Annotated in this window: 48 protein-coding genes and 4 pseudogenes (1 of these 52 running past the window's edge); 24 read left to right on the top strand and 28 right to left on the bottom strand. The window is 69.9% G+C overall.

Translation table 11 applies throughout. The annotated features are described in order from the left end of the window. Window positions 1-317: 317 nt before the first annotated feature. Window positions 318-509, bottom strand: a pseudogene (locus tag SSP24_RS15650) (ketol-acid reductoisomerase); the annotation flags it as partial. 340 nt (window positions 510-849) lie between these two features. Between SSP24_RS15650 and SSP24_RS15655 the strand changes: the two are divergent. Further along, entirely contained in the window at window positions 850-1,044 is a 195-nt protein-coding gene (locus SSP24_RS15655) for a hypothetical protein (protein ID WP_141310155.1), read from the top strand. Window positions 1,045-1,229: 185 nt separating this feature from the next. After that, window positions 1,230-1,778 (top strand): hypothetical protein, encoded by a 549-nt coding sequence (locus tag SSP24_RS15660; protein WP_141310156.1) that lies wholly within the window; start codon window positions 1,230-1,232, stop codon window positions 1,776-1,778. Window positions 1,779-2,613: 835 nt separating this feature from the next. On the opposite strand, the gene SSP24_RS15665 is transcribed toward SSP24_RS15660, so the two are convergent. The 3 genes from SSP24_RS15665 to SSP24_RS15675 all read right to left on the bottom strand — a co-directional run bounded on the left by SSP24_RS15665 (window position 2,614) and on the right by SSP24_RS15675 (window position 5,043). After that, the gene (locus tag SSP24_RS15665; RefSeq protein ID WP_167529600.1) at window positions 2,614-3,099 is read right to left on the bottom strand and encodes a MarR family winged helix-turn-helix transcriptional regulator; all 486 of its coding nucleotides are present in this window, start codon (window positions 3,097-3,099) and stop codon (window positions 2,614-2,616) included. Window positions 3,100-3,136: 37 nt separating this feature from the next. Beyond that, window positions 3,137-4,492, bottom strand: coding sequence for an NAD(P)/FAD-dependent oxidoreductase (locus SSP24_RS15670; protein WP_141310158.1), 1,356 nt, complete (start codon window positions 4,490-4,492; stop codon window positions 3,137-3,139). Between the two features lie 128 nt (window positions 4,493-4,620). Beyond that, window positions 4,621-5,043, bottom strand: a complete 423-nt coding sequence (locus SSP24_RS15675) for a YjbQ family protein (RefSeq protein ID WP_141310159.1) — start codon at window positions 5,041-5,043, stop codon at window positions 4,621-4,623. Window positions 5,044-5,150: 107 nt separating this feature from the next. Here SSP24_RS15675 and SSP24_RS15680 point away from each other — a divergent pair, with 107 nt between their 5' ends. Continuing rightward, window positions 5,151-6,236, top strand: a complete 1,086-nt coding sequence (locus tag SSP24_RS15680; RefSeq protein ID WP_141310160.1) for an NAD(P)-binding domain-containing protein — start codon at window positions 5,151-5,153, stop codon at window positions 6,234-6,236. A 37-nt stretch (window positions 6,237-6,273) separates the two neighbouring features. Here the strand turns inward: SSP24_RS15680 and mltG are convergent, their stop codons facing one another. Beyond that, window positions 6,274-7,125, bottom strand: a complete 852-nt coding sequence (mltG, locus tag SSP24_RS15685) for an endolytic transglycosylase MltG (protein ID WP_141310161.1) — start codon at window positions 7,123-7,125, stop codon at window positions 6,274-6,276. A gap of 43 nt (window positions 7,126-7,168) precedes the next feature. Beyond that, a complete protein-coding gene (locus SSP24_RS15690; RefSeq protein ID WP_141310162.1) occupies window positions 7,169-8,971 on the bottom strand; it encodes an ABC transporter ATP-binding protein in 1,803 nt (600 codons plus the stop codon). 94 nt (window positions 8,972-9,065) lie between these two features. On the opposite strand from SSP24_RS15690, the gene SSP24_RS15695 reads away from it, so the two are divergent. After that, window positions 9,066-9,518, top strand: a complete 453-nt coding sequence (locus tag SSP24_RS15695) for a MarR family winged helix-turn-helix transcriptional regulator (protein ID WP_141310163.1) — start codon at window positions 9,066-9,068, stop codon at window positions 9,516-9,518. A gap of 81 nt (window positions 9,519-9,599) precedes the next feature. On the opposite strand, the gene SSP24_RS15700 is transcribed toward SSP24_RS15695, so the two are convergent. Further along, window positions 9,600-10,964 (bottom strand): cation:dicarboxylate symporter family transporter, encoded by a 1,365-nt coding sequence (locus SSP24_RS15700; RefSeq protein WP_141310164.1) that lies wholly within the window; start codon window positions 10,962-10,964, stop codon window positions 9,600-9,602. A 175-nt stretch (window positions 10,965-11,139) separates the two neighbouring features. Continuing rightward, the gene (locus SSP24_RS15705; protein ID WP_141310165.1) at window positions 11,140-12,780 is read right to left on the bottom strand and encodes a peptide-N4-asparagine amidase; all 1,641 of its coding nucleotides are present in this window, start codon (window positions 12,778-12,780) and stop codon (window positions 11,140-11,142) included. Between the two features lie 249 nt (window positions 12,781-13,029). On the opposite strand from SSP24_RS15705, the gene SSP24_RS15710 reads away from it, so the two are divergent. The 4 genes from SSP24_RS15710 to SSP24_RS15725 all read left to right on the top strand — a co-directional run bounded on the left by SSP24_RS15710 (window position 13,030) and on the right by SSP24_RS15725 (window position 17,756). After that, window positions 13,030-14,934: an ABC transporter transmembrane domain-containing protein gene (locus SSP24_RS15710; protein WP_141310166.1), complete on the top strand. Its 1,905-nt coding sequence runs from the start codon at window positions 13,030-13,032 to the stop codon at window positions 14,932-14,934. Further along, window positions 14,931-16,712 carry an ABC transporter ATP-binding protein gene (locus tag SSP24_RS15715; RefSeq protein WP_141310167.1) on the top strand — a complete coding sequence of 594 codons (1,782 nt, stop codon included), beginning with the start codon at window positions 14,931-14,933 and terminating at the stop codon, window positions 16,710-16,712. Before SSP24_RS15710 ends, SSP24_RS15715 begins: the two co-directional genes overlap by 4 nt. A gap of 258 nt (window positions 16,713-16,970) precedes the next feature. After that, window positions 16,971-17,441, top strand: coding sequence for a DUF5709 domain-containing protein (locus SSP24_RS15720; RefSeq protein WP_141310168.1), 471 nt, complete (start codon window positions 16,971-16,973; stop codon window positions 17,439-17,441). Between the two features lie 51 nt (window positions 17,442-17,492). Then, on the top strand, window positions 17,493-17,756 hold the full coding sequence (locus SSP24_RS15725; RefSeq protein ID WP_141310169.1) for a type B 50S ribosomal protein L31: 264 nt from the start codon (window positions 17,493-17,495) through the stop codon (window positions 17,754-17,756). A gap of 23 nt (window positions 17,757-17,779) precedes the next feature. Here the strand turns inward: SSP24_RS15725 and SSP24_RS15730 are convergent, their stop codons facing one another. Continuing rightward, entirely contained in the window at window positions 17,780-18,574 is a 795-nt protein-coding gene (locus SSP24_RS15730; protein WP_141310170.1) for a metal-dependent hydrolase, read from the bottom strand. Window positions 18,575-18,719: 145 nt separating this feature from the next. On the opposite strand from SSP24_RS15730, the gene SSP24_RS15735 reads away from it, so the two are divergent. Next, entirely contained in the window at window positions 18,720-21,233 is a 2,514-nt protein-coding gene (locus SSP24_RS15735; RefSeq protein WP_167529601.1) for a DEAD/DEAH box helicase, read from the top strand. A gap of 19 nt (window positions 21,234-21,252) precedes the next feature. Next, a complete protein-coding gene (locus SSP24_RS15740; protein WP_141310172.1) occupies window positions 21,253-22,119 on the top strand; it encodes an acyl-CoA thioesterase in 867 nt (288 codons plus the stop codon). A gap of 36 nt (window positions 22,120-22,155) precedes the next feature. Here SSP24_RS15740 and SSP24_RS15745 read toward each other — a convergent pair whose 3' ends face one another. After that, window positions 22,156-23,088, bottom strand: coding sequence for a DUF6397 family protein (locus tag SSP24_RS15745; RefSeq protein WP_141310173.1), 933 nt, complete (start codon window positions 23,086-23,088; stop codon window positions 22,156-22,158). A gap of 132 nt (window positions 23,089-23,220) precedes the next feature. Then, complete coding sequence (locus tag SSP24_RS15750; RefSeq protein WP_373306737.1) at window positions 23,221-23,631, bottom strand: roadblock/LC7 domain-containing protein; 411 nt, start codon at window positions 23,629-23,631, stop codon at window positions 23,221-23,223. A gap of 94 nt (window positions 23,632-23,725) precedes the next feature. On the opposite strand from SSP24_RS15750, the gene SSP24_RS15755 reads away from it, so the two are divergent. After that, on the top strand, window positions 23,726-24,154 hold the full coding sequence (locus SSP24_RS15755) for a PPOX class F420-dependent oxidoreductase (protein ID WP_141310174.1): 429 nt from the start codon (window positions 23,726-23,728) through the stop codon (window positions 24,152-24,154). A 15-nt stretch (window positions 24,155-24,169) separates the two neighbouring features. Here SSP24_RS15755 and SSP24_RS15760 read toward each other — a convergent pair whose 3' ends face one another. From SSP24_RS15760 to SSP24_RS15780, 5 genes are all read right to left on the bottom strand, one after another. Further along, on the bottom strand, window positions 24,170-24,775 hold the full coding sequence (locus SSP24_RS15760) for a GTP-binding protein (RefSeq protein ID WP_141310175.1): 606 nt from the start codon (window positions 24,773-24,775) through the stop codon (window positions 24,170-24,172). A gap of 279 nt (window positions 24,776-25,054) precedes the next feature. Beyond that, on the bottom strand, window positions 25,055-25,468 hold the full coding sequence (locus SSP24_RS15765) for a DUF742 domain-containing protein (RefSeq protein WP_141310176.1): 414 nt from the start codon (window positions 25,466-25,468) through the stop codon (window positions 25,055-25,057). Between the two features lie 22 nt (window positions 25,469-25,490). Further along, the gene (locus tag SSP24_RS15770; RefSeq protein WP_373306738.1) at window positions 25,491-25,964 is read right to left on the bottom strand and encodes a roadblock/LC7 domain-containing protein; all 474 of its coding nucleotides are present in this window, start codon (window positions 25,962-25,964) and stop codon (window positions 25,491-25,493) included. Further along, entirely contained in the window at window positions 25,961-28,474 is a 2,514-nt protein-coding gene (locus SSP24_RS15775) for a sensor histidine kinase (RefSeq protein WP_141310177.1), read from the bottom strand. Before SSP24_RS15775 ends, SSP24_RS15770 begins: the two co-directional genes overlap by 4 nt. Before the next feature lie 52 nt (window positions 28,475-28,526). Continuing rightward, entirely contained in the window at window positions 28,527-29,300 is a 774-nt protein-coding gene (locus tag SSP24_RS15780) for an MHYT domain-containing protein (RefSeq protein ID WP_141310178.1), read from the bottom strand. 152 nt (window positions 29,301-29,452) lie between these two features. Here SSP24_RS15780 and SSP24_RS15785 point away from each other — a divergent pair, with 152 nt between their 5' ends. From SSP24_RS15785 to SSP24_RS15800, 4 genes are all read left to right on the top strand, one after another. Further along, a complete protein-coding gene (locus SSP24_RS15785) occupies window positions 29,453-30,052 on the top strand; it encodes a class I SAM-dependent methyltransferase (RefSeq protein ID WP_141310179.1) in 600 nt (199 codons plus the stop codon). 117 nt (window positions 30,053-30,169) lie between these two features. Then, window positions 30,170-30,466 carry a hypothetical protein gene (locus tag SSP24_RS15790; RefSeq protein ID WP_141310180.1) on the top strand — a complete coding sequence of 99 codons (297 nt, stop codon included), beginning with the start codon at window positions 30,170-30,172 and terminating at the stop codon, window positions 30,464-30,466. A gap of 167 nt (window positions 30,467-30,633) precedes the next feature. Continuing rightward, window positions 30,634-31,458, top strand: coding sequence for a hypothetical protein (locus SSP24_RS15795; protein ID WP_141310181.1), 825 nt, complete (start codon window positions 30,634-30,636; stop codon window positions 31,456-31,458). A gap of 218 nt (window positions 31,459-31,676) precedes the next feature. After that, window positions 31,677-33,068, top strand: a complete 1,392-nt coding sequence (locus SSP24_RS15800) for a tannase/feruloyl esterase family alpha/beta hydrolase (RefSeq protein WP_141310182.1) — start codon at window positions 31,677-31,679, stop codon at window positions 33,066-33,068. 4 nt (window positions 33,069-33,072) lie between these two features. On the opposite strand, the gene SSP24_RS15805 is transcribed toward SSP24_RS15800, so the two are convergent. Next, a complete protein-coding gene (locus SSP24_RS15805) occupies window positions 33,073-33,255 on the bottom strand; it encodes a tail-anchor membrane protein (protein ID WP_141310183.1) in 183 nt (60 codons plus the stop codon). Between the two features lie 357 nt (window positions 33,256-33,612). On the opposite strand from SSP24_RS15805, the gene SSP24_RS15810 reads away from it, so the two are divergent. Beyond that, window positions 33,613-35,706 carry a HelD family protein gene (locus SSP24_RS15810; RefSeq protein ID WP_229865562.1) on the top strand — a complete coding sequence of 698 codons (2,094 nt, stop codon included), beginning with the start codon at window positions 33,613-33,615 and terminating at the stop codon, window positions 35,704-35,706. 33 nt (window positions 35,707-35,739) lie between these two features. On the opposite strand, the pseudogene SSP24_RS15815 reads toward SSP24_RS15810, so the two are convergent. Then, window positions 35,740-36,776 (bottom strand): annotated as a pseudogene (locus SSP24_RS15815) (zinc-dependent alcohol dehydrogenase). Beyond that, entirely contained in the window at window positions 36,769-37,200 is a 432-nt protein-coding gene (locus SSP24_RS15820; protein WP_141310255.1) for a tautomerase family protein, read from the bottom strand. The pseudogene SSP24_RS15815 and the gene SSP24_RS15820 overlap by 8 nt, the downstream one beginning before the upstream one ends. Before the next feature lie 120 nt (window positions 37,201-37,320). Between SSP24_RS15820 and SSP24_RS15825 the strand changes: the two genes are divergently transcribed. Continuing rightward, entirely contained in the window at window positions 37,321-37,905 is a 585-nt protein-coding gene (locus SSP24_RS15825) for a TetR/AcrR family transcriptional regulator (RefSeq protein WP_141310184.1), read from the top strand. Window positions 37,906-38,097: 192 nt separating this feature from the next. Here the strand turns inward: SSP24_RS15825 and SSP24_RS15830 are convergent, their stop codons facing one another. Beyond that, the gene (locus SSP24_RS15830; protein ID WP_141310185.1) at window positions 38,098-40,020 is read right to left on the bottom strand and encodes a glycoside hydrolase family 127 protein; all 1,923 of its coding nucleotides are present in this window, start codon (window positions 40,018-40,020) and stop codon (window positions 38,098-38,100) included. A 406-nt stretch (window positions 40,021-40,426) separates the two neighbouring features. Between SSP24_RS15830 and SSP24_RS15835 the strand changes: the two genes are divergently transcribed. After that, window positions 40,427-44,998: a discoidin domain-containing protein gene (locus SSP24_RS15835; protein WP_141310186.1), complete on the top strand. Its 4,572-nt coding sequence runs from the start codon at window positions 40,427-40,429 to the stop codon at window positions 44,996-44,998. Window positions 44,999-45,068: 70 nt separating this feature from the next. Then, the gene (locus tag SSP24_RS15840; protein ID WP_218037090.1) at window positions 45,069-45,884 is read left to right on the top strand and encodes a TetR/AcrR family transcriptional regulator; all 816 of its coding nucleotides are present in this window, start codon (window positions 45,069-45,071) and stop codon (window positions 45,882-45,884) included. Here the strand turns inward: SSP24_RS15840 and SSP24_RS15845 are convergent. From SSP24_RS15845 to SSP24_RS15855, 5 genes and pseudogenes are all read right to left on the bottom strand, one after another. Further along, a pseudogene (locus tag SSP24_RS15845) lies at window positions 45,874-46,461 on the bottom strand (MMPL family transporter); the annotation flags it as partial. The gene SSP24_RS15840 and the pseudogene SSP24_RS15845 sit on opposite strands and share 11 nt — an antisense overlap. Before the next feature lie 125 nt (window positions 46,462-46,586). Further along, window positions 46,587-46,859 (bottom strand): DUF8746 domain-containing protein, encoded by a 273-nt coding sequence (locus SSP24_RS45305; RefSeq protein ID WP_373306741.1) that lies wholly within the window; start codon window positions 46,857-46,859, stop codon window positions 46,587-46,589. Next, window positions 46,856-47,131, bottom strand: coding sequence for a P-loop NTPase family protein (locus SSP24_RS45310; RefSeq protein WP_373306748.1), 276 nt, complete (start codon window positions 47,129-47,131; stop codon window positions 46,856-46,858). The genes SSP24_RS45305 and SSP24_RS45310 overlap by 4 nt, the downstream gene beginning before the upstream one ends. Beyond that, a pseudogene (locus SSP24_RS45315) lies at window positions 47,117-47,700 on the bottom strand (ATP-binding cassette domain-containing protein); the annotation flags it as partial. The gene SSP24_RS45310 and the pseudogene SSP24_RS45315, both read right to left, overlap by 15 nt. A 36-nt stretch (window positions 47,701-47,736) precedes the next feature. After that, window positions 47,737-48,333 carry a TetR/AcrR family transcriptional regulator gene (locus SSP24_RS15855; RefSeq protein ID WP_141310187.1) on the bottom strand — a complete coding sequence of 199 codons (597 nt, stop codon included), beginning with the start codon at window positions 48,331-48,333 and terminating at the stop codon, window positions 47,737-47,739. Between the two features lie 171 nt (window positions 48,334-48,504). On the opposite strand from SSP24_RS15855, the gene SSP24_RS15860 reads away from it, so the two are divergent. Beyond that, window positions 48,505-49,761: an MFS transporter gene (locus SSP24_RS15860; RefSeq protein WP_229865564.1), complete on the top strand. Its 1,257-nt coding sequence runs from the start codon at window positions 48,505-48,507 to the stop codon at window positions 49,759-49,761. A gap of 80 nt (window positions 49,762-49,841) precedes the next feature. Here SSP24_RS15860 and SSP24_RS15865 read toward each other — a convergent pair whose 3' ends face one another. Both SSP24_RS15865 and xylA read right to left on the bottom strand, forming a co-directional pair. Further along, window positions 49,842-50,189, bottom strand: a complete 348-nt coding sequence (locus tag SSP24_RS15865; RefSeq protein ID WP_229865573.1) for a hypothetical protein — start codon at window positions 50,187-50,189, stop codon at window positions 49,842-49,844. A gap of 122 nt (window positions 50,190-50,311) precedes the next feature. Next, on the bottom strand, window positions 50,312-51,478 hold the full coding sequence (gene xylA / locus SSP24_RS15870; protein WP_141310188.1) for a xylose isomerase: 1,167 nt from the start codon (window positions 51,476-51,478) through the stop codon (window positions 50,312-50,314). Between the two features lie 185 nt (window positions 51,479-51,663). On the opposite strand from xylA, the gene xylB reads away from it, so the two are divergent. From xylB to SSP24_RS15890, 4 genes are all read left to right on the top strand, one after another. Beyond that, window positions 51,664-53,109, top strand: coding sequence for a xylulokinase (gene xylB, locus SSP24_RS15875; protein WP_141310189.1), 1,446 nt, complete (start codon window positions 51,664-51,666; stop codon window positions 53,107-53,109). A 22-nt stretch (window positions 53,110-53,131) separates the two neighbouring features. Continuing rightward, entirely contained in the window at window positions 53,132-54,355 is a 1,224-nt protein-coding gene (locus tag SSP24_RS15880; RefSeq protein ID WP_141310190.1) for an ROK family transcriptional regulator, read from the top strand. A gap of 237 nt (window positions 54,356-54,592) precedes the next feature. Further along, on the top strand, window positions 54,593-55,192 hold the full coding sequence (locus tag SSP24_RS15885; protein ID WP_141310191.1) for an N-acetylmuramoyl-L-alanine amidase: 600 nt from the start codon (window positions 54,593-54,595) through the stop codon (window positions 55,190-55,192). Window positions 55,193-55,329: 137 nt separating this feature from the next. Continuing rightward, on the top strand, window positions 55,330-56,886 hold the full coding sequence (locus SSP24_RS15890; RefSeq protein WP_141310192.1) for a right-handed parallel beta-helix repeat-containing protein: 1,557 nt from the start codon (window positions 55,330-55,332) through the stop codon (window positions 56,884-56,886). A gap of 17 nt (window positions 56,887-56,903) precedes the next feature. Here SSP24_RS15890 and SSP24_RS15895 read toward each other — a convergent pair whose 3' ends face one another. Then, window positions 56,904-57,386, bottom strand: partial view of an FAD-dependent oxidoreductase gene (locus tag SSP24_RS15895; RefSeq protein WP_141310193.1) — the 3' end only. The gene runs 969 nt beyond the window's last position; the window shows 483 of its 1,452 coding nt (coding positions 970-1,452); the start codon falls outside the window, past its right edge — the gene reads right to left on this strand; its stop codon occupies window positions 56,904-56,906.

Here is a 57,386-nt window from a genome sequence, read left to right on the forward strand (position 1 = left end):
CTCACACAACACCCCACAACACAACCGCCACAGGCCGACGGGGCGGGGCATGTGTCGCGATGCTGCGTCCGGCGTGCGAAGACGTCATGCCGCCGGTGAGAGGCCGTGGCCGGGTTCACAACTGCCTTGCGGCACACGGCTGGACGATGTGCCGCTTCTCGAAGCAATCTGCCGGGCCGAGGCACCCGACAACACAGGAACTCACGCACGGTGTCCTCATATTCTGTCGACTCGCCAGCTAGACCGGACAAGCGCAGACGTTGTGACATCCCTCTTCGGGCAGACAGCCGCACCGGGCTGCGCGAGACCACAGGCGACTACGCCTCCTGGTCGACCCAGCTCATGAGCTTCCGCAGTTCCTTGCCGGTGGTCTCCAGCAGGTGCTCGGAGTCCTGCTGCTTGTACTCGTGGTACTTCTTCAGACCGCCGTGGTCGTACATCAGGTCCACGATCAGCTTCAGCTCGTGCAGGCACTCGAAGTACGCGATCTCCGGCTGGTAGCCCGCGTCTTGATGGCACCGGCACTGGTGCCACCGATGCCCTTGGACCGGCCCGGGTGAGGCGCTCGTGTCTTCGGGGAGGAACGGAATGTTGTGCGGTCTTCGAACGGGCAGCGATCCACAGCGCCCCGATTTCCATCCACTCACCATGAGAGAGAACAATGCATGCCCGCGACACTCCCAACCCGGGCTGTGAATTCGATTAGGAGCTGTCACAGACCCCTCGGCTGTCCGGTCAATGCGGAGGGCGGCACGCGAGCCGCCGTCCATCAGCCATCGCAGCGAGGGATCAGAGGGACGTGTGATGCCACCAGACCCCGACGAACACTCCGACCCTGTCGTCACCAGTGTGTCCCTGGCAGCTGAGGCGGCGCTCCTCGAGGCCCGGCTGCGCATGCTTCGAGAGGAGATCGGTCATGTCGATATGCGCATCAAGGCGGTCTCCGACACACTCCGCCTGCTGGGCGGCGCCGCTCCACCCGCGGCCGAGGCGCCGGACGGTGAGGAGTGCTGCGAATCGTCCGGCCGAGGAAGCACCGAATGACAACGACGCGTTGTGCAGTGTAACGCAGCGGGTGCCCCGCCTTTGGGAAAGCGTGGGGTCAGTGCATCTCCAATCCGTGTGCGCCAGTGCCTATGATGTCGAGGGGCACCCATTCCCGCGTCCGGGCCGGTCCGCACGCAGGTGAGCCGAGGCGCGGCACGAAGGGTTGAGGATGAGAGGAACACATGGTTTCCGTTACCCACACAGCACATGATGTCGAGGTCACCGCAGAGAGCCTGCAGGAGGACCTGGCCCGCCTGCAGATCCAGAAGCAGGCGCTTGAGAGGGAACTCGCCGCGGTCGTGGCGCATCTCAGCTCGGTGCAACGGGCCCTCGGCGCCCTGGAGACTCTGATGCGTGACCCGGCCACGGCGGCCCGGAGCCATGCCCAGACGCCCGTCGCCCCGAAGGCCGACCTCGCCGCCGCCGAGGCCGTGGACACCGCGACGACGTCCGCGCCCCCGGCACGGCAGCCGCGCGGCAAGGACGGTGAACGGCCCGCCGAGGTCGACGCGGACGGGGCGAAGAAGTACGGCAAGCTCACCGAGCAGATCATGGAGTACTTCGCCTCCGTCGGTGATGTCGACGTACGGGCCCGGGACGTCGCCGTGGCTCTGGGTCGCGATTCCGACAGCGGAAGCATCAACGCAGTCCGCAGCACGCTCGATCGCCTCGTCGGTTCGTCCCGCATCCGACGCACCGGCCGAGGCCTCTACCGAGCCCGTCGTTCCTAGTCACACCTCTACGCCGCCATCGCCCACGCGGCCGGCGCACGGTCCGGTCCCGACTCGCCCGCCCTCCGCAGGGGCAGCCGGTACCGGTGCGGCCGCGCCAAAGCCCTTACGTCTTGCGGATCTTGTTCACCTGGAGCCCCATGCGTGTCTTTGTCCTGTGCCCTGCGGCATCCCCTCGGGCGGCCGTGCGATGAGGACGGTGACTCCTTTCGGCTCCTGGCACTCAACTCGTCGATGTGCCGGGGCCGGCTGACGAATGGCTGCCGCATCTGGATGCCGCCGGGGACAGGATCGTCGGCGTGGCCGCCTCGAGCCACTCCCCCTACACGGTCGTGGAGGTGGACGCGCCCGCGCCGACGGTCCAAGCCACGTCTGACGAATCCGGGTTCACGGTGGACGCCGCGTATCTGCCGCTGCCCGTACCGCGTGTCTTTCGGGGCCCTGAGGGCCGCACGGTCCACGCGCAGGTGTACGCCCCGCGCAATCCCCGGTTCGCGGGCCCGTTGGATTACCGAGATGGACACGGCCATCGCCACGGTGATCAGGACCAGCGCGATCAGGGTGCCGATTCCCGCGCGGTGAAGTCGGCCACGCGTCGACGTGCCGCTCTCATGGTGTCCTCCATAGGAAAGACGGGGCAGCCAACTGCTGTAGTGCGTGTGCGCAATGACCGCATCGGCGCCCGAGAGGAGGTCGGCATCGACGTCCAAGATGGCCGACCGGAGAGGTCCACGACCACGGAGCAGCCTGCGAGCGCCTCGGGCGGACCTTGACACTGTTCGGCACACTGTTATGGTGCGGTGTTCACATCAATGGGTCCGGGACGCGGACTCTCCTATGACACGCCCCGGTCCGTACGCGGGCGTGCCACCGGGTCACAGGGCTCCCGAAGGTAGTGCAGGAGATTGCCGTCGATGTCTCCCCCGCCCCTCGTGCCGGCGTCCTGCACCGCTTCGCAGACCGCCCGGTGCAGGATAGGCGCGCCTCGGCGCAGTACCTCGTGGCCGGCCGGAGTGAGCCGTACCTCGACGTTGCGGCGATCGTGCGCGGCGACACTCGTCGTGACCAGGCCGCGTTCCCGCAAGCGGGCCACCAGGCGGCTGGTGGCCGACTGGCTCAGCCCGATCCTGTCGGCCACGTCGATCAGGAACAGCTGCCGCGCAGTGGCACGATGCGCCTGCCCGACGGCCGTGAGCGCGTAGAACTCGCTGGCCTGCAGGTGCAGATACTGATGCAGCCGCCGCTCGACACGGGTCTCGATCTCATGGTGGAGCCGATCGAGCGCGCTCCACCGCCCGATCAACGCCGTGTCCCCGCTCACCGCAGCCCTCCTGGGGCCATCAGCCCGTACAACATGCTCATGCTGCGGTACGGCTCCCCGTCCGGCTCTCGTCCGAGCGCTGGGCATCGCCGCCCCTGACGAACGCGTCCCGGGGATGCTGAACGGAGGCCAGGGAGACGAGATCCCGGCCGAACAGGGCAGCGGTGAGCCAGACGGTGAGGACGCGGATCTTGCGCTCCCAGGAGGGTACGGCCAGGACGTGGTATCCCCGGTGCATCAGCCAGGCGGGAAGCCCCTTGATGACGATCCGCTTGTACTGGAAGATGCCCCGCCCAAGCCCCAGCGTCGCGACGACTCCCAGACTGCTGTGCCGGTAGTCCCGGATCCGTCCCCCGTGCAGGGCGGCCGCGATGTTCTTCGCAAGGCGCCTTCCCTGCCGTACGGCGTGCTGGGCGTTCGGCACCGTGTGCGCCCCAGGCACGGGCGAGGCGAGATCGGGAACAGCCGCATCGTCTCCGGCCGCCCACACATCCGGCACCGGATCGCTGTCGGTGCCCACGCGCAGATCGGGGCGGACCACGACCAGACCACGCTCGTCGACGGGCAGGTCCGTGTGATTGTGCACCACGGGGTTCGAGGCGTTGCCTGCGGTCCAGACGATCAGCGACGAATCGAACTCCTCTCCGTTGGAGAGCACGACGTGCCCGTCTTCGACGGAGACGAGCTGCGTGTTCAGGTGGACATGCGCGCCGCGGCGTTCCAATGAACGCACAACCCAGGCACCGGGCTTGTCTCCCACCTCGGGCAGGATGCGGCCTCGGGCCTCGATCAGGTGGAAGGACAGGTCGTCGATGCTCAGTTCCGGATAGAACTTGAGCATCGCGGTCGCCAGCGACAGCAGTTCACCGAAGCCCTCGACGCCGGAGAATCCGCCGCCCACGAAGGTGACGGTGAGCAGCTTCTGGCGCTCGGCACCAGGCGGGAGTGACGCTGCCTGATCGAACGCGGTCATCAGCCGGTCGCGGATGGCTACCGCCTCCTCCACGTGCTTCAGGCCAATTGCCTGTTGGGTGAGCCCGGGTATGGGGAAGGTGCGGGTCACGGCGCCGGCAGTGACCACGAGGATGTCGTAATGGAGTTCGTAGTCGGCTCCGCTGACGGGCCGGACGGTGACCGTCCGATCTGCGTTACGGATCTCGGTCACGCTCCCCGCGATCAGCCGGGTGCTGCGCAGGTGCCGTCGCAACGACACGGCGGCGTGACGTGCCTCGACCGATCCAGCCGTTACCTCCGGCAGGAAGGGTTGGTAGGTCATGTATGGACGTGGGTCGACGACCGTGACCCTTGCCTCGCCCGTGCGCAGCTTCTTTTCAAGGCCCCATGCCGTGTAGAAGCCCGCGTATCCGCCGCCGACGATCAGAATCTCACGCATGATTCCCTCTGTTGGTTGTCCGACACCAGATAGACAAGGCGGGGCAGGACGGTGTGACAGAGTCGTGTCGGGCTAGGTCGAGCACACAAGGTGCGGAGCTTCGGCGGCCACACCCAGGACGATCTTGCTCACCCCAGGAAACTCAACCGCACCTGCCGGTTCGGGTTGTCCCGGTTGGTGTCCACCAGGCACACCGACTGCCACGTCCCCAGTTCCAGCCGTCCGCCCACCACCGGCAGGGTCGCGTGCGGCGGGACGATCGCCGGGAGTACGTGGTCGCGGCCGTGGCCGGGGCTGCCGTGGCGGTGCTGCCAGCGGTCGTCGGCGGGGAGCAGGGTGTGCAGGGCGGTGAGGAGGTCGTCGTCGCTGCCGGCGCCCGTTTCGATGAGGGCGATTCCGGCGGTCGCGTGCGGGACGAAGACGTTGAGCAGGCCGTCGCGGCCCGCGGCCACCTCCCTCAGGAAGGTCTCGCAGTCACGGGTGAGGTCGACGACCGTCTCCTCGGAGCCGGAGGCGACGTGGAGGACTCGGGTGGTGAACGCGTCTGACATGCTTCCCATCCTGGCTCATGCCTCGGGGTTCGTGCCCGAGCGCTCGCCCGGAGGGTGGGCATACATGCGGTGGGAAGATCCACGGCCTCAGCGCTGTTCGTAGAAGCGTGAACAACACGCGCGAGGTCGAGGTAGTCGTCATAGGCGCTGGTCAGGCCGGTCTGGCCGGCGCCTATCACCTGCGGCGGACCGGGTTCGAGCCGGACCGTGACTTCGTGGTGCTGGACCACTCCCCCGGCCCGGGCGGCGCCTGGCAGTTCCGGTGGCGCTCGCTGACGTACGGCAAGGTGCACGGGATGCACGCGCTGCCGGGGATGGAGCTGACGGGTGCCGATCCGGCGCGGCCGTCGTCGGAGGTGATCCGGGAGTACTTCGCCGCGTACGAGCGGGAGTTCGACCTGCGGGTGCGGCGGCCGGTCGACGTACTGGCCGTCCGGGAGGGCTCGGGCGGGCGGCTGCTCGTCGAGACCTCCGCCGGGGACTGGGCCACGCGGGCGCTGATCAACGCGACCGGGACCTGGGACCGGCCGTTCTGGCCCCGCTATCCGGGCCAGGAGACCTTCCGCGGGCGGCAGTTGCACACCGCGCAGTACCCGGGGCCCGAGGAGTTCGCCGGGCAGCGGGTGGTCGTCGTGGGCGGTGGCGCGTCCGGCACCCAGCATCTGCTGGAGATCGCGCCGTATGCCGCCGCGACCACCTGGGTGACCCGCCGGCCGCCGGTGTTCCGCGAGGGGCCGTTCGACGAGAACGCCGGGCGCGCGGCGGTCGCACTGGTGGAGGAGCGGGTACGGCAGGGGCTGCCGCCGAAGAGTGTGGTGTCCGTGACGGGGCTGCCGCTGAACGACGCCATTCGGCAGGGGCTGGCGGACGGGGTGCTGGACCGGCAGCCGATGTTCGACCGGATCACTCCGAACGGCGTGGAGTGGAACGACGGACGCCACGTCGACGCCGACGTCATCCTCTGGGCGACCGGCTTCCGGCCCGCCATCGAGCACCTCGCGCCTCTGCGGCTGCGTGAGCCGGGCGGCGGTATCCGGGTGGACGGGACGCGTGCGGTCGCCGATCCGCGCGTCCACCTCGTCGGCTACGGTCCGTCGGCCAGCACCATCGGCGCCAACCGGGCAGGACGGGCGGCAGTACGGGACATCAGGCGGCTGCTGGCCGAGGCGGAGGGGGAAGCCGTCGCCGCGTGAGCTGGCGGACACCGACCGGTCGTGATGTCCCGTCGTCTCACCGTGCCGCGGTCTGGCTTCTCTGCCGGGCGTTGAACTCGGCGACGTTGCGCTGGTGCTCGGCGTAGTCGGCCGTGAAGCGTGTGTCGCCCGGCTTGACCGTGACGAAGTACAGCCAGTCGCCCGCGGGTGGGTTGATCGCGGCGCGCATCGCCTCCTCGCCGGGGTTGTCGATGGGCGTGGGCGGCAGGCCCATGCGCTGGTACGAGTTGTAGGGGCTGTCGATCCGCGTGTCGCTCAGCGTCGTGGTGAGCGTGTTGCGGTTCAGGGCGTAGTTGAGGGTGGAGTCCATCTGGAGCGGCATGCCCCGCTCCAGCCGGTTGAAGATGACCCGGGCCACCTTCCCCATGTCGGCCTTGGTGGCGGCCTCCGCCTGGACGATGCTGGCGATGGTGACCGCCTGATAGACGTTCATGGCATTGCGTTGCGCGCCGGCGGCGATCGGCGCCCCGTTGAACTTCTTGATGGCGGTGTCCACCATCGTCGACAGCAACTGCTCCGGCGTCGCCTTCTCCGGCAGCCGATACGTCGCCGGGTAGAGATAGCCCTCCGGATTGCCCTCGGCGTCGTTCGGCAGTTTGAGCTTGGCTCTGGGAATGGCCTTCTTCGTGCTGCCGGGAGGCAGGGCGAGCGCCTTGTCGACGGCGTCATATACCTGGCCGGCGCGCCAGCCCTCCGGGATCACCAGGGTGGCGGGCTTGGCTGCCTTCTCCTCGCCGCCGAGCGTCAGCAGCGGCACCGCCACGGCGGTGCCGGCCACGACGGCTCCGGTCACGATGAGGGCGGCACGGCCTCGGCGCGTCAGTCGAATCGTGCGAGTCGTGTTCCGTGGCGGAGTGTTCATCTGCATGCGGGCACGGTAACCCGCATACCGTCACAATCCCGGCATATCTTCATCTCGTCGGCTCAAGTTGGGCGTCCCGGCGGACCAGAGCCGCATACCTCCCGTCCCGCTCCAACAGCTCCCGGTGCGTGCCCTGTTCGATTGCACGTCCGGCGTCCAGGACCACGATCTGGTCGGCACTCCGAATGGTGGACAGCCGATGGGCGATGGTGAGCGTCGTCCGGTCGGCCGACAGGGCGTCGATCGCCTGCTGGACGGCGTGCTCGGTGCGAGTGTCCAGGGCGCTGGTCGCCTCGTCGAGGATCAGCACGGGCGGGTCACGCAGGATGGTGCGGGCGATGGCCAGGCGCTGTTTCTCACCTCCGGAGAAGCGGTGTCCGCGCTCGCCGACGACCGTGTCGTAGCCGTCGGGCAGGGCCGCGATGTGGTCGTGGATCTGCGCCGCCCGGGCCGCCGCGTGCAGTTCCTCGTCGGTGGCGTCGGGCTTGGCGAAGCGGAGATTGTCGGCGACCGAGGCGTGAAAGAGGTACGTCTCCTGCGAGACGACGCCGACCGCACGCGCGAGGGTGTCGAAGTCGAGGTCGCGGACGTCGACCCCGTCGAGGGTGACGCGGCCGCCCGTGACGTCGTACAGCCGTGGCACGAGGTAGCCCAGTGTGGACTTTCCGGCGCCGGTCGGGCCGACGATCGCGAGGCTGCCGCCGGCCGGGACGGTGAGGTCGATGCCGTCGAGGATCGGCCCGCCCTTCCCGTCGTAACGGAACTCGACATTCTCGAAGCGGACTTCGCCCTTGACGCGGTCGAGGTGTATCGGCCGCTCCCGTTCAGTGATGTCTACGGGCAGGTCGAGGTACTCGAAGATGCGCTGGAAGAGGGCCAGTGACGTCTGGATCTGCACGCCCGTGCCCAACAGGCTGACGGTCGGCCGGAACAGGCCCTGCTGGAGGGAGACGAAGGCGACGATCGTGCCGATGGAGACGCTGGGGCCGCCGAGGTGGAGGGCGAAGCCTGCGGTCCAGTAGATGACCGCCGGCATGGCGGCCATCACGATCGTGATGACGGCCATCCGCCAGCGGCCGGCCATGTTCGAGCGCACTTCCAGGTCGACCAGCCGGTCCGACTCCTGAGCGAAGGATCTTGTCAGGGACTCGGCTCTGCCCATGGTGCGGCCGAGCAGGATGCCGCTGACCGAGAGCGACTCGGTGACCGTCGCCGCCATCGCGGCCATCTGCTTCTGGCGCTGGGTGGTGATCTTTCTGCGTTCGTCGCCGACCCGGCGGCTGATCCAGACGAACACCGGCAGCAGGAGCAGCGAGACGACGGTCAGCCGCCAGTCGAGGGCGAGCATCGCGACGACCGTGGCGACGACGCTGGTGAAGTTGGAGACCAGGGAGGTGGCGGTGGAGGTGACGGTCGCCTGCATGCCGCCGATGTCGTTGGCGATGCGGGACTGGACCTCGCCGGTGCGGGTGCGGGTGAAGAAGGCGAGCGACATGCGCTGCAGACGGCCGTAGACCGCTGTGCGCAGGTCGTGCATGACGCGTTGGCCGACGGTGGTGGAGATGAGTGTCTGCAGCACGCCGAAGACGCTGGTCAGTATGGCGCTGAGGATCATGCCGAGGGCCAGCAGCGTGAGCAGGCCCGTGCGCCCCTGGGGGATCGCGGTGTCGAGGATCGCCTTCAGCAGGAAGGGTGTGGCGACCGAGACGACCGACGAGGCGGCGACGAGCAGGCCTACGACGGCGAGGCGGCCGCGGTAGGGACGGAAGAGTGTCAGGATGCGGCGCACCTGCCGCGGCTGCCCTTCGCTGTCGGCAGGCGGCGTCCAGGCGGGTTCATGGTCGGGCTTCATGGGCTCCTACGGAAATGAGTCGACGCTGACTGAATGGAGCATAGCTCATTGTTACCTATACTCACAATGAATGGCGTCCTGATATTGTTCCCGCATGACCACGCCCGATCCCGACGGACTGCTCGCCGAGCAGTTGCTGCGGCTCACCCGCCGGGTGCACCGGATCCAGAAGCGCCATCTCCAGCAGCGCGTCCTCGGCATCACCCCGGCCCAGTCCCGGCTGCTGCGCACCCTCGCGGAGTACGACGCACCGCCCCGCATGGCCGACCTCGCCGGGCGGCTTGAGGTCGTGCCGCGGGCCGTGACCACCCTGGTCGACGGGCTGGAGGCGCACGGCAAGGTGCGCAGGGTGCCCGACCCGACCAACCGACGGGTGATCCGGATCGAGCTCACGGACGACGGGTACGCGACTCTGCGCGAGCTGCACGGGGCGCGCAGGTCTGCGGCGGAGGAGATTCTGGCGCCGTTGACGGACGTGGAGCGGCGGGTGCTGGGCGCATTGTTGGACAGCTTGGTGGACGGTGGGGGTGGTGAGGGGCAGTGCTGAATCCTTTTGCCCGCGCAAAAGGACCGCGCGCTGCCATCCCCCGTGCGGGAGTGGCAGCGCGCGGTCCCTTCCGAGCGTTGATCAACCGACCTCGGCGGCAGGCTTCTTGCCGACCTGAACGGCCGTGACCTCGTCGTCGACCTCCGGCACGAACGCGATCTCCCCGTCCAGCACCTTCTTCGCCCGCACCGCATCCAGTGCCCCCTCCCAGCGGGACACCGCGAAGACGGCGACGCAGTTGCCGAGGAGGTTCGTGGCGACGCGCATCGAGTCCATGATGCGGTCCACGCCGAGCAGCAGGGCGACCGCTCCGGCGGGGATGGCCCCGAGGGACGCGGCCGTCGCGGACAGCGCGAGGAACGCGGAACCGGGCACACCGGCCATGCCCTTGCTGGTCAGCATCAGCACCAGGACCACGGTGATCTGCTGACCGACACTCAGGTCCACGCCGACCGCCTGGGCGATGAACACCGTTCCGATGGAGAGATAGATCGAGGCGCCGTCGAGATTGAAGGAGTATCCGGTGGGCAGCACCAGGCCCACGGCGTCGTCTCGGCAGCCCGCCTGGCGCAGCTTCTGCATCATGCGCGGCATGACGCTCTCGCTGGACGCGGTGCCGAGGGCGAGCAGCATCTCCTCGCGGGTGTAGCGGACGAACTTCCACAGGCTCAGCCCGGTGAGCGACTTCAGCGCGACGGCCAGCAGCACCAGGAACAGGGCGGCCACGGCGTAGCAGAGAATGATCAGCTTGGCGTACGTCTTGATCACACCGAGGCCGTAGTTGCCCACCAGGTGGACCATCGCGCCGAACACCGCGAGCGGAGCGAGGCGCATCACGAAGCCGACGACCGCGAAGACGACTTCCTGCGCCTGCTCGATCGCGGGGAGGATCGCGGGCACCTTCGTGTGGCCGAGGTGCAGCAGTGCGGCACCCACCAGACAGGCGAGGACGAGCACTTGGAGCAGGGAGTTCTCGGCGAAGGCGCCGACGAAACTCTGCGGCAGGGCGCCGAGGACGAACTCCGTCGTCGAGGGCAGCGAACCGCCCTCCGTCTTCTGGTCCACGGCCGAGGCGTCCAGTTGGGACGGGTCGACGTTCATGCCGGAGCCCGGGCCGACGACGTTGGCGGCGACGAGGCCGAGCAACAGTGCGGCGGTGGAGGCGACCTCGAACCAGATCAGGGCCTTGAGCCCGATCCGCCCGAAGGCCTTCAGATCACCGGCCTTGGCGATGCCGACGACGACCACACAGAACACGAGCGGTGCTATGACGGCCTTGATCAGGCGCACGAAACCGTCGCCGAGCGGCTGGAAAGCCGTGGCCGACTCCGGCCACAGCTTCCCGACGACGATGCCGAGCACGAGCGCGCAGGCGACCTGCGCGAAGAGAGAGGTACGCAGTATGCGTGCGACGCGTCGCGTCAGGGACGGTACGGACTGCGGCACGGGCACTCCTGGGTGGGATCAATCGACTTGGGACAGCCGGTGGGGACTTCTCGGGTCACCAACTTCTGGGATACGGAAAGCAGCTTCCGTCGTTGATCACTCTCAGGGTGCCGTTGATCTCGCTTGCTACCTCCGTGTGACAGTCGTGTAAATCACGCGCCGCGCCCGGCCTCGCTCAACAGCGGTGCCGGTCCTCGGTGAGCACTCCCTGAACGGTCTGCAGCGAGTGATCATGGCAACCGGAGGATCCGTACAGCCGGTAGCGCTCACTCGTCGTGCCCACCGCGTGCCGCTGGTCGCGCGGGACGTTGATGGTGTAGGTGGCGTCACCCGTGTAGGTATCGTCGAGCCGCGACCAGGTGGTGCGGTGCCCGCCGCGCGTCTCGACGACGGTGGCCCGGTCGCCGAGGGTCAGCACCGTGCGCAGGCGGTCGGCCGCGCCGAGGGTGGTCGTGCCGTCCATCGTGTACGTCCGGTGGGCGCGCGTGGTCTTGGCCGGCCCGCGTCCGTCGACGGTGATCGTCTCGGAGTCCGTCCAGGTGGCGTCGAGCGCGTCCGTGGTCTCGCCGTCGGTCCAGCGGTGCACGGAGGAGTTGGTCAGGGAACGGCTGACGGTGGTCGTCACCCGGCCGTGTGAGGTGTCGACATATCCGGCGACGGTGAGCCGGTGCGCGCCCTCGGTGTCCACGCGGTGCTGCGAACCGGGCGTGAAGTTCGAGGAGTTGGCAAGGTCGCCGACGCGGTGAACGGTGAGTCCGCCGGTGACCCGGTCGCGTTTGTCGTCCTGCCAGACGAGGACGTTGACGGGCGTGCTCCAGCCGGGGCGTCCTTCGGGCAGGCCGACGACGGAGACCTCGACGCGGTGCGGGCGGCCGTCGTTGAGGAGACCGGCGAAGGGCGTCAGGTCGTATTCGATCGGCTTGATGTCGAAGGCGCGGGGGCCCGGGACGACGTACCAGAGGAAGGGATTGGACCAGCCGCCCGTCCACACGGTCGGGAACGGTGCGGCGATGCCCGCGAGTTGGCCGTCGACCTTGATCTGCACCTCGCGGTAGGGGCCGTTTTCGGCCTGGCAGGAGTACGGGGCGGAGCCGGGCACCGTCAGATACCAGTACTCCTCGCAGCCGCCGCCCGAGCCGGTGGCGTACACCTCGGCGATGATGCGTTCGGTGTTGCGCGGGGTGGTGAGGGTGGTTCCGTCGGTGAGGGTGAGGATGCGGTCTGGGGTGTCGGCGGGGGGCGTGTGCACTCCGGCTGTTCGCTTTTCGGCCGTGTAGAAGGTGAGGGTGACCTTGACGTCGATGATGCCGGTGTAGGTGTTGTCGACGACGTTGCCGATGAGCATCTCGACGGGCTGTGCGGAGCGCAGGGTGGGGCTGTAGCGCGTGATGTCCTTCTCGACCGACCACTCGATGCCGTCGGGCGACGGCTGCGGTGTCGACGTACGGAAGATCTCGACGCCGCCGACGTGCAGGTAGCCCAGACGGTCGTACTGCCGTCCCTTGACCTTGCCGTCGAGCCGCAGCACGACCTTGCTCCAGCGGACGCCGCACTCCTTCGGCGGGGAGTACGTCCCCCGGTACGGCGTGAAGTCCCGGAACTGTGCCTCGGCCACCGTGACCTCGCACGATTTGGTGTCCGGACTGGTGACGGGCGGGGCGGCGGTGACCGGGTCGTGCCAGTCGGTGCCGAACTCCGCGGGAATGTCGGCGGCTTGCGCGGGGACACCGGCGGCTTGTGCGGGGTTCGCGCCGAGGAGGGTGCTCGCCAGGAGGATCGCTCCGGTGAGCATGGACATGATGATCCGACGTGTCATGACCGGTGTTCTACGGCGAGTTGGGCGGGCCCGCAATGAGGCCTCCGAGGCAGGGGCCGCGCACGGTGGGCCGGGCGGTAGCCGGTTCTGTGCGGCGTGACGGAAAACCGGTTGCTTCGGACCACGCTGTGGCGCGAGCCTTTCACGGCTTGTCACCGACATGCGCGATCCGCCGAGCTTCGACTCGGCACCGTCTCTGTCCCCCTTCCGCCCCTCCCTTCCACCCCTGACACGAGCCACTGGGACGTCATGCAGATTCAACACCTTCCGTATCCCGACCCTGGTGTGCCGGACGCGCGTTCGGGGCCGCGATTCCTGTGGTGGCTGGGCCGGAACCAGTTGCGTGGTCAGCTGGTCTCGCTGGCCTGGGGGCTGCTGCACTTCGGGTCGGTCTCCACGCTGCCCTTCTGCGTCGGCTTCGCCGTCCAGGCCGTGGTCGAACGCTCCGGTGCGCGCCTCGCCCTCGCCGGCGGGCTGATGGCCCTGGCGTGCGTCGGCAACGCCGTCGGCGACACCTTCCTGCACCGGGCCGCCGTCACCAACTGGATCACGGCGGCTGCCCGGGTTCAGCAACTCCTGGCCCGCAAGGCCACACAGCTGGGCTCCGCGCTGACCCGGCGGGTCGCGGCGGGCGAGGTCGTGGCCGTCTCCACGGGGGACGTCGAGAAGATCGGCTGGTTCGTGGAGGCCGTGTCCCGCTTCACCGCGGCCGCCGTCACGATCGTGCTGGTCTGCATCGGCCTGGTCGTCTACCAGCCGGCCCTCGGCGTCGTCGTCGCCGTAGGCCTGCCCGTGCTGGCGGTGGCGGTACTCCCGCTGCTCCCCCGCGCGACCCGGCGGGCCGACTTCCAGCGCGAGAAGGCGGGATACGCCACCGAGCTCGCCTCGGACACCGTCGCCGGGCTGCGCGTCCTGCGCGGCATCGGCGGAGAGGAACTGTTCCTCGCCCGCTACCGCCGCGCCTCCCAGGAGGTCCGTCACGCGGCCGTGCGCAGCGCCCGTATGTGGTCGCTGATCTCGGCGATCCAGGTACTGCTGCCCGGCCTGCTGCTGATCGCGGTCGTCTGGTACGGCGTGCAGCTGGCCCGGCAGGGCCGGATCACCGTCGGCGAACTCGTCACCGTGTACAGCTCGGTCATGATCCTCACCTATCCGCTGCGGCATTTCGAAGAGATCGCGATGGCCTACTCCTTCTCCCGACCCTCGGCCAAACGGGCGGCGCGGGTGCTGTCTCTGGAGCGGTTTATGGATGCCGAGGGGGCGGATGGGGGCTCCCTCGGGGGCGCGGGTGAGGACGCACGCGCGGGTTCGCGTGAGGCCACGCACGCGGGTTCGCGAGAGGCCACGCGCGTGGGCGAACTGCCCTCCGGGGATCTGTACGACCCGGCCACCGGCCTGCTCGCGCCGTCCGGGCGGCTCACCGCCGTGGTGTGCGGCGACCCGGACGCGGCCGGGCGGCTGGCCGAGCGTCTCGGCGGGCATCCGTCGGAGAAGGGGACGTCGGTGCTGCTCGGCGGCGTTCCGCTCGACGAACTGCCCCTCGACCGCGCGCGGGCGGCCGTCCTCGTCCAGGACAAGGACCCGGTGCTGCTGTCGGGCTCCCTGCGCGAACTGCTCGATGTCCCCGCGTCCGGAAAGGTCCGTGCGGAGGCGGCGCTGGCGGCCGCGCAGTGCGAGGACGTGCTGGCGGCGCTCGTGCAGGGCTCGCTCGATGCCGACGACCCGATGGACGCCCGGATCACCGAACGCGGCCGCTCCCTCTCGGGCGGCCAGCGCCAGCGGCTCGCCCTCGCCCGGTCACTGATCACCGACCCGGAGGTGCTCGTCCTGGACGAACCGACCTCCGCCGTCGACTCCCACACCGAGGCGCGGATCGCGGAAGGCCTGCGCGAGCTGCGGGCCGGGCGCACGACGGTCGTGTTCACGTCCTCGCCGCTGCTGCTGGACCGGGCGGACCGGGTGGTGCTGGTGCACGAGGGCGAGGTGGCGGCGGTCGGCGTGCACCGGGAGCTGGTGCACAAGGAGCCCCGGTACCGGGCCGTGGTGACCCGCGAGACCGAGGAGGAGGCCGCCCTGAGCGGCGTACTCAACGAGTTCGACGTAGACGAACTCGACGAACTGGACGAACTGGACGAGATCGAGGAGACCGCATGATCGGCGTGGCGCCACCGGCCTACGACCCGGCGGCCCCGACGACGGCGCACACGCTGCCCGTCGGCGCGCCCGCGACCGTACGCGCCTACGTGGCCGAACTGTTCCGCCGGCACCGCCGGGCCTTCCTGCTCCTCATCGCCGTCAACACGGTCGCCGTGGTCTCCTCCATGGCGGGCCCCTATCTGCTGGGCGGTCTCGTCGAGCGGGTGTCGGACGGGGCGCGTGAGCTGCATCTGGGCGTCACGGTGGCGTTCTTCCTGCTCGCGCTGGCCGTGCAGGCCGTCTTCGTGCGCGAGGTGCGGCTGCGCGGCGCGATACTCGGCGAGCGGATGCTGGCCGATCTGCGCGAGGACTTCCTCGTGCGCTCGGTCGGGCTGCCGCCCGGTGTCCTGGAGCGGGCCGGGACCGGCGATCTGCTGTCCCGGATCACCACCGACATCGACCGGCTCGCCAACGCCATGCGCGAGGCGGTGCCCCAGCTGGCCATCGGTGTGGTGTGGGTGGCTCTGCTGCTCGGCGGCCTCGTCGTCACGGCACCGCCGCTGGCGGCCGCCGTGCTGCTCGCCCTGCCGCTGCTGGTGGTCGGCTGCCGCTGGTACTTCCGGCGGGCGCCGGCCGCCTACCGCTCGGAGTCCGCCGGGTACGCCGCCGTGGCCGCCGCGCTCGCCGAGACCGTGGACGCCGGGCGCACCGTCGAGGCACACCGGCTCGGCGCGCGCCGGGTGGAGCTGTCCGAGCGGCGGATCAAGGAGTGGACGGCCTGGGAGCGCTACACGCTCTGGCTGCGGTCGGTGCTGTTCCCGGTCATCAACGTCACGCATGTGACCGTGCTCGCCTCCGTCCTGATGGTCGGCGGGGTGTTCGTGCTCCAGGGCTGGCTCGGGGTCGGCCAACTGACCACGGGTGCGCTGATCGCGCAGATGCTGGTCGATCCGGTCGGTCTGATCCTGCGCTGGTACGACGAGCTGCAGGTGGCCCAGGTGTCGCTGGCCCGGCTCGTCGGGGTCCGGGACATCGAACCGGACGCCGGGGACCCGGCGACGGCGCCCGACGGACGGGACGTGCACGCCGACCGCGTGCACTTCGGCTACGTCGAGGGCGTCGACGTGCTGCGCCGGGTGTCGCTGGAGGTCGCCCCCGGCACCCGGCTGGCGCTGGTGGGCCCCTCCGGCGCGGGCAAGTCCACGCTGGGACGGCTGCTCGCCGGGATCTACGCCCCACGAGAGGGCCGGATCACCCTCGGCGGCGCGGAACTGTCCCGTATGCCCGCGGAGCGCGTCCGCTCGCATGTGGCCTTGGTCAACCAGGAGCACCACGTCTTCGTCGGCTCCCTGCGCGACAACCTGCTGCTCGCACGACCCGACGCCGTCGACGCCGAGCTGTGGGCGGCGCTCGGCGCGGTCGACGCGGACGGGTGGGCGCGTGCCCTGGAAGAGGGGCTGGACACCGACGTCGGCTCGGGCGGGCTGGCGCTCACCCCGGCACAGGCCCAGCAGATCGCGCTGGCCCGGCTGGTACTGGCCGACCCGCACACGCTGGTCCTGGACGAGGCGACGTCCCTTCTCGACCCGCGCGCGGCACGCCACCTGGAGCGCTCCCTGGCCCGTGTCCTGGACGGCCGCACCGTCGTCGCCATCGCCCACCGCCTCCACACCGCCCATGACGCGGACGTCATCGCCGTAGTCGAGAACGGCCGCATCAGCGAGCTGGGCAGCCATGGGGAGCTGGTCGCGGCGGACGGGGCGTACGCGGCGTTGTGGAGGTCGTGGCACGGGTAAGGGGTGACGGGACGTGGCGTGCGGGCCCTCGGCTGACAGCCCTGGGCCTGCCCCCGCAACCCCGGTTGCCCGTCCCATGACGGCGCCCGTGCCGTTGCGCGGGAGCGAACAGGGGTGGAAGTCTGGAAAGCGGCGCAGGCTCGGGGAGCGCCCGCGAAGTACGCGGGACCTCGTTGGGCGCAGTCTGTGTCCCCGGCACGGGCGGCGCGCCGCCGTTCGTGGCGGGAACGGCCCCGTCCGCACCACCTGGAGGTACCCGTGAACAGCGCCGACGGATGGGGAGACGACGTCTATCAGCCCGACGGATCCGAGCAGCGGGAGGACACGGGGCTGCTCGACGGGGAGGACACCCTTGAGAACGACGGTGTCACCGACCCCCTGGACCGGGGTTGGTCCCCTCCGGAGCGGCCGTGGGCGGTGGAGCACACCGGTGTGACGGCGGCCGAGCGGGTACAGGGCGAGACCCTGGACCAGCGGCTGGCCGAGGAACTGCCCGAGCTGCCCGTACCCGACGGAGACGGCATCGGCGACAGCGACGGCACCGACGGGGAACTCCTGGACAACGAGGTCGGCGCCGTGCGTTCCGGGCGGCTCGTCGCTCCGGACGAGGGAGCGCACGAGGACGACGAGGCCGCGCTGATCGCGACCGACGTCGGCATCGACGGCGCTGCCGCCTCCGCCGAGGAGGCCGCGATCCACATCATCGACGAGGACGCCCTCTCCGGTTGACCCCGGCCCCGCCCGTCCGTCGCCCCCGCCCCCGCCGCACCAGGAGCAGCCATGCAGCAGGACAAGCACCCCGACTACCACCCCGTCGTCTTCCGGGACCGCGCCGCCGGCTACGCCTTCCTGACCCGGTCCACCGCCACCAGCGACCAGACCATCGAGTGGGACGACGGCGAGACCTACCCCGTCGTGGACGTCGAGATCTCCTCGGAGAGCCACCCCTTCTACACCGGCAAGGCCCGCACGGTGGACACCGAGGGCCGCATCGCCCGCTTCGAACGCCGATACGGAGAGGGCATGCGCCAAGGCTCCGACTGATGCCGTGAGCGCCGGGCGGTGCCTCAGATCACGTTGAGTGCCGCCGCGCAGCCCACTCCACCGAGCACCATGAACGCCGGCATCAGCACCTTGAGCTCCACCCAGCTGCCCGCCCGGAACCGCATGGGCTTCGGCGGCCCGATCGGGTACCAGCGCTTGCGGCCGACCGGAATCGGCCACAGTATCGGGCAGCCCGAGACGGTGAGCGCGTCCCCGATGTCGTGCACCAGCGCGCCGAGAACGATCGGCAGCCCCAGCCACAGGTACTCCTGGCCCGGCGCCGTGAACAGCCAGTCCGCCCCGTTGCCCGGCTGGTCCAGGACACCGGCGAGGATCCAGGCGCTCGTCGCGGCCAGCAGCCACACCAGGACGTCGGCGCTGGTACCGCGGGTCGCCCGCCACAGCAGGCCCTCGATAGCCAGCACCAGGTGGACGAAGAGGATCGCCAGCACTGCCCAGCGCCCGCCAGTGATCGCCAGCACCGAGGTGCCCGCGCCGATCAGGACCGCCCACAGCCAGGTGTGCGTGAGCGTGCGGTGCCCGCCGGAGCGACGCGGGTCGCCCTGCTTCTTCGTGGCCTTGTAGACGGCGTACGAAAGCTTGTCGACGATCTCGCAGAGCCAGCGCGACAGCGGTCCGAAGGCGCGCGAGATGGTGGCGGCCTTGTGGTCGAGGTCCGGGGCGAGCGCGGCGCCGGCGCAGATCAGCGCGCCGGACAGCAGAACCGGCCAGGGCATCCCATGCCCTGCCGCGGTGGCGGCGGCTCCGACGCCGAGCCAGGCCGCGGCGCCCGAGAGAGAGTGTGCTGGTCCCATCATTGCCGCTGCCCGCCCCATTCCTCGTGCGCCGCTGTCCAGTTGACTTGGTGCGCTGACATCGTGTCGGCGACACAGCGTAGCGTTCACGATCTTCGTGCGGACATCCGATTCCCGCATCGGCCCGGAGGCCAGGCAAGATGGGGGCGTGACCCTCATCGATCAGCTGCCGCAGACCGCCGACCCCGACGCCCTCTACGACGCCTTCGAGTCGTGGGCGCAGGAGCGCGGTCTCACGCTCTACCCCCACCAGGAGGAGGCGCTGATCGAGGCGGTCTCCGGCGCGAACGTGATCGTGTCGACGCCCACCGGCTCCGGCAAGAGCATGATCGCGGCGGGCGCCCACTTCGCCGCGCTGGCCCGGGACGAGGTCACCTTCTACACGGCTCCGATCAAGGCGCTGGTCTCGGAGAAGTTCTTCGAGCTGTGCAAGCTGTTCGGGACCGAGAACGTCGGCATGCTCACCGGCGACGCCTCCGTCAACGCCGACGCCCCGGTCATCTGCTGCACCGCCGAGGTGCTGGCCTCGATCGCGCTGCGCGACGGCAAGCACGCGGACATCGGCCAGGTCGTCATGGACGAGTTCCACTTCTACGCGGAGCCGGACCGCGGCTGGGCCTGGCAGATCCCGCTGCTCGAACTGCCGCAGGCGCAGTTCGTCCTCATGTCGGCCACCCTCGGCGACGTCTCGATGTTCGAGAAGGACCTCACCCGGCGTACCGGCCGCCCGACCTCGGTGGTCCGCTCGGCGACGCGTCCGGTGCCGCTCTCCTACGCGTACCGGCGCACCCCGCTCACGGAAACGCTGACGGAACTGCTGGAGACCAAGCAGGCACCGGTCTACATCGTGCACTTCACCCAGGCGCAGGCGGTGGAGCGGGCGCAGGCACTGATGAGCATCAACATGTGCTCGCGTGAGGAGAAGGAGCAGATCGCCGAGCTGATCGGCAACTTCCGCTTCACCACCAAGTTCGGCCGCAACCTCTCCCGTTACGTCCGGCACGGCATCGGCGTGCACCACGCCGGCATGCTGCCCAAGTACCGCCGCCTGGTGGAGAAACTCGCGCAGGCCGGTCTGCTGAAGGTCATCTGCGGCACGGACACCCTGGGCGTCGGCGTCAACGTGCCCATCCGCACCGTGCTGTTCACCGCCCTGACCAAGTACGACGGCAGTCGAGTGCGCACGCTGCGGGCACGTGAGTTCCACCAGATCGCCGGGCGCGCCGGACGTGCGGGCTTCGACACGGCGGGCTTCGTGGTCGCCCAGGCTCCCGAGCACGTCATCGAGAACGAGAAGGCGCTCGCCAAGGCGGGCGACGACCCGAAGAAGCGCCGCAAGGTCGTCCGCAAGAAGGCGCCTGAGGGCTTCGTCGCCTGGAGCGAGGACACCTTCGAGAAGCTCATCGCCTCCGAGCCGGAGCCGCTGATGTCCCGCTTCCGGGTCACGCACACCATGCTGCTGTCCGTGATCGCCCGGCCCGGCAACGCCTTCAAGGCCATGCGGCACCTCCTGGAGGACAATCACGAGCCGCGCAAGCAGCAGCTGCGGCACATCCGGCGCGCGATCGCCATCTACCGCTCGCTGCTGGACGGCGGCATCGTCGAGAAGCTGGACAAGCCGGACGCCGAGGGCCGTATCGTCCGTCTCACCGTGGACCTTCAGCAGGACTTCGCGCTCAACCAGCCGCTGTCGACCTTCGCGCTCGCCGCCTTCGAGCTGCTGGACCCCGAATCGCCGTCGTACGCGCTGGACATGGTGTCCGTCGTGGAGTCCACGCTGGACGATCCGCGGCAGATCCTCGTCGCCCAGCAGAACAAGGCGCGCGGCGAGGCCGTCGCCGCGATGAAGGCGGACGGTGTCGAGTACGAGGAGCGCATGGAGCGCCTCCAGGACATCACCCACCCCAAGCCGCTGGAGGAGCTGCTCTTCCACGCGTACAACACGTACCGCAAGAGCCACCCATGGGTCGGTGACCACCCGCTGTCGCCGAAGTCCGTCATCCGGGACATGTACGAACGGGCGATGTCCTTCACGGAGTTGGTCTCCTTCTACGAGCTGGCCCGGACCGAGGGCATCGTGCTGCGCTACCTGGCCAGCGCCTACAAGGCCCTTGAGCACAACATCCCGGACGACCTGAAGTCCGAGGACCTCCAGGACCTGATCGAGTGGCTCGGCGAGATGGTGCGCCAGGTCGACTCCAGCCTGCTGGACGAGTGGGAGCAGCTCGCCAACCCGGAGGAGATGACCGCCGAGGAGGCCCAGGAGAAGGCCGACCAGGTCAAGCCGGTCACCTCGAACGCGCGCGCCTTCCGCGTCCTGGTCCGCAACGCCATGTTCCGCCGCGTCGAGCTGGCCGCCCTCGACCAGGTGGAGGAGCTGGGCGAGCTGGACGCCGAGTCCGGCTGGGACGCCGACGCGTGGGGCGAGGCCATGGACAAGTACTGGGACGAGTACGACGACCTGGGCACCGGACCCGATGCGCGCGGTCCCAAGCTGCTGATGATCGAGGAGGAGCCGGAGAACGGGCTGTGGCGCGTCCGGCAGATCTTCGACGACCCGGGCGGCGATCACGACTGGGGCATCAGCGCCGAGATCGACCTTGCGGCCTCCGACGCCGAAGGCCGTGCCGTGGTCCGCGTCACCGACGTCGGCCAGTTGTGAGCACAGGAGACAGACAGCCATGACCAATCCGGCCGAGAGGCTTGTCGACCTGCTCGACCTGGAGCAGATCGAGGTCAACATCTTCCGCGGCCGCAGCCCCCAGGAGTCGCTGCAGCGGGTCTTCGGCGGCCAGGTGGCCGGCCAGGCGCTGGTCGCCGCCGGGCGCACCACGGAGGGCGACCGCCCGGTGCACTCGCTGCACGCGTACTTCCTGCGTCCCGGACGGCCGGGCGTGCCGATCGTGTACCAGGTCGAACGGGTCCGGGACGGGCGGTCGTTCACGACCCGCCGGGTCACGGCCGTGCAGCAGGGCCGCACGATCTTCAATCTCACCGCCTCCTTTCACAAGCCTGAGGAAGGGAGCTTCGAGCACCAGCTGCCGCCGGCCCGTGAGGTGCCGGACCCGGAGTCGCTGCCGACGGTCGTCGACGAGGTCCGGGAGCATCTGGGTGCGCTGCCCGAGCAGTTGGAGCGGATGGCGCGCCGCCAGCCGTTCGACATCCGGTATGTGGACCGGCTGCGCTGGACGCCCGAGGAGGTCAAGGACGCCGAGCCGCGCAGCGCCGTGTGGATGCGCGCGGTCGGACCGCTCGGCGACGACCCGCTGGTGCACACCTGCGCCCTGACGTATGCCAGCGATATGACTCTGCTGGACGCCGTGCGCATCCCGGTCGAGCCCCTGTGGGGTCCGCGCGGCTTCGACATGGCGTCGCTGGACCACGCGATGTGGTTCCACCGGCCGTTCCGCGCGGACGAGTGGTTCCTGTACGACCAGGAGTCACCGATCGCGACCGGCGGACGAGGGCTCGCCCGCGGGCGCATCTACGACCTGGAGGGCCGTCTGCTGGTGTCGGTCGTTCAGGAGGGGCTGTTCAGGGCGCTGTAGGGAAGGGCCCGGCCGCGCCTGGCCTGGCGGGGGCCTTCACGAGCTTCTGCGGCGCAGCCAGCCCAGCAGGCCACGGGGGCGCTCCGGCTCCGGTGCGTTTGTGCGTGCGTGTGCGTGGCGGGGTGCGGCCAGGTGCTCCGCAGGGTGCACGTGACCGAGTTCAGCCGGGCGCTCCGCACGAGGTGCCGGGCGCGGCGCCGGACGGTGTGCGCGGGCCTCGTCCAGGGCCTGGGCGAGGTCGGCCCGCAGCCAGCTGATCTCGTCCGGGTCGTCGGCCGTCATGATCCTCTCGGCGAGCTGCGCCGCCGGTGAACCGGGCGTGCCATGAGTGGGCGGCCCCGGCCGGAACCGGTTCACATGGGCGCGCTCGTACGGATCCTTGACGATTTCCGCAATCTGGACGGGATCCAGCAGCGCGGCCAGGGCCCCGGCGCGCTGCCAAGGATCCTCTGCCCGGCGCAGCAGGAATCCCAGATGCCGTCCCCGCCAGTTGCGGGCGCGCAGGTCCAGCCCGCCCTCCAGCTGAGCCCGCACCCCCTCGGGCAGCGAACGACCCTTCAGCAGCGGAGCGTTCTGCTCGTCGGCCGCGAAGTGGCGGATTTCATCGGCCAGATAGAGCCACACCAGCGTCCGATAGCGGTTCAGATAGAACGCGACCGGCACCACCAGCCCCACACGAGCGAGACGAGTGAACCGGTCACCCGTCACGCCCATGAGGCCTGCGGCCTCGCCTGTGCTCACGCTCCGCACCCTTTCGAGGAGCGCCTCCGGAAAGCCGTCCTCGGAGCGCAGCCGCTCGATCTCGGCGTGGGCGACGCGGCGCCCTCCGCCACCTTCGTCGGGCACCGTGCGGATACGCCCGAGGTTCACCGCGAGATCGAACTCGCGTCGCTTCAGTCCCAGTTCCCGGGCGGCGCGGCTCGGCGTGTACGTAAGGCCGTCCAGTTTCGTGATGGTGTTGCCTGACATGGTGCGTCTCCCCCGTGGAGTCGTGGTCGTGCGCTCACGCTCTGTGCGCTCGCGGTCACACCACCGTAGCCGCTTCGGCCGATCGCGTGGCGAGCCTGTGGATAACTTCGCGGGGGCTGAAGAACGTGCAGGTCAGAAGTCTGTGGACGAAGACCGCTCAGGCTGTCGGGCGTCCACGCCGAGGTGCTCGCCGACCCGGTTGACGAGCAGGGTCATCTCGTAGGCGATCTGGCCGATGTCGGCCTCGGCAGCGCTGAGGACGCACAGACAACTGCCGCTGCCGGCCGCCGTGACGAACAGCACCGCGTCGTCGAACTCCACCATCGTCTGGCGCACCTGCCCGGCCCCGAAGTGGCGTCCCGATCCCTTGGCCAGGCTGTGCAGCCCGGACGCGACGGCGGCGAGGTGCTCGGCGTCCTCGCGCCTGAGCCCGGTGCTCGCCCCGGTCACCAGTCCGTCGTTGGACAGGACGAGTGCGTGCCGCACGTGTTCCACACGCTCGGTCAGGTCGTCCAGTAGCCAGCCCAGTCCCTTGTGCACCATGATTTCGATCTCCCCGTGTGACGACTCCCCCTGGCCGGAGGATCTCTCCGCCAGCCTTCCCCACGACCGGCCGACGAGCAAGGAGGATGGGGGCATGGCACAGAAGATGACCGACACGGAATGGCGGGCGTTCGTCTCGCAGGGCACTCGCACCGCAAAGCTGTCGACCGTCAAGGCTGACGGCAGCCCGCATGTGACGCCGATCTGGTTTCTGCTCGACGGGGACGAGGTGGTGTTCAACACCTCCAAGTCGAGCGTGAAGGGGCGCAATCTGGCCCGGGACGGGCGGGTCGCTCTTTGTGTGGACGACGACCGTCCGCCGTTCGACTACGTCGTCCTGCAGGGGCGGGCCCGGCTTTCGGAGGATCTCGACGAACTCCGGCTGTGGGCCACCCGTCTCGGCGCGCGGTACATGGGTGAGGAGCGCGCCGAGGAGTTCGGGGCGCGCAACGGCGTGCCGGGTGAACTCCTGGTCCGGGTCACGATCGACAAGGTGCTGGCGCAGAAGGCCGTCGCCGGCTGACCTCCCCCCGATCGTTCAGCTCACGGAGTCGAGCAGCCGGGCGGTGTGCATCCGTCCGGCGTACTCGACGAGTCGGATCAACACCTCCTTGCCCGAGTCCCGGTCACGTGCGTCGCAGAGCACGACCGGCGTTCCCTGGTCGAGGTCGAGCGCCCGGGAGACGTTCTGGGCGCCATGGGTGCGGGCGCCGGCGAAGCAGTTGACGGCCACCACGAAGGGGATGTGCCGGTGCTCGAAGTAGTCCACCGCGGGGAAGCAGTCCTCCATGCGCCGGGTGTCGGCCAGGACGACCGCCCCCAGGGCTCCCTGTGACAACTCGTCCCAGAGGAACCAGAAGCGGTCCTGTCCGGGCGTACCGAACAGGTACAGGGAGAGGCCGGAGCGGATGGTGATGCGGCCGAAGTCCATGGCGACCGTCGTCGTGACCTTGCGGTCCACGCCGTCGGTATCGTCCACCAACTGACCGGCCTCGCTGAGCAGTTCCTCGGTGCGCAGCGGCCTGATCTCGCTGACCGCGCCCACCAGGGTGGTCTTGCCCACGCCGAATCCGCCGGCGACCAGTATCTTCAACGCCAGGGCGGTGGTCTCGCCCTCGGTGGCGTCGGACGTCTCGGAGGCCATCGATCACTTCTCTCGGGAGTGCCGGCAAGGGTCGACGTCGGTACGCGCGTGCCACGCCCGGGCACGACGTCCGCGCACGGCTTCGGTGCACGTGTGCGAAGTCAGCATCATGACAACGGCCGGTCCGCGAAGGGTCGTGAGACCGCTCTTTGACCCTTGTGACCGACTCGGGTCCGTTCCGCGCCCACAAAGGTGCGTAAGGCGGCGGTCCGGGCGGCCGTACGCGCGCGGGTTGTTGTGTGGGTTCATCTTGCGTGGGTTCATCTTGTGTGGGTTCATCTACAGCGCCCGCAGTCCGTCGATGACCTCGCGCAGAATCCGTTCATCGGGCAGCTGCGCGGGCGGTACGGGACGGCTGACGGTGACGCAGCCGAGTTCCAGGAGGTCGCCGAGGAGCACCCGGACGACGCCCACGGGGAGGTCGGCGCCCGCGGCGAGTTCGGCGACCGATTGGGTTTCGATGCGGCACAGGTCGATCAGGGCCCGGTGCTCGGGGCCGAGCATGGGGTCGTCGTCGAGGTGGGGAGCGCCCGGATCGAGCGTGACCAGGGCGATGAGGTCGAAGCGCACCCCGGTGGGGCCGGGCTTGGTGCGGCCGCCCGTCATGGCGTACGGCCGGACGAGTGGGCCGGCCTCGCCGTCGTACCACTGGCTGCCCTGCTCGTGCGGGGTGCCCTTGATGTCTTCGGTCATCTGTGCGGACCGCCTTCTCGCCTCATCCGGCGGCGGGCGGCCGCGCGCTCACGCGCGGCGCCGTGTAGAGGTGCTCGCCGACGCGCTTGACCAGCCGTGCCATCTCGTACGCCACGAGGCCTATGTCGGCCGTGACCGCGGTGAGGAGGGCCAGGCAGGAGCCGTCGCCGGCGGCGGCCACGAACAGGAACGCGTCGTCCATCTCCACCATGGTCTGGCGCACTCCGCCGGCGCCGAAATGCCGGCCGGCGCCCTTGGCGAGGCTGTGGAAGCCGGAGGCGACGGCGGCGAGGTGTTCCGCGTCCTCGCGGCCGAGGTCGGTCGAGGCGCCCACGGCGAGTCCGTCGTTGGAGAGCACCACGGCGTGCCGTACCTCGTTCACGCGCATCACCAAGTCGTCCAGCAGCCAGTCCAGTTCGCCGGACCTCCCCCGCTCTCGGCTTCGCTCGAGCGGGGGGACCCCCACGGCGTCTCTCATGCTGGGGTCCTGGATCATGCGGGGTCTCCTTCGCTGCTGTCACTGCCGCCTGCGGGGTCGGGGGTGGCGCCGCGGCCGGGTTGGCGGCCGCCGCCGCGCGCCCATCCGTCGCGGTAGGCAGCCATGCGGTCGCGTACGAGCTCGGGGGTGCGCCGGTCGTCGTTCCGGGGGGCGGATGGCTGAGCCGTGTCCGGGGGGCGCCGTTCGCGCAGTTGGGGTGCGAGGCTGGCCTGCCGTACCCGGCGGGGGAGGTCTTCGGAGCCTTCGGCAGGGTCGGGGGGACGGTGCAGACGCAAGGTGGCGACTCCGGGGGGCGGGGTTTCGGGGCCGGTCTGCGTCGCGGCCGGGGTGGGGGCCACCAGGGCGGGCCGGTCGCCGGGGGTGGGGACGGCCTCCTGGTGGAGGGGGCCGCCGGGCACGCGCGCGTACTCGTGTTCCGGGATCGCCGCCTTGTCGCCGGAACGTTCCGGCACGCCTCTGTGCAGCAGGGCCGTGGGCAGCAGGACGACCGCGGTGGTGCCGCCGTAGGGGGAGGTGCGCAGGTGCACTTTGATGTCGTGGCGTGCCGCGAGCCTGCTGACGACGAAGAGGCCGAGCCGGTCGCTGTCGAACAGGTCGAGGGCTTCGGACTGGTCGATACGGCGGTTGGCCTCGGCGAGGGTCTCCTTGCCCATGCCGAGGCCGCGGTCCTCGACCTCGACGGCGTAGCCGTTGCCGACGGGCTCCCCGGTGATGCGCACGCGCGTGTGCGGGGGTGAGAACTGGGCGGCGTTCTCCACGAGTTCGGCCAGCAGGTGGGTGAGGTCGGCGACGGCGGCGCCGATGACGAGGGTTTCGGGGAGCTGTCGTACCTCCACGCGCGCGTAGTCCTCGATCTCGGAGACGGCCGCGCGGACCACGTTGGTCAGGGAAACCGGCATGCGCCAGGCTCGGCCGGGGGCGGCGCCGGAGAGGATGATCAGGCTTTCGGCGTGGCGCCGCATGCGGGTGGTGAGGTGGTCGAGCCGGAACAGGTCGCTCAGTTCGTTCGGGTCGTCGGAGCGGCGTTCCATGCTGTCGAGGAGGCTCAGCTGGCGGTGGACGAGGACCTGGCTGCGGCGGGCGAGGTTGACGAAGACGCCGGAGATGCCGCTGGCGAGTTCGGCGCGCTCCACTGCGGCACGCAGCGCGGCCCGGTGCACGGTGCCGAGGGCCTCGGCGACCTGGCCGGCCTCGTCCTCGGCGGGCGGCCCTGGCGGGGCCTCGGCCCGGACGTCGATCTCCTCGCCCGCGCGCAGTTTGCCCATGGCTTCGGGGAGTTTGCGGCGGGCGATCTCCAGGGCGCTGTTGCGCAGGCTGACCAGCTCGACGACGAGGCCGCGCCCGATGCGTACGGAGATGACGAGGGACGCTGCGACGGCGGCGAGGCCGAGGAGGACGGCGGCGCCCGCGGGGGTGAGCAGACCGCGGGTGAACGGGTCGGCCCGGTCGGCCACACCCCGGGCGGCGTTCTGCTCGATGGTGCGTATGCCGCCCTGCACGCGCGCGTGTGCGGGGTCCCAGTCGGATTCGGACGCCTCCTTGATCGCCCCCGATCCTGGGCGAGCAGCCAGGACCTTGTCCTCGATGGAGAGCAGGGCGGCGTAGTCACCGCCCTCGGCGAGGTTCCGCCAGGCCGCGCGCTCGTCGCCGCGCAGGTCGGCGACGGCGGCCTCGGTGAGGGCGCGGCGGGTGTCGACCGCGCCGGTGAACAGCCGCAGCCGCTCGCCGTCGAGGCCACCCGCGAGCCGGGCGCTCGACAGCAGGACGGCCTCCTGGGCCAGGGCCTCGCCCGCGCGGGAGAACTCCAGCAGTACGCGCGCGTCGGAGCCGAGTTCGGCGTCCTGGATGCCGGTGAGGGCGCTGCCCACGCCGAAGGCCGTGGAGATGGTCTTCGTGTACCGCTCGTACGCCTCCTCCCATCCGGCGCGCCGGTCCAGTACGTCGGTGCGCAGCGACCGCAGTCGCTCGGTGCCGGTGACGAAGGTTTCGAGCCGCTGGGCGACTCCCTTGGGCAGTTCCTGTCCATCGGCGACGGTGTTGCGGTCACCGAGCCGCAGTTTCGCCACCGCGCTGTCCGTGCGGTCCGCGAGGCGCTGGAGGTCGACCCTGGCCTCGGCGGAGGGATTGGTGGCGTGCCGTACGGCGGCGGCGCGCTCGGTCTGGAGTGCTGCCACGGTGGCCGCGACGGGGGCGCGGACGTCGGAGTCCACGCGCTGCAACTGCCGCAGCCGGGCGATGTCCTGGACGGTGCTGACGGTGGCGTACGCCCACAGGGCCAGCAGCGAAACGACGGGCACCATCAGCAGGCAAACGATCTTGGCGCGCACGGTGCGCGGACGGACGTGCCAGCGCTGCCCCGCGCGCGTGGGTCCATCTGTGGCGTCCGCGCCCGAGGTGTCCTGGGGGCCTTCGTCGGCCGGTGGGCCGGCGTGGGCGCGGCGGCCACGCACGGGGGGTGGGGACGGCGTCTCGGCGCCTGTGCCGGGGTTCCTACGGGGTGTACGCATGGCCTCCTCGCTCGGAAGGGGTTCGGGGGGCGTGCCGGTCGCGGGTGCGCCGTCAGTGGGCGGCGCTCTCGACGGGCCGCTGGGCCGATGCGGATGCCTCGCGCTCCCCCGCCGTCGGCGACAGCGCCACGAAGGCGGAGGTCAGGAAGAGATAGGACCCGAGGCCGACGGCGAGGGGGAAGACGAACTGCATCGCCGTGGCCCCGGGCAGTACCTCGCCGGAGGGCGTGACCTGCACGCGCACCGCGAACATCCCGGTGTAGTGCATGCTGCTCACGGCCACGCCCATGACGAGGGAGGCGACGGTGACCGCGACGGGCGACTTGATGTTGAGCGCCGCCCACAGGGCCGCGGTCGCCGCGACGACGGCGATCACGACCGAGAGGGCGACGCGCATCGGGTCGTACGTCACGTCACCGTGCAGGCGTACCGCCGCCATGCCCAGGTAGTGCATGCTCGCGACGCCCAGCCCGGTGGTGAGGCCGCCGAGGAGCAGCGCGCGGGCCCGGTCGCGGCCGTAGCCGACCGCGAAGACGCCGGCGCAGACGACGATCATGGCCACGAGCAGGCTGAGGACGGTGAGCGGTACGTCGTAGCGGATCTCGGTCCCGCTGACGCTGAAGCCGAGCATGGCCACGAAGTGCATGGTCCAGATGCCGGTGCCGATGGCCGAGGCGGCCGTGATCAGCCAGTTGCGGCGCGAGCGGCCGGTGGCGCCGAGCGCGCGGACCGTGCAGCGCAGGCCCAGTGCGGCGCCTGTGCAGGCCATGACGTACGACAGTACGGGGGTCAGCCAGCCGAAGGCGGCGTGGTCCATGTGTCCCATGGCTCCGGGACGCTAGTCGGGGCACGGGCGCACAAAGGGGGCGCATTTCGAAAGCTGTTGGAATATGACGCAGAGATGTACCTGAACGATCGCGTCACGCTCGAACATGTGCGCCGAGGCGTCCTCCGTGTCAGTGAGGGATCATGCTGACCATGAGCGACGACCGTACGCACGTTCAGGAGTTCTTCACGGCTCGCGCGGCCGGCTGGGACAGCCGGTTCCCCGACGACGACCCCGCCCACGCGGCCGCGGTCGCCGAGCTCGGCCTGCGGGAGGGCGGCCGCGTCCTCGACGCCGGCTGTGGCACCGGACGTGCCCTGCCGCCGCTACGAGCGGCCGTGGGCGCATCGGGAGTGGTCCTCGGGATCGATCTGACCCCGGCCATGTTGCAGGCCGCAGCACGGGCCGGACGGGACCGTGACGGGCAGCTGCTGCTCGCCGACGTGGCGGCGCTGCCGCTGCGCTCGAAGTCGCTCGACGCGGTGTACGCGGCCGGCCTGATCGCCCACCTGCCCAACCCCACCGAAAACCTGCGGGAGTTGGCGCGCGTCGTGCGCCCCGGCGGCAGGCTCGCCCTCTTCCACCCGATCGGCCGCGCGGCGCTCGCCGCCCGCCAAGGGCGGCAGATCACCCCGGACGACCTTCGCGCGGAGCCCAACCTCCGGCGGTTGCTGGCCGGTTCGGGGTGGACCATGACGTCGTACGTCGACGAGGACGACCGCTTCCTCGCCCTGGCCGTCCGGGAGAGCTGACCGGACCCGGCGCTTCACCGCGCCTTCCCCCTTCTGCCGCCGCGGCTCCAACTCTACGTTGAGTAGCAGCGGGTGAGACGATCGGCGATCGATGCCACGAGGGGGAAGGTGATCACTGTGCTGGACAGGGTTCGCAATGCCTGGGCCGGGTTCCGCGATGCCGCGCGCACGGAGCGGAAGGCCGGTCCGGACCGGCGTACGCACAACCTGTTCGAGGCCGCCGCCGCGTACGTGTCGGCGTGCGCCGAGGACGACCAGGAGCGCATCGACGAGGCGGCGGGGTGGGTGTCTCCGGAGGCGCTGTCGTTCGGGGTGAACGAGTTGGCGTGCCGGGCCGTCATCGCGCTGGCGCGGGAGCGCGACGAGTCGCCGCGGACCGTGGCACGCACGCTGCTGGGGCTGCCGACGGCCTGAGGAACGGGCAGGGGTGGTCGTTTCGCCCCTTTCCGGGCGGTCGACAGGTGGTCGTTGTGGCCTGCCCGGCCGGACAACCGCAGGTCCGGTGGGCCGCGGAGTCGTGACAAGCGGCTTCCGGGCGCACTAGGGTGCGCGCCGTTGGACGAACCCTTGGGGAGGCTGGGATGGCCGGGACGGACGAGGACGCCGTCGCCGCCGTGGACGACGCGCTCTATGTGCTCACGGCGGTGCTGCTGACGCCGGCGCAGTTCCCGAGCGTGCTGGGCGACGACTACCCGGAGGCCTGCGCGGCGCTGGGTCTCGCGCCGCTGGCCGGCGGGTACGGACTGGTGCTCGGCCAGGACGGCGAGGGCGCGCGGTGGACGGTCGTCACCGACGACGTGTCGCTGGTCGCCGTCGCCATCGCCTCCTGGGACTGCGGCATGGAGTACGACCTGTCGCCGGACGAGCGTTCCGTGGTCGCCGCCCTGCCGGGCTGGCCGCTCGCGGTCGCCGTCGCGGCTCCCGGGGTGCCCGCGCCGCACGATCCCGACCCCGAGGTCGCGGGCTGCCCGCCGCTGTCGCCGCCGGACACCACCGGCTGGGGGTCGGCCCAGCGCCGGATGGGGGCGGACGAGATCGCGGTGCAGTGGACGTTGTGGCGGGAGCAGGTCGACCATGAGGACTTCGTGAGCCCCGAGGCCGACTCCGAGCCCACTGAGGCCGCGGAGGTCGGCCCCGAGCGCAGCGTGATCCGGCGCGTCCTCGCGGAGGCACACGCGTACGTGGACACGCCGCCTCCCCTGGGCCGTGTCCGGTCGTCCTTCGCGCCGGGGGACGCACGCACGCTGCGTGCGGACGGCCCGGGCTGGTCGCTGGTGGCGAGGACCGACGACATGGCGTTCCTGCTGCTCGACGACAAGCCCGGCGAGGTTCTGCCGGTGGGCCGGGGGCCCAAGCTGCCGGCTCTGCTGGAGGCGCTGGACAAGATGGCGGTACGGCCGAACTGAGACGAGCCGACGGTCACCGGGCCTCCTGCTCTGGACGTCGTACCCAAACAGGGTGCCCTTGAGGAACAAGGGACTTCCCAACCTGTGTGGGCCACCCATGCCTCGGCTGAACGGCATGTGGTGTCACTCCATGGAAGACGCGCTGTGCCCGCCGCACGATGGGGCAGCCCTCGGCTCGGCCCCGTGCCGTGCCCTGTCGTTCCGCCCTGGAGGCCCGCATGCGTCCGTCCCCCGGCGTTCCCCTGCTCGCCGCCGCTCTCCTGGCTGCGGCCCTCACGGGGCCGACCCCGGCCGTCGCCAAGGGAAACGGCGATGCCCACTGTGCGCGTCAGGACCGCGTGCGGGTTCCGGGCGCGGCGTTTCAGCAGACGGCCTGTCTGGACGATCTGACCACCACGGGCCTCGCCGGTACGCCCTACACCGACCTGGCCGACCAGGCGGGGCTGACGGCCCAGGCCACCCGTACACCGTCCGGGGTGCCGGGCGTGCAGGTCGACGGGTACTTCCCGGACTCGTCGCGGTCCAACGCCACGCACGGCTGGCGGCATGACGCGCAGTTCGTGATCCGGTTGCCGGACCGCTGGAACGGCGGCCTCGTCGTGACCGGGGCCCCGGGCACCCGCAGGCAGTACGCGACGGACAGGGCGATCTCCGACCGGGCGCTGGCCCAGGGCTACGCGTACGCCGCGACCGACAAGGGCAACACCGGCGCCGACTTCTACCGTGACGGCGACCGGCCCGGGGACGCGGTCGCCGAATGGAACGCACGGACCACCCAGCTCACACGCGCGGCCCGCAAGGTCGTGACCCAGCGCTACGGGCACGCCCCGCGCCGCACGTACATGACCGGCATCTCCAACGGCGGCTATCTGACGCGCTGGCAACTGGAGAACCATCCGGAGCTGTACGACGGCGGAGTGGACTGGGAGGGCGCCCTCTGGACGGCGCACGGGCCGAATCTCCTCACCTCCCTGCCCACGGCGGTGGCGCGGACGTACGGCTCAGCGACGGACGAGGACATGCACGCCGTGGGCTTCGCGCGTGGCTCGGAGTTCCTGTGGCCGTACCACGAGAAGGCGTACTGGGGCGTCACGCAGAAGACCTATCGCGCGGAGTTCGACCCGGCTTACGACCCCGGCTGCCCCGGACCGTCCGCCGGGACCACGCCCCAGGAGATCCTGGCGCCCTGCGCGTCCGACGCGACCTACGACTACGCCTCGCGCCCGTCCTCCGTCCATCGCGCCGTGGCCCGGGTGGCGCTGACCGGGCGTATCGGCAAGCCGCTGATCACGCTGCACGGGGACATGGACACGCTGCTGCCCAAGGCCGCTGACTCCGACGTGTACGCGCGCATGGTCGACGCCCGGGGGCGTGGGCCGCTGCACCGCTACTACACGGTGCAGGGCGGTACGCATGTCGACGGGCTCTACGACACCCATCCCGACCGGCTGCGGCCGATCCTGCCCTGCTATCGATCGGCCTTCGATGCGCTGGTCGCGTGGGTGGAGCGAGGTGCCCGGCCGCCCGCGGACCGGACCGTCGGCCGGCCTGCGGGCGGTGATGTGGTCGACTCGTGTGCGCTGGACGGTGCGACCGCTCCGGGTCGGTAGAGCGTCAGCGGCCGAGCTCCTTGCGTGTGGCCCGGCGCAGCCTGCGGCGCTGCGACGGGTCCAGCGCGAGGTACGCGGCGGCCGGGACGCCCAGCACTATCAGCAGCGCGGCCCACCACGGCAGCCAGAACAACAGGATGAGCCCGACCGCCACACCTCCTGCGGCGATCTTCGCGTTCTTCGACATGTGTGTCGCCTCCTTCGCGGCCACTGCCGCTCTCTGTTCTGAAAACGGCCCCGCGTTTCCGGCGGTTCCGACCGCGTCCCTGAGACGCACCCTGAGACATCCCTGATGCTCGACCCCGAGCCACCCCTGAGAGACAACGAGTGATCGGGGTCACAGCTCCAGCATGCCTGGTCAGTCGAGGTAATGCTGTACCCTCGGCGACCTTGCCCGAAGTAGTCAAATTTGAGGAATGCGGCCATCTCTGTACAGAGGATTCCCACGGCAACCCCGTTGCATGTGGGCGTGTGGCGTATCGACGTCGCCGATACGAGCAGATCAGAGGTGCAAACTCAACCCGCTGTCTGGAGGAGCCTCCTGTTGTCGCAGATTGACGACCCCGCCGCGTGCCAGGTCGAGTTTGAGCAAGCCCATGTGTCCACTCTGTACGAGTTGCTCACCGAGCGACTCTCCGAGGCACAGACACGTTTGGCAGATGTACTCAAGACCCCGGCTGAGAGTGCAAGCGAGACGCACGAGCGAGAGGTCACCGCTCAACGTCTGGCGAAGGAGATCGGTCGGCTGGAGGGAGCCGAGAACGGGCTGGTCTTCGGTCGGATCGACCGGGCAGACGGCACCACTTTGCGTATTGGCCGGCTCGGCATGCAAACGGACGAGGAAGACCTTCCCCTACTCGTGGACTGGCGTGCGAACGCAGCGCGGCCCTTCTACGAAGCGACGCCGGTCCACCCGATGAGCCTGCGGCGCCGCCGACATCTTCGCTTGGAGGAGCGCACGGTGGTCGCGGTGAGCGACGAGCTGCTGGACGGCTCCGCTCCAACTGCTGGCGACGTCGTGGGGGACGGGCCCCTGATGGAGGCGCTTTCAGCGCGACGTACGGGTCGGATGCAGGCGGCAGTCGCGACGTTGCAGGCCGAGCAGGACGAGATCGTCCGCTCTACGCACCGCGGGGTGTCAGTGGTCCAGGGCGGCCCCGGCACTGGCAAGACGGTGGTCGCCCTGCACCGGGCGGCCTATGTCCTGTACGCCTTCCCGCGTGCGGCCGAGCACGGTGTCCTGGTGGTCGGTCCGAACGCACGGTTCCTCGAATACATCTCCCAGGTCCTGCCTTCGCTCGGCGAAAACGATGTCGTCCTGGCGACCTGCCAGGAACTGGCTGGGGTCTTCCCGGACACGGCTGAGCCGCTCGATGTGGCGCGTCTCAAGGGTAGTTCGGCGATGGCCGACGCACTGGCCGACATGGTGCGCTGCCACCAGGCTCCGAGCGGCAGTTTCACCGTGCGGATCGGACACGAAACGGTTCGCCTTCATGACGAGGTTGTCGCCACGGCGCGAGACGCCGCCGTGGCGACCGGGTTGGGACACAATCCCGCGCGTCAGGTATTCAAAGAACTCCTGGTCGACGCCATCACCGACGCGCTGGAGCGCAGCACGGGCGACATCCTGGAGCAGATCGATGCCGAAGTCGCCATACTGACCGGCACAGACCTCGACCGCGCGACGGCGGCCGACCTGCGCCACCTCGGTTTCGATGACGCACCTGCCACGGGACCGGCCGATGAGTTCGACGCAGACGCCGTCCGGGTCGGCCTCCTGGACGACGCCCACATCGACCGCACTGTGGAAACGCTGTGGCCGCGACTGGTGCCCAGCGAACTCGTGCGTGCTCTCCTGACAAACTCTGACACTCTCGCCGAGCACCTACCCGGGCTGACCAAGGACGAGCGGTCACGCCTGCTGCGCAGTTCGGAAGACTCGTGGACCGATGCCGATGTGCCTCTCCTGGACGAGGCAGCGAGCCTGCTCGACGGCCCGCCGCAGCGCACGTACGGGTACGTCGTCGTCGATGAAGCACAAGAGCTGACCGCCATGCAATGGCGGATGATCGTACGACGATGCCCGGGCAAGGCGATGACGCTGGTGGGCGACTTCGCCCAGGCGGGCCCAGTGACGACAGCACGTGACTGGAAGGAGGCATTGAGCCCCCATGTCGGCCCGCGATTCAACCTCCACACCTTGACCGTCAGTTACCGCACTACTCAGGAGATCTTGGAGACCACCCGAGAGCTTCTCGCACGGATTGCTCCGGACCAGACGCCGACACGGTCCCTGCGCCGCGGCGAGACTCCTCGCACCGTGCCGACGCAGCCGGATGCGATTGTCGCCACCGTCGCCCGGGAGTTGCAGACTCAGACCGCCGCGCACCCAGGCGAGCTCCTCGGGGTGATCTGCGCGGAATCGAGGCTGGATCAGCTGACGGCCGCGGGGATCGGAGAGCATGCGCGCATCGTGCCGGCGTCCGAAGCGCGCGGGCTGGAGTTCGACGGGGTCGTCGTCGTGAGTCCCGAGGAGATCGTCACGGCCCGCCCCGGCGGGGAGAAGGATCTCTACGTAGCTCTTACTCGGGCCACCAAGAGGCTCTGCACGATCGCTGTCCAGGGACAGGGCTGTTGATCAGTGCGCCTGCTGGGGACTCGTCGACCCAGGTCAGTCATCAGCCCGGACGAAGACGGGCTTGAGGTGCTTTTCCGGCAGCGCCGTCGGCAGGTCCTCCCAGTCGATGACGTGGGAGACCACCTTCTCCGGGGCGACCATGCCGGAGGCGGCGAGTTCGAGGGCGTCGGGGATGTGGGCGCGGACGTTGTCGCGGGCGATGCGCAGGGTGACGCCGGTGAGGTACATGTCGAGGAGGGGCAGTTCACCGGGGCGGAAGTGATTGCCTGCCGATTCGCAGATGCCTTCCGGGGTCAGGCACTTGACGGCCAGGGCGAGCTGGTCGACGCGGCCGGTGGCCTCGACGGCGATGTCGTAGCTCTGCGGGATCGGCTCCAGGGCTTCGGCTGTGGCGGCGCCGTACCCCCTGGCGATCGCACGGTGTTCGGGATCCGGATCGACGTAGAGCACCTCGGAGGCGCCGAGGGCGCGGGCGATGTCGCAGACGTACAGGCCGATACTGCCGCGGGCGACGACCAGCACCCGCGCTCCGGGGCGGGCCTTGAGGTGGGGGGCGACCAGGCGCCAGGACAGGGACCAGTTGTCGCCGGCGGAGGCCATGGCGACCGGGTCGAGGCCGGTGGGCAGAGTACGAGCATGGCGTCGGCGTACGGCACGTGGACCAGGTCGGAGAAGAGTCCGCCCCATGTGCCGCCGATGGGGGCGCCGTACATCGCCATGTAGGGCACGGCGGCGCAGTGCGCGGTCAGCCCGGCCCGGCAGCGGTCGCAGGTGCCGCAGTTGATGGACCAGGGGACGACGACGAGGTCGCCGGGGGTTACGGCGGTGACCGCGTCGCCGGTCTCGACGACCCTGGCGACGCACTCGTGGCCGAGGGCGAAGGGCGGGTCGATGCTGTGTTCAACGTGCGGCTGCCGCCGGGTGGCGTGTCCGGCCAGGATCGAGGAGTCCACGTCACAGGGGGTGGCGGCCACCGGAGCGACGATCGCCTCCCCGTCCGACTGGAGCTTGGGGTCGGGCGCCTCGCGCCACTCGACGGTGCGCTTGGCGACGTAGGTCAGTTCACGCATCGGCGCGCTGCTCCTTCGCCAGAGCCATCAGGTCGGCGTACCGGATGACCGACCCGCCGGCGCCCCAGGTGCCGTCGGGCTGCTCGTACACCAGCACCCACACCCGCAGGGCGTCGTCCGAGGCCAGTCCGGCGGCGGCGAGAACGGTCTTCGTCGCCTCCTCCACCAGACCGGCCTTACGACGCTCGGAGAGGGCGCCCTTCGGGACTGTGACCTCCACCAGGAAGCGCGGTGCGTCGTCCTCGGCTGTGATCTGGGCGCCCTGCGGCAGTTCGACCAGGTAGCTCCAGGCCTGGTCGCGGAAGAACGCGATGTCAGGCGCGCCCTCCCAGCGCAGCAGCACCGCGGCGAGGTCCCGCTGGACCCTGCTGCGGCCCTGTTCGGTCAGGGCACCGGCCGGGGCCGTGAGCCGGATCATCGGCATGGACATACCTCTCTCTTCGGTTGGTGCGACGGCACGCCTCTATGACGGTCGTTATAGGCGGCGACCACGCTGGACTATGACGGTCGTTATAGCCAGCGGCATCAGAAGGGGATCGTGTACGTGACCAAGCCCAGCCCGTCAGCACGCGAGCGGATCGTGGCCGGTGCGGCCGACATGATCAGTCGGCGGGGCCTGAACGCGACGAGCATCCGCGAGATGGCCAAGCACGCCCGGGCACCGCTCGGGTCGACGTACCACTACTTCCCCGAGGGCAAGCAGCAACTGGCCACCGAGGCCGTCCGTTTCACGGGCGAGTGGACCGCGCGCAGCCTGCGCAAGGAGTTGGAGGCAGGTCCGGTCGCCGGCCTGCGGGCCTTTCTCGCCCTGTGGCGCAAGATCGTCGTCGACAGCGATTTCCGGGCCGGGTGCCCCGTACTCGCCGTCTCCATCGAGGAACCCTCCAGCGATGAGACGCCGGCCGCCCTCGCGGCCGCTGCCGACGTCTTCACCACATGGGAGAGCCTGCTCGCCGACTCGTTGCGTGAGCACGGCGCCGAGCCCGATCAGGCGGCTCAGCTCGCGACGCTCATCGTCGCGGCCGTCGAGGGAACTGTGGCCATGTGCCGCGCCAAGCGCAGCACCCAGCCCCTCGACCACACCGCGGAACAGTTGCAGGCGCTTATCCTCGCCACGATCAAGGACTGAGGCCGCGCTCGACGTCTCGGACTTCAGACGCCCAGCGCGGGCGCGGACCGCCTTGACTCTCTCCTCGGTGAAAATCCCACTCTGCAGCAGCGGAACCGCATCGAGCATGCTGGGAGCGCCTGCTGACCGGTGACGGCGTGTGGCTCATCTCAGGCCACCGTGTGCCCCAAGGTGCCGTCACCCCCTGTCTGTTCATCTCCGTTCGGGTATCCACACGCGCATGGCACCGTCACCCCGGTTCGCCCAGGCGTAATAGGGCACGGCGGTCAGCTCGACGGACCCGTCGGCGAGTCGGGCGTTAGCGGTGTCCGGGAGATACGGCCACCAACCGGTCTCGTCCGGCGCGAGACGTCGACCGGAGGCGACGATGGTGGTGACGCCGCCCAGCAGGTCGGGGCGTTCGCGCACGGTGGGAGCCGTCGAGGAGTCGAGGACGACACCGTCCAGGCCACCGGCATTGTCGGCTTCCTCCAGGCAGTACACCAGCGGCCCGCGCTCCACTGCCACGCATCCGCGCACGGCATCGACATAGGGGTGTGGGTGGGTCAGGCGCACCGGCAAGGCGAGTTCGAGCCGGACGGTGTCGCCCGGCTGGAAGGTCCGCGTGATGCGCAGCCAGCCGCGCTTCGGCTGTTCCTGTCCGGGCTCTCCGTTCACGGCCAGCCGGAAGTGTGCGCACCACGCGGGAAGCCGAAGGGAAAGCGTGCGCTCCCCCGCAGGAGCGTCGTCGACGGTCACGGTCACCGTGCCGTGCCACGGGTACTCGGTGGTCACGCGGACCGCGAGGCCGTCCCCCGCGTACTCGCCAGTGGCGTACTGGTGCAGGTGCAGACCGCTGTCGTCGGCGCTCGCGAAGTAGTGCGGGAGGCCGACCAGCAGGCGCATCGCGTTGGGCGGGCAGCAGGCACAGCGGAACCAGGGCGTGCGCTGCGAGGTCTGGTCGCCGGGGCGCTCGTGCGGATGCGCATGCCGCTGCAACGGATTGACGTACAGCCAGGTACGCCCGTCCAGCCCCACGCCACCGAGGAAGCCGTTGTACAGGGTGCGTTCGATGAGGTCCGAGTAGCGGGCCTCGCCGGTGAGCAGTGCCATCCGCCAGCTGAAGTGAACCGAGGCGATGGCAGCGCAGGTCTCGGTGTACGCACGGTCGGAGGGAAGCTCGTACGCGTCCCCGAAGGACTCCCAGTCGTGCCACGAGCCCATCCCTCCGGTGAGGTACGTCTTGGTGGAGACCGCATCGGTCCACAGTCGCTCCAGCGCCTGCCGGAGCCGGACGTCGCCCGTCTCGGTCGCCAGATCGGCGGCTCCCGCGAGGAGGTAGAGCTGGCGTACGGCGTGCCCGGTCACCTCCTGGGCCTCGCGGATCGGGGTGTGGTCCCGCCAGTACTCGGGCCCCGGGTCCCGGTCATGGCCGCGGTCGGCGCCCGAAGCCAGAACGCCGTGCCCGCGCCGTTCCAGGAAATAGCGGGCCAGTTCCAGATAGCGCTTGTCGTCGGTGGTGCGGTAGAGCTCGATGAGCGCCGTTTCGACCTCTGGGTGGCCGCACACCCCGTCCACCTGCTTGCCGGGACCGAAGACGGTCTCGATGTGGTCGGCGAACCTGCCCGCCACGTCCAGCAGTTCGCGGCTTCCAGTAGCCCGGTGATGGGCCACTGCGGCCTGCATCAGGTGGCCCGCGCAGTACAGTTCGTGCCCCCAGCCGAGTTCGGTCCACGGCTCACCGTCGCCGAGCTGGTAGTACGTCTGGAGATAGCCGTCTTCCATCTGGGCGGCCGCAACGAGCCGGACGATCCGTGCGACTTCGTCGGCGAGGCCGGACTCCGGTGTGTCGGCCAGCTGCCAGCAGGCCGCTTCCAGCCACTTGTAGACGTCGGAATCCTGGAACTGGAAGTCCCCCGAGAACGCACGCGTCGTTCCCGCGTCCGCGGCTGCTCGCAGGTTGGCGAGGTTCCCGGCTTCTTCGAGCCGCTCGGGGCCTTCCCTGATCGACACTTCGGCGTTGGTCCGGCGACGCCTCGCCCAGAAGCCGCCCGTGATGCGTGCGACGGAGGCGGGTCGGTGCACCGCGGCCGAGTTCGCGCTGGGGAGGACCGGTCCGGTGAGTGGCGTGCGCACCTGAGCCTCCGAAGGCGAGAGATGTAGTAAACGCTTACCGAGACGCTAAGGGAACGCCGTGCGCTTACACAAGAGAGGCGACCCCGCCTTCGGATGGACACTCTTGAGCGCATGCGCGAAACGCGCAGGACAGGGGGTTCGAACCGTCGATGACAGCCAGGGGGTGTTCGCCGCCGGTCAGGGCGTGTTCGCTTTCGCGCGGCTCTTGGGCATGCCGAACCATTGACGCTGAACCTCGCCAACCCTACTTTTTAGAAACCGATTTCTGAACCGAGCCGAAGCCGCGCCTGCCGCTGCTACCCGTCACGCGCCGCCTGCTGTGCCCTTAGCCCGCTGCCCTTTGCCCGCTGCCCTTAGCCCGCTGCCCTTTGCCCGCTGCCGTTGGCCGCCAAGAAGGAGATCCGTCATGCCCGCAGCACCCTTGAGCCGCCGTCACTTCGTCCAGTTGGCCGGCGCCGGCACGGCCGCCGCCGCCACGAGCAGCTGGCTCTGGCAGTCCGCGCCTGCCGCGTACGCGGCGGAGTCCGAGGAGGACGGGCGGGCGGACAGGCAGGCCGGTCCGGTCGACCAACTCGTCCTCGGCGACGAGGAGTCGGAGTCCGCCCATGGCTTCACCTCGGACGGCAGCAGAATCGCCACCGACGACAACGATGTCAGAGGCAGAGTCGCCACTCCCCTCACCCCGGCCGGCGTCAGAGGCGGCGAACTCCGGTTCACGATGAAGACCGACCCGGCGGCCCAGAACTACCTCACGCTCAAGCTCTGGGGCGGCGACTCCTCGCCGTACAGCACGCTCGCCTACCTCAACGGCGAGCAGATCGGCTTTCGCCGCAACTCCGACTACGAGCCGCTCAGTTTCGGCTTCTCCAAGCCCGCGCCCGGCCGTTTCACGTACCAGACCACGATGCTGCCGCTGGAGATGACCGCGGGCCGGGAGCAGGTGGAGATCACCCTCCGTACCTACCAGGGCAGTTACAGCGGCACCGTCACCGCCGACTCCCGCACCTATTACAGCGTGTACACCCACACCGCCGCACACCTCGACGTGTTCGGCGAGGACCTCCCCGGCTACCGGCCGCCCACCGGCACCCCGGACGATCTCACCGACGCGGAAAAGCAGGAGCTGATCGACGGACTGCGCGCCGCGCAGGTCGCCCTCTTCAACAAGCTGTCCGCCCAGATCGACGCCTCGGCCTCCGGCAAGCTCTCGATCGTCCGGTACGTGGACGAACTGCGCTTCTACGCGGGAGTCCTGACCACCGACTGGTGCCCGGCCGCGACGCCTGCCGAGAAGAAAACCGCCCTACTGCGTCTGTTCAAGTGCATCGACAACCACGTCAAGGACTACTACGGCAACACCAGGCTCCTGCTCCGCGGCGGCCACCAGGGCGACTGGGGCGGCTACTACGGCGCACTCGGCGAGGCCCTGTACATCGCCGAGAACATCATCAACGACAACGACATCTACGGAGCCGACACCTTCAGGGCCTTCCTCGACGAGGAGTTCACCACTGGCACCGAGGAGGGCGAGACCTCCCTCAAGGACGTCGACTTCGACGGCTCCCCGCTCACCCGCCGCGCCGCCTGGGGTCGCTGTCTCAAGGCCAACTTCGACTTCGCGCGGTCGCGGCTGTCGTACATCTACAACCAGGTGTTCTTCACCTACGAGGGCGCCTGGGAGGCCCACGAGGGCCTGCGGGTGATCGGCTCACAGTTCTACGAGGGCAGGAAGCGCAGCCATGCGATCCTGGGCGAGTCCCTCGGGATGGTGCCGTTCCTCGGCGAGGAGGTCCTGGTAGGCCCCGACGGCGAGGACCTCGACCTGTACCACTCGCTCTTCTACCACGACAACACCGCGCGCTTCACCGACGACTACGTGCGGATCGTGGGCAAGGGTCTGGCGAAGAGCAAGCTCGACGCGGACGGCGAGATCGTGCGGCGGCTGCCCTACGGCAGGCACTACACCGGCATCACCGCGGCGGGCCTCACCCGCGAGAACACCTACGTCGGCAACTACGGCGAGGAGGCCTCCCAGTACCTGGGCGAGTACTTCTTCAAGACCTGGGGCCACGAGGGCGACGAGGAGCTGAACGACGAGATCCTCAAGATCACTCTGCGCAATCTGCACGCCCGCGCCCACACCCGCTACCCCGCAGCGGACGACAGCGGCACTAACCGCCTGATGCGCACCGAGGGCGTCATCGACGAGCGCAACGTCTACGTGCCCGGCATCCCGGGCTACTGCATCCGCATCAACCGGGGCCAGTCGCTCTTCCTCGCCGCCGTCGAAGCACATATGGCGGCGCACGCCGACCGCTACGCCGACCGCGGCTGGGACATGTACTGGGAGTACGCCCGCGAGGCCGTCGGCTTCGCCCAGCAGCAGCTCGCCGACCGCCAGTACTTCAACCAGTTCAACGCCGTCACCCAGTGGCTCAAGGTCGATCTCCGGCTCGCCGAGACCTGGGCGTATCTCACCGGCGGACGCGCGACGTACGACCGCTTCGGCACCGTCAAGGCGAAGAGGGTCCTGCCGCAGACCGACTTCCGCTCTTACAGCGCCACGGAGATCGTCGAACTGGGCGTGGACCCGGCCGACTACGAGCAGTTCGCCTGGGTCGACATCGACAACATGTTCGTCTCGCTGCGCGACGGCGGCACCCGCATCTTCGGCTCGCTCTACGTCCAGAACCGGGGCGTCGCGGGCAGCGGGCGGCTGCACGTCATGGCCCCGGCCCATGAGCACACCGTGCAGCTGCGCACCAACGGCCGGTTCCAGTTCCGCGACTACTGGGCCCGCACCGGCAACATCGACGCCGACTTCATGGAGGACATCAACACCGGCGACAACTGGGCCCCGCAGGCGCTGGCCGGGGAGATCTGCCCGATCGCCTACCGGCCGGGCGTCGGCACGGTCAGCCGTGAGAACTTCGAGGCCGACCACCCCTACTCCGGGTACGTCGACTTCCTCACCGCCCGCTACGGTCGGTACCTCTTCGCGATCAACACCACGCGCGAGGTCTACGGCAACAAGCGGACGCACCGCATCGCCGTGCCCTCCGGCCACCGCCGCTCCACCGTCCTCGACCTCGTCTCCGGGAAGAAACTGCCGGTCAGGGGCGGTCATGTGACGGTCCCGCCGTTCACCGCAGTGGTGCTCAAGCTGTCCGAGGACGCGACCGAGACCCTGCTGCCGTCCGTCGTGCGGTACGCGGCGGCCCTGCCCGGCGACACCTACATCGGCGTGACCTGGACCCCGACCGCGGGCGCCACCTCGTACACCATCGAGCGGGCGACCCGCGAGGACGGCGAGTACGAGACCGTCGCCAAGGGCATCAAGGGCCTGTACTGGCGCGACGAGAAGGTCAAGCAGGGCAGGCACTACTTCTACGCGGTCACCGCCGTGAACAGCGCGGGCCACGGCTGGTCGTCCTGGCGCGCCGAGGCCGCGCTCGCCGCGCCCGTGTCGCGGGACCTGACCGGCTCCGGCTGGCGTGACGACCGGCTCGGCTCGCAGCACAGCGGCAGGACCTCCGTCAGCGGTGCACGGCTGATCATCACGGGGGGCGACGGCACGGGACTGGGCAAGGGCGACGACTACATGATCGCCACCCGGGACATCGAGGACTCGCTCCTCTTCTGCAGCCGCGTCCTGGCCGGCACCGGCACGGTCACCGCACGCATCGACGACCACAAGGGCGCCCTGACCGGCCTGATGCTGCGCGACAAGATCGACGCCAACACCCGCTACCTCTACTTCGGGGCCGACTCCGATGGCACCCTCGTCCTCGCGGGCCGCGACCGCGACAGCCGCCACGACTGGCAGGACGACGTGCGCTCCCCGCGCGACGCCAAGATCTCCGGCTTCACCGCCGCCGACTACCCCTACCTGCGGCTGGTCCGCGACTACGAGACCCATCAGGTCCTGGCCTTCGCCTCGCCCGACGGCACCTCCTGGACGTACGCGGGCTCGATGCTCACGCCCCTGCCGTACGCCGTGCACGCGGGTGTCGCCGCCTCCGGTGACGCCGTCCTGGCCGCGGTGAGGGTGCGCGACACGGCGAACGGCGCGCTGCTGCCGTACGTGGCCAAACGTGAGGCGGACACGGCCGTCGTCGCCTGGAACAAGCCCGAGGACGCCACCGGTTTCACCGTCTACCGGACCTCGGACGCCGACACGGCCGCCACCAATCCGCTTCGGAACGGGGCGGGTTGGGAGGAGGTCCTCACCGACACCCGGCTCCGCGGCTGGACGGAGAAGGAACTGCGGCACGGCAGGCGCTGGTTCAAGGTTGCCGCCTCCCTCGCCGGGGGCGCCGGCATCGTCAGCGAGGACGCGGCGATCGCCGTCGCCGAAAGCCTCGCGCAGCTGCTCGCACGGGCCAGGAAGACCGACGCGTCCGACTGGACGAGGAAGAGCTACGCGGCCTTCACCGCCGAGCTCGACCGGATCGAGAAGGCGGGCGCGGAGTCGGGCGCCGACGAGGATGCGCTGATCGACGAGGTGTACGCCGCGTACGGTCTGCTGACGTCGCGGGACACGCTGCTGGAGAAGTTCGCGGTCACGCCGTCGATGGTGGCCGCGTCCACCGTCGCGTGGCCGGGCACCGGCACGAAGGAGTCCAACGGCTGGAAGGCATTCGACGGCGACGTCACCACGTATCCCGACACCCTCGCGTACGAGAGCTGGATCGACATCGACGCAGGGGAGGCTGGCCCGGTCACCATCGACAAGATCCGCTTCCGCCCGCGCACGGGCTTCACGGCCCGGGCCAACGGCACGGTCTTCCGCGGCTCCGACGACGGTACGACCTGGACGGACATCCACACCATCAGCGGGGTGGGCGCCGATCAGTGGTACGAGGTGAAGCTCGACGAGCGGGCCTCTTACCGCAGGATCCGGGTCTACGACAACCACAACGGAAGGTGCAACCTGTCCGAGATCGAGCTCTGGTACTACCGGCCCGACGAGGCGTGAGGCCAGGGGTGGTACGGCGTGCCGTGAAGGCTGCCATGCCACCCTGTTCGACGTATGGGCAGCCGCTGCGATGGTCGTGCGAGGATGCAGCATGTCCGAGTTTCAGCGCGCCAGGCGGCCGGAGCACAAGGAGCAGCGTCGCCAGGCCATCCTCTCGGCGGCGCGCCGGCTGGCTACCGACTCCGGAGTCCACAACGTCACGCTCAGCGGTGTCGCCGCCGCCGTGGGACTGGCCAAGTCGAACTTGAGCCGCTACTTCGGTACGCGGGAAGAGATGTACCTCGAACTGGCCTCGGAGTGCTGGCGCGACTGGCGCCAGGCCGTCGTCGATCGGCTCTCGACCGGTGACGACGTCGTCACGACGCTCACCGAGACCATGCAGGCACGGCCCATGTTCTGCGACCTGCTCGGCCACACGGCCACGAGCCTCGAACACAACGTCTCCGTTCCGGCGGCGCGCGATCACAAGCACACCGTGATCGTCGTCATCGAGGAACTCGGCGCCGCGGTCGCCGCGGCCGACCAGCGCCTGACCGAGAGGGAGGGCCGCGATCTCGTGACGGCAGCGGCCGGGCTTGCCGGCGCTGTCTACGCGGCGGCCAATCCGCCCCCCCCACCCTGGCCGAAGCGTACGAGCAGAACCCGGAACTCGCCGCGGCGCGGCTGTCGTTCCTGCCGACCATGCAGCGCCTCCTCGGCGCGGTCGCTGCGGGACTGCCCGCCCTGCGGCCGCAAAACGCTTACAGCACAACGAGTTGATCGGGAAACGAGCTCGGTTCCCAAACGCGGCCCGACGCTGACGGCACTGCACGTCACGGTGCTCGTGCCCCGGCCCGTGAACGGAGCGGGGCACGAGCGGCTCCAAAAGACGGAGATCAGCGGGTGATCGGTTCGGGTTGCCGGTCGTCGGCGGCCGTTTCCGCCGTTTCCGCCGGGCCTTCGACGGACAGGTGCGGAAGGCGCTTGTCGAGCCAGCGGGGGAGCCACCAGTTGGCCTTGCCGAGCACGTACATCACGGCCGGGACCAGGACCGTGCGCAGTACGAACGCGTCGATCGCCACGGCGGCGGCCAGGCCGATCCCGAACTCGGCGACGATCCGCTCGCCCCCGAACGAGAGGGCGATGAACACGCAGAACATGATGGTGGCCGCGGCGGTGATGACCCGTCCCGTCTCGGCCTGGCCGACCGCGACGGCCCGCCGGTTGTCGCGGGTGTGGATCCATTCCTCGTGCATGCGGCTGACGAGGAACACCTGGTAGTCCATCGACAGGCCGAACAGGACCGACGGCATGATGACCGGCAGGAAGGCCTCGACGGGTCCGGCCGCGCCCCAACCGAGGCGCTCGGAGCCCCATCCGTACTGGAAGAACGCGACGATCACGCCGAAGGAGGCTGCGGTGGCGAGGATGTTCATGACGGCGGCGACGAGCGGCACCATGAGGCTGCGGAACGCGAGGAGCAGCGTCGAGCGCAGGGACCACAGTTTGGCCCACTCCGAGCGCAGCACGTGCCATCCGGTCACCTTGTAGCGGGGGCGAGACGGAGCGGTCGGCTCCTGCTGGGGCTCGACGGTCATGGTGAGGGAGCTCATGCCACGCTCCCGAGAGTGTCGGTAGCGGTCGTGGTGCCGTGGTACTCCACCGCATCCCTGGTCAGGTCCATGAACGCCTGTTCCAACGACACTGTCCGCGCGCTCAGTTCGAACAGCGGGATTCCGTGCTCCGCCGCCTTCAGTCCGATCTCACGGGCGGTGAGCCCAGTGACGTGCAGTTCCGCGGACCCGACCTGGCCGGTGATGTCGACGCCCGGCCCCGCCAGAACGTCCCGCAGCCGCGCCGGGTCCTGGGTCGCCACCTTCACCGTGTTGCCGCCGCCTCGCGGACCAGATCCTGCACGGTCGTGTCGGCCAGCAACCGCCCGCGTCCCACGATGATCAGATGGTCCGCCGCCAGTGCCATCTCGCTCATCAGATGCGAGGAGACGAACACCGTCCGGCCCTCCGCCGTAAGCCCCGTCAGCAGATTGCGGATCCACAGCACGCCCTCCGGATCGAGGCCGTTGACCGGCTCGTCCAGCATCACCGTCTGCGGATCGCCGAGCAGTGCCGCCGCGATGCCGAGCCGCTGCCCCATACCGAGGGAGAAGGCTCCGGCCCGCTTCTTCGCCACGCTGCCAAGGCCGGCGAGGTCGATGACCTCGTCGACTCGGTTGCGGGGGATCCCGTGCGTCAGCGCGAGCGCGTTGAGGTGGTTGTACGCCGAGCGGCCCGGGTGGATCGACTTCGCCTCCAAGAGCGCGCCGACCTCCTGAAGCGGCGCCCGGTGCTCGGCGTAAGGCGGCCGTTCACCGTCACGGAGCCGGTCGTCGGGGCGTCCAGTCCGACGATCATGCGCATCGTGGTCGACTTCCCCGCGCCGTTGGGTCCCAGGAAGCCGGTCACGGTGCCCGGCTTCACGGTGAAGTCCAGCCGGTCCACCGCGGTCTTCTCCCGATACCTCTTGGTCAGTAGCTGTGCCTCGATCATCAGCGTGCCTTCCCTCGGCCTCGGGCGCCCGTCCGACGCCTCACCGGCAACGCTAGGAACCGAGCGGCCCCGATCCGGCCCCCCGCGGGCTGAACCGCGGGCTGCGACTCGTACCGTGGTACGACGCCGGTGTCCGACTCGGGTCTGCCTGATCGGCTCTACTCCAGTCCCGGACATGGCACTTCCCCAGCCGCGAGGGCCGTCAGGGCACCTCTAGGACGCGTGCCTGCCGTGGTGTGCCTCGGTGACCAGGGTGGTCGCGACCTCCAGGACCGCCTTGCGCTTCTCCTCGTCGGTACCCGGGAGGTCGTTGAGGGTGAACATCCCCGCGTGCATCGTGAACACCGCGCTGATGCAGCGGACCTGGTCGATCAGGGGGGCGTCCGGGTCGATGAGGATGTCGCGCATCCCCAGCATGCGATTGCGGAACAACTCGCCGATGCGCAGTTCCTTCACCGTCGCCTGGTTCTCCTGCATGAAGCGGAAGAACGGGGCCGCCTCGACCAGGGCGTCGTGGTAGCGGCGGAGGATCTCCTGCTTCGTCTCCAGGGACTGCGGCTGCCGCCTGCCCCACTCGATCAGTTCCACGATCGGCTGGGTCAGATCCTCGTAGACGCTGACGAGGATCTCTTCCTTGGTCTTGAAGTGGTAGTAGAGCGCCGCCTTGGTGACGTCGAGGCGCTCGGCGATCTCGCGCAGGGAGGTCTTCTCGTAGCCCTGCTCGGCGAAGAGTTCGAGCGCCACGTCCTGGATGCGCTGGCGTGTGTTTCCGCGCCGCTGCCGCTTGGTGTCGTCCATCGTGCCGCCCATTGTCGCGCTCCTCACGCCCCTGCGAACTTACTTGCCGCCCGACTAGCTACGGTCCACCTTCTCGAGTGGAGCAACTTGCCGGGCGGCAAGTAAGTGCCCCAGTCTTAGGAGAGAGGGAACGATGGCGGACACGCAGTCGGTCGATACGGCCGACCCGAAGACGGGGAAACGGTGGGCGAACTCGGCGGCACCGAGCACCTGTCGTGGGTGGTGACGGCGTACACGCTGGCCACCGCGGCGGCGACCCCGGGGTCATGGGGTGACCTGATCCCGCCGCGGGAGCGCGGAAGGTACCAGGGCATGATGGCCGGCGTCATGGCGCTCGCGATGGTCGGCGGACCGCTGGTCGGTGGCACCATCACCGACAACTGGGGCTGGCGCTGGACGTTCTACACCAACCTGCCGCTCGGTGTCGTCGCGCTGGCTCTGATCGCTGTGGTGCTGCATCTGCCGAAGAAGCGGGCCAAGGCCGGAATCGACTCCCTCGGTGTCGTCCTGCTGACCGTCGGCATCACCGCGATCGTGCTCGTCACCACGTGGGGCGGAACGGAGTACGCCTGGACGTCCGCGGTGATCATGGAGCTGATCGGCATCGATGTCGCCGCGCTGGTCGGGTTCGTGTACTGGCAGACCAGGGCCGCGGAGCCGGTGGTGCCGCTGCACATCTTCCGCAGTCGCAACTTCACGCTGATGGCCATCGTCGGCTTCATCACGGGCTTCGTGATGTTCGGGGCGACGCTGTACCTGCCGCTGTACCAGCAGTCGGTGCAGGGGGCGTCCGCGACCAACTCCGGGTTGTTGCTGCTGCCGATGCTCGGCGCGATGCTGCTCACGTCGGTGCTGGCGGGGCGGGTGACCACGAACACCGGCAAGTACAAGGTGTTCCCGATCGTCGGCAGTGCCCTGATGATCGTCGGGCTGTACCTGCTGTCCACGATGGACACGGGGACCTCGCGGGTCACGTCCGGTGTCTTCATGGCGGTCGTCGGTCTGGGCCTCGGCTTCCTGATGCAGGTCACCATGCTGGTCGCGCAGAACAGCGTCGAAATGAAGGACATGGGCGTCGCGTCCTCGTCCAGCACCCTCTTCCGTACGCTCGGCTCCTCGTTCGGCGTCGCCATCATGGGCGCGCTGTTCAACAACCGGGTCCAGGACGTCATGACCGAGCGGGCCGGGGCGCTGGGGTCCCAGGTGACCGAGCAGTCGGCGCAGCTGGACGCGGCGAGCCTGGCGAAGCTGCCGGAGGCGGCGCGAGAGGCGTACCAGTACGTGGTGTCCGCCGGTACGCACTCGGCGTTCCTGCTCGGGGCCGTGGTGGCCGCGGTCGCGCTGGTGGCGGCGGTGTTCGTGAAGGAGGTCGCGCTGCGGGGGTCGGAGTCGGACGCCGAGGGTGCCTCTGCGCGGCCGGCGGTCGTCGAGCCCGTCTGATCCTGATCCGACATTGACCTGAAGGCCCCCGGATGGTGTCCGCCCCGGGGGTCTTTGTCGTGTGTGGGTGCGCGTGTGAACTAGGGCAGTGTGTCGACCGGGAGGTCCGGGATCAGGGATTCCAGATCGCTCGGTATCTCGCTGGGCATCTCACTCGGCAGCTCCGTGGGGAACTGCGACGGCAGTGACGGCAATCCACTCGGCAGCCTGGTCGGCAGCTCGGTGGGGATGGTGGAGCTCGGTTCCGCCGAGGTGCTGCTGCCGGCGGTCGGTTTCCCGTCCGGTGACTCGTCGCTCCCGGACCCGGTCAGGACCACGACGGCGACGACGATCGCGACGGCCACGAGCACGGCCAGGGCGAGGAGGACAGGACTGCGTCGCCGTCGCGGGGGTACGGGTCCGAATTCCGTGGTGGGCGGCATGGCCATAGCGACCAGGGTCGCGGGACAGCCGCCCGGGCCGCGACCCCCACGCGGTGGTTGACACGGACTCATGCCATGGACCGCACGATTCCGTGGCATTCCGCGCGAGGGTCACGCCCTGTACTGCCTCAGCCGCGGGCGCCCAGCAGATGGTCCATCGCCAGCTGGTCGAGCCGCTCGAACGCCATCCCGCGCGCGGCGGCCGCCTCGACGTCGAACTCCTCGAACGCCGTGCGGTCGGCGAGCAGGGCCTGCAGCCCGTCCGCCGCCGTGGGCAGGGCGAGTTCGTCGAGGCGGGAGGCGCGCAGGGCCTCCTGGACCTCGGGGTCGGCGCGGAAAGCGGCCGCACGCTCCTTCAGGATGAGGTAGTTGCGCATGCAGCCCGCGGCCGACGCCCACACGCCGTCGAGGTCCTCGGTCCGCGGCGGCTTGAAGTCGAAGTGGCGGGGGCCGTCGTAACCGGCGCTCTCCAGGAGGTCGACCAGCCAGAAGGCGGAGCGCAGGTCGCCGGCGCCGAAGCGCAGGTCCTGGTCGTACTTGATGCCGGACTGGCCGTTGAGGTCGATGTGGAACAGCTTGCCCGCCCACAGGGCCTGCGCGATGCCGTGCGGGAAGTTCAGCCCGGCCATCTGCTCGTGCCCGACCTCGGGGTTGACGCCGTACAGCTCCGGCCGCTCCAGTCGCTCGATGAACGCCAGGGCGTGGCCGACAGTGGGCAGCAGGATGTCGCCGCGCGGCTCGTTCGGCTTGGGCTCGATCGCGAAGCGCAGGTCGTAGCCCTGGGAGGTGACGTACTCGCCAAGGAGGTCGAACGCCTCCTTCATGCGGTCGAGGGCGGCGCGTACGTCCTTGGCGGCACCGGACTCGGCACCCTCGCGGCCACCCCAGGCGACGTACGTCCTGGCGCCCAGCTCCACCGCCAGGTCGATGTTGCGGATGGTCTTGCGCAGCGCGTACCGGCGTACGTCACGGTCATTGGCGGTGAACGCGCCGTCCTTGAAGACGGGGTGCGTGAAGAGGTTGGTGGTGGCCATCGGGACCGTCATGCCGGTCGCGTCCAGAGCCTGGCGGAAGCGCTTGATGTGCGACTCGCGCTCGGTGTCCGAGGATCCGAAGGGGATCAGGTCGTCGTCGTGGAAGGTCACTCCGTGAGCACCGAGCTCAGCCAGGCGCTGCACCGTCTCGACCGGGTCGAGGGCACGCCGCGTGGCGTCGCCGAACGGGTCCCTTCCCTGCCAGCCGACGGTCCACAGGCCGAAGGTGAACCTGTCCTCGGGGGTGGGCTGGTAGTTCATGCCGCGGCTCCTTGCTGCGTACGACTATTTCGTCATGGCCGTTTACAAATTAGTATGCAGTCGCACCTCTGGGAAGAGACAAGATGTCTTTGCCCATGCCTTTGCCCCCGTTACCTTTGTCCGCTCCGATGTCTTTGTCCCCAATGTCTTAGTCCCGCAGAGCCGCGTGAAAAGGGAGAAGCCCGATGTCAGCAGCCGAGGGTCCGCTCGTCGTCGGCGTGGACACGTCCACCCAGTCCACCAAGGCACTGGTCGTCGACGCGTCGACCGGGCAGGTCGTCGCGAGCGGCCAGGCACCGCACACGGTGTCCTCCGGCGCCGGTCGCGAGAGCGACCCGCGGCAGTGGTGGGAGGCCCTGTGCGAGGCGCTGCGCCAGTGCGGGGAGCCTGCCCACGAGGCCGCCGCGGTGTCCATCGGCGGGCAGCAGCACGGTCTCGTCACGCTCGACGACCGCGGCGAGCCGGTACGCCCCGCCCTGCTGTGGAACGACGTGCGCTCGGCGCCGCAGGCGCGCCGACTGGTCGAGGAGCTGGGCGGCGCCAAGTTCTGGGCGGACCGCACGGGCAGCGTGCCCGCCGCGTCCTTCACGGTCACCAAGTGGGCCTGGCTCGCCGAGCACGAGCCGGAGTCCGTCCGGGCCACCAAGGCCGTACGCCTCCCCCACGACTACCTCACCGAGCGCCTCACGGGCCAGGGCACCACCGACCGCGGCGACGCCTCCGGCACGGGCTGGTGGGCGTCGGGCAGCGAGTCGTACGACGAGGAGATCCTCGCGCACGTGGGGCTCGACCCGGCGATCCTGCCCCGTGTGGTCCGACCCGGCGAGGTGGCGGGCACCGTCCGCGACAGCCACGACCTGCCGTTCTCCAAAGGCACCCTGGTCGCGCCCGGCACCGGCGACAACGCCGCCGCCGCGCTGGGCCTCGGCCTGCGTCCCGGCACGCCCGTGCTGAGCCTCGGCACCTCGGGCACGGTGTACGCCGTGTCGAAGCGCCGCCCGGCCGACCCGACCGGAACCGTGGCGGGCTTCGCCGACGCGCACGGTGACTGGCTGCCGCTGGCCTGCACCCTGAACTGCACGCTCGCCGTCGACCGCCTCGCCACCCTGCTGGGCCTCGACCGCGAGGCCGTGGAACCCACCACCGGCCTCACGCTCCTGCCCTACCTGGACGGCGAACGCACTCCGAACCTGCCGAACGCCTCCGGTGTCCTGCACGGCCTGCGCCACGACACGACCGCGGGTCAGCTCCTGCAGGCGGCCTACGACGGTGCCGTGCACGCGCTGCTGGGCGCCCTGGACCTGGTCCTGGACGAGGACGCGGACCGCTCGACCCCGCTGCTGCTGATCGGTGGCGGCGCCCGGGGCACTGCCTGGCAGCAGACCGTACGACGGCTCTCCGGGCGCCCGGTCCAGGTCCCCGAGGCCAAGGAACTGGTCGCGCTCGGCGCGGCGGCCCAGGCGGCCGGCCTGCTCACCGGCGAGGACCCGGCCGCGGTCGCCCGGCGCTGGAACACCGCGCGCGGGCCGGTGCTGGACGCGGTCGAGCGGGACGAGGAGACGCTGGCCAGGATCTCCGGGGTACTCTCCGACGCGGCCCCGCTGCTGGAGCGGAGCCCCGAGAGCCGCTGAGCCCACCGCGAAGGACGGAGGCATGACCGCACCCCTGCACAAGGCCCACCCGGCCGGTCCCGGACGCGCGTTGCCGGACACCCAGCAGGGCATGCGGCGCCGCAATCTCGCGCGGGTGATGCACACGGTCAGTGCGGAGGGCCCGCTGTCCCGTGCGGCGGTGGCCTCCCGCATCGGGCTGACCCGTGCGGCGGTCTCCACCCTGGTCGACGAACTCATCCGCTGCGGCCTGCTGGAGGAACTGGGCCCCGAACGTCCCGGCCGCGTGGGCCGGGGCCGTCCCGGTTCCGCCCTCGCGGTCAGCGGGCACGGTCCCGCGGGGATCGGCGCGGAGATCGGCGTCGACCATCTCGCGGTCTGCGCGGTCGATCTGCGCGGAGAGATACGGGCGCGGGTCGTACGGCAGGGCACGAACCGCGACCGCTCCCCCGAGCCGGTGATCGAGGAACTCACCGGGCTGGTGCGCCGGGTTGTCGCCGAGGTGGCACGTGAGGGGCTGTGGCCGGCGGGGCTCGCGGTGGCGGTGCCGGGTCTGGTGGCGCGCGACGCCCGGACCGTCGTACGCGCTCCCAACCTCGGCTGGCACGACACCGATCTGGGGTCACTGCTGCCCGCGGAGCTGCCGCTGACCGTGGACAACGAGGCCAACTTCGGCGCGCTGGCCGAGCTCTGGCTCGGCGAGGGCACCCCGCGGGACTTCGTGCATGTGTCGGCCGAGATCGGTATCGGCGCGGGCGTGGTCGTGGACGGTCGGCTGCTGCGCGGAACGCGGGGATTCGCGGGCGAGTTGGGGCATGTGCCGGTCCGGCCGGACGGGCCGGAATGCGCCTGCGGTGGGCGCGGGTGCCTGGAGCAGTACGCCGGTGAGGAGGCGGTGCTGCGCGCGGCCGGTCTGGCGCCGGGCGAGGACCGTGTCGGACTGCTCGCCGGGCGTGCCACGGAGGGCGACGAGGACGTACGGCGGGCGCTGCGCGATGCGGGAGAGGCGCTCGGCGTGGCGCTGACCGGGGCGGTGAATCTGCTGGACCCCGAGAGCGTGGTACTGGGCGGTGCGCTGGCCGGGCTCGCACCCTGGCTGCTGCCGTCACTGCGGTCGGAACTGGCCCGCCGCACGGCGGGACCGGCCTGCCCAGTGTCCGTGTCGGGGCTGGGTCCTGAGGGGCCGTTGCTGGGGGCCGCGCATTGGGTGGTGCGCGGGGTGCTGGACGATCCGGCGGGGGTGGCTGAGGTGGGGGTGCGGGGCTGACGGCCTCCGCAGGCCCTCCGAATGCCGTCCGAAATGCCCTCAGAAGTCCCTGCTCACCACCCGTTCGGGTGAGCGAGTTATCCACAACCTCTCGGTGATCCACGGAATAGCACGACGGCCATCAGCCCAACCGCCCGGCGCCGTACCGTGATTCACGCGAGGCCAGTCGTCGTGCGGAGATGACGTCGGCGGCCTTCATCCTTCTTCAAGCTTCTTCCAGCTGAGAGGCGATCCTCCATGCAACGGGCACGACCACTCCCCGACCGGCGACGGATCCTCAAGAGCGCCGCCCTGGCCGCCGTCCCCTACGCACTGCTGCCCGGCCCCAGGGCCGGTGGGCGGACACCGGCTCCCGACTACCCGCTCGCGGAGTGGCAGCCGGCGACTCCCGCCAACTACACGGCGGCGAACCGTCCGGCCACCCACACCGTCGACCTGGTCGTCATCCACGTCACGCAGACGGACTACTCCGGGACCCTGGCCGTCTTCCAGCACCCCCGCAAGAAGGTGTCCGCGCACTACGTCGTCCGGTCCGCCGACGGATATATGGCGCAGTGCGTCCACGAGTCCGACATCGCCTGGCACGCCGGGAGCTGGGAGCACAACACACGCAGCATCGGCATCGAACACGAGGGGTGGGTGGACCAGCCCGGCTACTTCACGGACGCCATGTACGAGCGGTCGGCCACGCTCACCGCGGCGATCTGCACGAAGTACGGCGTCCCCAAGGACCGCGCGCACATCATCGGCCACCACGAGATACCGGGCACCGACCACACCGACCCCGGCCCGCACTGGGACTGGCCGCGCTACATAGGGCTCGTCAACTCCGCCTGACCGGGACGGCACGCCCACGGGACACCTGCAAGCCAATGATTGGGCCCAGCCGATCACTGGTACTCGGTGCTCGACGGCGCCGCCAACCGGCAGTCCACGCTGCCACCTGCCGCGCCCTTCCAGTGAGGAGCCTGCCCATGTCGATGTCCTTGTCGATGCCGTTGACAGTGGACGCCCGAGAGCACGGACTGGTCGGTGACGGGATCACCAATGACCAGCCGGCGTTCGCGGAACTGGTCGACGCGCTGGGTGCGGCCTGTGCCGCGGACGGCCGCCGACGGACCCTCTACGTCCCGCCCGGTCGCTATGTGATGCAGGATCGGCCCACCGTCTGGCGCAGCGGCGTGTCACTGATCGGCGCCGGCCGGGGTGCCACCTGCTTCGCGCTGTCCAACCCGGGCAGCCCGACCACCCCGGTGCCGCTGGCCTGGTTCACCACCGCGCAGCACGGAGCGGGGCGGGAGAACCATCTGGCGGACATCACGTTCGCGCACTTCGAGGTGGACGGTTCCGGCGTGCGGACACAGGAGTACGACCCGCTGGCGAAGGGGCTCGGCCTGCAGTACGTGCTGCGGGGCAGGTTCAACGACCTGTATGTGCACGACACGGCGGCGACCGGATTCGGCTGTGACTTCCTGCAGGACACGATCGTCGAGGGAGTGCTGGCGGAGCGGTGCGGACGGCAGGATCCCGGCGAAGAGATGGGCGGCGCGGGGATCGGGATCGGCGTGGGCGGCTGGGGCATGGTCGAGCGGCTGACGATCACCACCTGCACGGCGACGGGCAACGGCACGAACGGCATCTTCGTGGAGTTGCAGCAGGAGTACTGGCCACCGCCGCGCGGCATCCGCATCACCGCCTGCCATGCCGAGGACAACCGGTTCGGGATCTCCGACTGGGGAGCCGACGGCCTGCTGGTCACCTCGTCGACGATGCTCGGCAATCACCAGGCCGGGTTCGACGTGTCCTCGCAGGGCACATCGGGTGTCGGTGGCCGGGGCGGCATCGTCACCGGGTGTGTCATCGACAGCAATGTGCGCGATGGCGTCGCGATCGGCAACACGCCAGGACCGTACGCCCTCCGCGGCAACCGGATCAGCAACAACGGGCGGTACGGCTACTGGGAACACAACCTGGAGGGCGGCGACCAGGAACCGGCCGAGGACATCGTGCTGGAGTCCAACGACATCCGGGACAACGCGCTGGACGGCGTCCGGGTCGACGCGGACCTGCGGGATCCGGCGATCGTGGGCAACCGGATCCGCAACAACGGCCGTCGGGCCGCACCGGCGACCTCGGGCGGCGGCGACGGGGTGCGCTGCACGGATCTGTCGCTGATCGACGAGACCGCCGACTGGCCACTGGACGGCCATCGGGGCAAGCAGCTGACGGTGGGTGGCCAGCAAGCGATGGTCACCTTCAACACGGAGACAGAGCTGAGTCTGGCGCCCGTGCGGCCGGGCTCGAAGACGGCGTGGAGCAGTGGCACGCCGAAGCCGGGCGCGTCCTACCACCTGCCCGATCCCCCGGATCTGCGAGCCGGGATCGCCATCGCGGCCGCCGTCTCCCGCCCGCAGATGGAAGGCAACCGGATATGGGACAACCAGCAGCCGAGGAGGACACAGACGCACGGCCTGTTCATCGAGCAGGACGGCAGCTGCACGGACGGACGCGTGATCGGCAACGACACATAAAGAGAAACAACGACACCTCAACCGAGCGGCGCCGCCGCCCCGGTCGCCAGGTGCAGTCGCGCCCCCTGGCGCATGAGCTCCTGCTGGACCAGAGCGTACGGCACCTCCCGCGGGCTGCGGTTGATCCGGGTGGCCAACGCGGCGCAGACGCCCGCCGCCTGACCGGTCGCCATGGCGATGGGCATGACGCGATAGGAGGAGTGCGCCACATGGGAGCCGGAGATGCAGCGGCCCGCGACGAGCAGGTTGTCCGTGTCGCGGGGCAGCAGACAGCGAAGGGGGATGTCGTAGAAGCGGCCGCGGGGGACGCGTTTGAGGACGGTGCCGCTGCCCCTCGGGTTGTGGATGTCGACGGGGTAGGCGCCGTGTGCGACGACGTCGGGGAAGGAGCGCGCCGCCAGGATGTCGTGGCCGGTGAGGTGATAGTCGCCGAGGATGCGGCGGGTCTCCCGTACGCCGATCTGGGTGCCGCTCTGCACGACGTATGACTCCTCGAAGCC

This window comes from Streptomyces spinoverrucosus (assembly GCF_006539505.1).
GTDB classification, from domain to species: Bacteria; Actinomycetota; Actinomycetes; order Streptomycetales; family Streptomycetaceae; genus Streptomyces; species Streptomyces spinoverrucosus.

Bases quoted from the DNA above. Each gene is read 5' to 3' on its own strand.
- SSP24_RS15660 (WP_141310156.1), top strand. From the start codon at position 1,230: ATGGTTTCCGTTACCCACACAGCACATGATGTCGAGGTCACCGCAGAG.
- SSP24_RS15670 (WP_141310158.1), bottom strand. From the start codon at position 4,492: ATGCGTGAGATTCTGATCGTCGGCGGCGGATACGCGGGCTTCTACACG.
- SSP24_RS15675 (WP_141310159.1), bottom strand. From the start codon at position 5,043: ATGTCAGACGCGTTCACCACCCGAGTCCTCCACGTCGCCTCCGGCTCC.
- mltG (WP_141310161.1), bottom strand. From the start codon at position 7,125: ATGCAGATGAACACTCCGCCACGGAACACGACTCGCACGATTCGACTG.
- SSP24_RS15690 (WP_141310162.1), bottom strand. From the start codon at position 8,971: ATGAAGCCCGACCATGAACCCGCCTGGACGCCGCCTGCCGACAGCGAA.
- SSP24_RS15695 (WP_141310163.1), top strand. From the start codon at position 9,066: ATGACCACGCCCGATCCCGACGGACTGCTCGCCGAGCAGTTGCTGCGG.
- SSP24_RS15705 (WP_141310165.1), bottom strand. From the start codon at position 12,780: ATGACACGTCGGATCATCATGTCCATGCTCACCGGAGCGATCCTCCTG.
- SSP24_RS15710 (WP_141310166.1), top strand. From the start codon at position 13,030: ATGCAGATTCAACACCTTCCGTATCCCGACCCTGGTGTGCCGGACGCG.
- SSP24_RS15715 (WP_141310167.1), top strand. From the start codon at position 14,931: ATGATCGGCGTGGCGCCACCGGCCTACGACCCGGCGGCCCCGACGACG.
- SSP24_RS15725 (WP_141310169.1), top strand. From the start codon at position 17,493: ATGCAGCAGGACAAGCACCCCGACTACCACCCCGTCGTCTTCCGGGAC.
- SSP24_RS15730 (WP_141310170.1), bottom strand. From the start codon at position 18,574: ATGATGGGACCAGCACACTCTCTCTCGGGCGCCGCGGCCTGGCTCGGC.
- SSP24_RS15740 (WP_141310172.1), top strand. From the start codon at position 21,253: ATGACCAATCCGGCCGAGAGGCTTGTCGACCTGCTCGACCTGGAGCAG.
- SSP24_RS15745 (WP_141310173.1), bottom strand. From the start codon at position 23,088: ATGTCAGGCAACACCATCACGAAACTGGACGGCCTTACGTACACGCCG.
- SSP24_RS15750 (WP_373306737.1), bottom strand. From the start codon at position 23,631: ATGGTGCACAAGGGACTGGGCTGGCTACTGGACGACCTGACCGAGCGT.
- SSP24_RS15755 (WP_141310174.1), top strand. From the start codon at position 23,726: ATGGCACAGAAGATGACCGACACGGAATGGCGGGCGTTCGTCTCGCAG.
- SSP24_RS15760 (WP_141310175.1), bottom strand. From the start codon at position 24,775: ATGGCCTCCGAGACGTCCGACGCCACCGAGGGCGAGACCACCGCCCTG.
- SSP24_RS15765 (WP_141310176.1), bottom strand. From the start codon at position 25,468: ATGACCGAAGACATCAAGGGCACCCCGCACGAGCAGGGCAGCCAGTGG.
- SSP24_RS15770 (WP_373306738.1), bottom strand. From the start codon at position 25,964: ATGATCCAGGACCCCAGCATGAGAGACGCCGTGGGGGTCCCCCCGCTC.
- SSP24_RS15775 (WP_141310177.1), bottom strand. From the start codon at position 28,474: ATGCGTACACCCCGTAGGAACCCCGGCACAGGCGCCGAGACGCCGTCC.
- SSP24_RS15780 (WP_141310178.1), bottom strand. From the start codon at position 29,300: ATGGGACACATGGACCACGCCGCCTTCGGCTGGCTGACCCCCGTACTG.
- SSP24_RS15785 (WP_141310179.1), top strand. From the start codon at position 29,453: ATGAGCGACGACCGTACGCACGTTCAGGAGTTCTTCACGGCTCGCGCG.
- SSP24_RS15795 (WP_141310181.1), top strand. From the start codon at position 30,634: ATGGCCGGGACGGACGAGGACGCCGTCGCCGCCGTGGACGACGCGCTC.
- SSP24_RS15800 (WP_141310182.1), top strand. From the start codon at position 31,677: ATGCGTCCGTCCCCCGGCGTTCCCCTGCTCGCCGCCGCTCTCCTGGCT.
- SSP24_RS15805 (WP_141310183.1), bottom strand. From the start codon at position 33,255: ATGTCGAAGAACGCGAAGATCGCCGCAGGAGGTGTGGCGGTCGGGCTC.
- SSP24_RS15820 (WP_141310255.1), bottom strand. From the start codon at position 37,200: ATGCCGATGATCCGGCTCACGGCCCCGGCCGGTGCCCTGACCGAACAG.
- SSP24_RS15835 (WP_141310186.1), top strand. From the start codon at position 40,427: ATGCCCGCAGCACCCTTGAGCCGCCGTCACTTCGTCCAGTTGGCCGGC.
- SSP24_RS15840 (WP_218037090.1), top strand. From the start codon at position 45,069: ATGGTCGTGCGAGGATGCAGCATGTCCGAGTTTCAGCGCGCCAGGCGG.
- SSP24_RS45310 (WP_373306748.1), bottom strand. From the start codon at position 47,131: ATGGGGCAGCGGCTCGGCATCGCGGCGGCACTGCTCGGCGATCCGCAG.
- SSP24_RS15855 (WP_141310187.1), bottom strand. From the start codon at position 48,333: ATGGGCGGCACGATGGACGACACCAAGCGGCAGCGGCGCGGAAACACA.
- SSP24_RS15865 (WP_229865573.1), bottom strand. From the start codon at position 50,189: ATGGCCATGCCGCCCACCACGGAATTCGGACCCGTACCCCCGCGACGG.
- xylA (WP_141310188.1), bottom strand. From the start codon at position 51,478: ATGAACTACCAGCCCACCCCCGAGGACAGGTTCACCTTCGGCCTGTGG.
- xylB (WP_141310189.1), top strand. From the start codon at position 51,664: ATGTCAGCAGCCGAGGGTCCGCTCGTCGTCGGCGTGGACACGTCCACC.
- SSP24_RS15880 (WP_141310190.1), top strand. From the start codon at position 53,132: ATGACCGCACCCCTGCACAAGGCCCACCCGGCCGGTCCCGGACGCGCG.
- SSP24_RS15885 (WP_141310191.1), top strand. From the start codon at position 54,593: ATGCAACGGGCACGACCACTCCCCGACCGGCGACGGATCCTCAAGAGC.
- SSP24_RS15890 (WP_141310192.1), top strand. From the start codon at position 55,330: ATGTCGATGTCCTTGTCGATGCCGTTGACAGTGGACGCCCGAGAGCAC.